53 protein-coding genes (1 of these 53 running past the window's edge) are annotated in these 56,356 nt (G+C 58.3%); 28 read left to right on the top strand and 25 right to left on the bottom strand.

Annotated elements, in window-relative coordinates; translation table 11 throughout:
• Positions 1 to 188 precede the first annotated feature (188 nt).
• On the bottom strand, positions 189 to 983 hold the full coding sequence (locus tag ACLB1Z_RS20310; protein WP_409561462.1) for a cytochrome-c peroxidase: 795 nt from the start codon (positions 981 to 983) through the stop codon (positions 189 to 191).
• Between ACLB1Z_RS20310 and ACLB1Z_RS20305 the strand changes: the two genes are divergently transcribed.
• The 12 genes from ACLB1Z_RS20305 to ACLB1Z_RS20250 all read left to right on the top strand — a co-directional run bounded on the left by ACLB1Z_RS20305 (position 930) and on the right by ACLB1Z_RS20250 (position 13,671).
• Positions 930 to 1,712, top strand: a complete 783-nt coding sequence (locus tag ACLB1Z_RS20305) for a VIT1/CCC1 transporter family protein (RefSeq protein WP_409561461.1) — start codon at positions 930 to 932, stop codon at positions 1,710 to 1,712. The two genes, ACLB1Z_RS20310 and ACLB1Z_RS20305, sit on opposite strands and share 54 nt — an antisense overlap.
• 449 nt (positions 1,713 to 2,161) lie before the next feature.
• Complete coding sequence (locus ACLB1Z_RS20300; protein ID WP_409561460.1) at positions 2,162 to 3,334, top strand: MlaE family lipid ABC transporter permease subunit; 1,173 nt, start codon at positions 2,162 to 2,164, stop codon at positions 3,332 to 3,334.
• Positions 3,335 to 3,339: 5 nt separating this feature from the next.
• Positions 3,340 to 4,131 carry an ABC transporter ATP-binding protein gene (locus ACLB1Z_RS20295; RefSeq protein ID WP_409563318.1) on the top strand — a complete coding sequence of 264 codons (792 nt, stop codon included), beginning with the start codon at positions 3,340 to 3,342 and terminating at the stop codon, positions 4,129 to 4,131.
• Between the two features lie 9 nt (positions 4,132 to 4,140).
• Positions 4,141 to 5,262 (top strand): ABC-type transport auxiliary lipoprotein family protein, encoded by a 1,122-nt coding sequence (locus tag ACLB1Z_RS20290; RefSeq protein ID WP_409561459.1) that lies wholly within the window; start codon positions 4,141 to 4,143, stop codon positions 5,260 to 5,262.
• A 767-nt stretch (positions 5,263 to 6,029) separates the two neighbouring features.
• Positions 6,030 to 6,347, top strand: a complete 318-nt coding sequence (locus tag ACLB1Z_RS20285) for a hypothetical protein (RefSeq protein ID WP_409561458.1) — start codon at positions 6,030 to 6,032, stop codon at positions 6,345 to 6,347.
• A 1-nt stretch (position 6,348) separates the two neighbouring features.
• Positions 6,349 to 6,717, top strand: a complete 369-nt coding sequence (locus ACLB1Z_RS20280) for a response regulator (protein WP_409561457.1) — start codon at positions 6,349 to 6,351, stop codon at positions 6,715 to 6,717.
• Complete coding sequence (locus tag ACLB1Z_RS20275; RefSeq protein ID WP_409561456.1) at positions 6,714 to 8,690, top strand: chemotaxis protein CheA; 1,977 nt, start codon at positions 6,714 to 6,716, stop codon at positions 8,688 to 8,690. The genes ACLB1Z_RS20280 and ACLB1Z_RS20275 overlap by 4 nt, the downstream gene beginning before the upstream one ends.
• Before the next feature lie 34 nt (positions 8,691 to 8,724).
• Positions 8,725 to 9,201 (top strand): chemotaxis protein CheW, encoded by a 477-nt coding sequence (locus ACLB1Z_RS20270; protein ID WP_409561455.1) that lies wholly within the window; start codon positions 8,725 to 8,727, stop codon positions 9,199 to 9,201.
• A gap of 143 nt (positions 9,202 to 9,344) precedes the next feature.
• On the top strand, positions 9,345 to 11,198 hold the full coding sequence (locus ACLB1Z_RS20265; RefSeq protein ID WP_409561454.1) for a methyl-accepting chemotaxis protein: 1,854 nt from the start codon (positions 9,345 to 9,347) through the stop codon (positions 11,196 to 11,198).
• Entirely contained in the window at positions 11,198 to 11,683 is a 486-nt protein-coding gene (locus ACLB1Z_RS20260; protein WP_409561453.1) for a chemotaxis protein CheW, read from the top strand. The genes ACLB1Z_RS20265 and ACLB1Z_RS20260 overlap by 1 nt, the downstream gene beginning before the upstream one ends.
• Positions 11,684 to 11,706: 23 nt before the next feature.
• The gene (locus tag ACLB1Z_RS20255) at positions 11,707 to 12,576 is read left to right on the top strand and encodes a CheR family methyltransferase (RefSeq protein WP_409561452.1); all 870 of its coding nucleotides are present in this window, start codon (positions 11,707 to 11,709) and stop codon (positions 12,574 to 12,576) included.
• Positions 12,577 to 13,671 carry a chemotaxis response regulator protein-glutamate methylesterase gene (locus ACLB1Z_RS20250; protein ID WP_409561451.1) on the top strand — a complete coding sequence of 365 codons (1,095 nt, stop codon included), beginning with the start codon at positions 12,577 to 12,579 and terminating at the stop codon, positions 13,669 to 13,671.
• On the opposite strand, the gene ACLB1Z_RS20245 is transcribed toward ACLB1Z_RS20250, so the two are convergent.
• On the bottom strand, positions 13,668 to 14,915 hold the full coding sequence (locus ACLB1Z_RS20245; RefSeq protein ID WP_409561450.1) for a hypothetical protein: 1,248 nt from the start codon (positions 14,913 to 14,915) through the stop codon (positions 13,668 to 13,670). The genes ACLB1Z_RS20250 and ACLB1Z_RS20245 overlap by 4 nt on opposite strands.
• Positions 14,916 to 14,930: 15 nt before the next feature.
• Here ACLB1Z_RS20245 and ACLB1Z_RS20240 point away from each other — a divergent pair, with 15 nt between their 5' ends.
• A complete protein-coding gene (locus tag ACLB1Z_RS20240) occupies positions 14,931 to 15,296 on the top strand; it encodes a hypothetical protein (RefSeq protein ID WP_409561449.1) in 366 nt (121 codons plus the stop codon).
• Positions 15,297 to 15,383: 87 nt separating this feature from the next.
• On the opposite strand, the gene ACLB1Z_RS20235 is transcribed toward ACLB1Z_RS20240, so the two are convergent.
• Positions 15,384 to 16,739, bottom strand: a complete 1,356-nt coding sequence (locus tag ACLB1Z_RS20235; RefSeq protein ID WP_409561448.1) for a putative bifunctional diguanylate cyclase/phosphodiesterase — start codon at positions 16,737 to 16,739, stop codon at positions 15,384 to 15,386.
• Entirely contained in the window at positions 16,736 to 17,098 is a 363-nt protein-coding gene (locus ACLB1Z_RS20230; RefSeq protein ID WP_409561447.1) for a response regulator, read from the bottom strand. The genes ACLB1Z_RS20235 and ACLB1Z_RS20230 overlap by 4 nt, the downstream gene beginning before the upstream one ends.
• A gap of 911 nt (positions 17,099 to 18,009) precedes the next feature.
• On the opposite strand from ACLB1Z_RS20230, the gene ACLB1Z_RS20225 reads away from it, so the two are divergent.
• Positions 18,010 to 18,300 (top strand): PilZ domain-containing protein, encoded by a 291-nt coding sequence (locus ACLB1Z_RS20225; RefSeq protein WP_409561446.1) that lies wholly within the window; start codon positions 18,010 to 18,012, stop codon positions 18,298 to 18,300.
• Between the two features lie 13 nt (positions 18,301 to 18,313).
• Here the strand turns inward: ACLB1Z_RS20225 and ACLB1Z_RS20220 are convergent, their stop codons facing one another.
• Together ACLB1Z_RS20220 and mprF are read right to left on the bottom strand one after the other, a co-directional pair.
• Positions 18,314 to 19,705, bottom strand: coding sequence for a virulence factor family protein (locus tag ACLB1Z_RS20220; protein ID WP_409561445.1), 1,392 nt, complete (start codon positions 19,703 to 19,705; stop codon positions 18,314 to 18,316).
• Entirely contained in the window at positions 19,681 to 22,320 is a 2,640-nt protein-coding gene (gene mprF, locus ACLB1Z_RS20215) for a bifunctional lysylphosphatidylglycerol flippase/synthetase MprF (RefSeq protein WP_409561444.1), read from the bottom strand. Before mprF ends, ACLB1Z_RS20220 begins: the two co-directional genes overlap by 25 nt.
• A gap of 640 nt (positions 22,321 to 22,960) precedes the next feature.
• Here mprF and ACLB1Z_RS20210 point away from each other — a divergent pair.
• From ACLB1Z_RS20210 to ACLB1Z_RS20200, 3 genes are all read left to right on the top strand, one after another.
• Complete coding sequence (locus ACLB1Z_RS20210) at positions 22,961 to 23,320, top strand: hypothetical protein (protein WP_409561443.1); 360 nt, start codon at positions 22,961 to 22,963, stop codon at positions 23,318 to 23,320.
• A gap of 209 nt (positions 23,321 to 23,529) precedes the next feature.
• Complete coding sequence (locus ACLB1Z_RS20205; protein WP_409561442.1) at positions 23,530 to 24,618, top strand: helix-turn-helix transcriptional regulator; 1,089 nt, start codon at positions 23,530 to 23,532, stop codon at positions 24,616 to 24,618.
• Between the two features lie 171 nt (positions 24,619 to 24,789).
• Complete coding sequence (locus tag ACLB1Z_RS20200; protein ID WP_409561441.1) at positions 24,790 to 25,059, top strand: hypothetical protein; 270 nt, start codon at positions 24,790 to 24,792, stop codon at positions 25,057 to 25,059.
• A 555-nt stretch (positions 25,060 to 25,614) separates the two neighbouring features.
• Here ACLB1Z_RS20200 and ACLB1Z_RS20195 read toward each other — a convergent pair.
• From ACLB1Z_RS20195 to ACLB1Z_RS20175, 5 genes are all read right to left on the bottom strand, one after another.
• Complete coding sequence (locus tag ACLB1Z_RS20195; RefSeq protein ID WP_409561440.1) at positions 25,615 to 26,517, bottom strand: CsgG/HfaB family protein; 903 nt, start codon at positions 26,515 to 26,517, stop codon at positions 25,615 to 25,617.
• A gap of 22 nt (positions 26,518 to 26,539) precedes the next feature.
• Positions 26,540 to 26,902, bottom strand: coding sequence for a curli assembly protein CsgF (locus tag ACLB1Z_RS20190; RefSeq protein WP_409561439.1), 363 nt, complete (start codon positions 26,900 to 26,902; stop codon positions 26,540 to 26,542).
• Between the two features lie 27 nt (positions 26,903 to 26,929).
• On the bottom strand, positions 26,930 to 27,442 hold the full coding sequence (locus ACLB1Z_RS20185; protein WP_409561438.1) for a hypothetical protein: 513 nt from the start codon (positions 27,440 to 27,442) through the stop codon (positions 26,930 to 26,932).
• On the bottom strand, positions 27,427 to 27,804 hold the full coding sequence (gene csgH, locus ACLB1Z_RS20180; RefSeq protein WP_409561437.1) for a curli-like amyloid fiber formation chaperone CsgH: 378 nt from the start codon (positions 27,802 to 27,804) through the stop codon (positions 27,427 to 27,429). Before csgH ends, ACLB1Z_RS20185 begins: the two co-directional genes overlap by 16 nt.
• Positions 27,805 to 27,967: 163 nt before the next feature.
• Positions 27,968 to 29,176: a hypothetical protein gene (locus tag ACLB1Z_RS20175; protein ID WP_409561436.1), complete on the bottom strand. Its 1,209-nt coding sequence runs from the start codon at positions 29,174 to 29,176 to the stop codon at positions 27,968 to 27,970.
• A 385-nt stretch (positions 29,177 to 29,561) separates the two neighbouring features.
• Here ACLB1Z_RS20175 and ACLB1Z_RS20170 point away from each other — a divergent pair, with 385 nt between their 5' ends.
• The 3 genes from ACLB1Z_RS20170 to ACLB1Z_RS20160 all read left to right on the top strand — a co-directional run bounded on the left by ACLB1Z_RS20170 (position 29,562) and on the right by ACLB1Z_RS20160 (position 30,883).
• Positions 29,562 to 30,005 carry a YeeE/YedE family protein gene (locus ACLB1Z_RS20170; RefSeq protein WP_409561435.1) on the top strand — a complete coding sequence of 148 codons (444 nt, stop codon included), beginning with the start codon at positions 29,562 to 29,564 and terminating at the stop codon, positions 30,003 to 30,005.
• Positions 30,002 to 30,412 carry a YeeE/YedE family protein gene (locus ACLB1Z_RS20165; protein WP_013950064.1) on the top strand — a complete coding sequence of 137 codons (411 nt, stop codon included), beginning with the start codon at positions 30,002 to 30,004 and terminating at the stop codon, positions 30,410 to 30,412. The genes ACLB1Z_RS20170 and ACLB1Z_RS20165 overlap by 4 nt, the downstream gene beginning before the upstream one ends.
• Positions 30,413 to 30,598: 186 nt before the next feature.
• Positions 30,599 to 30,883, top strand: a complete 285-nt coding sequence (locus tag ACLB1Z_RS20160) for a hypothetical protein (protein ID WP_409561434.1) — start codon at positions 30,599 to 30,601, stop codon at positions 30,881 to 30,883.
• A 53-nt stretch (positions 30,884 to 30,936) separates the two neighbouring features.
• Here the strand turns inward: ACLB1Z_RS20160 and ACLB1Z_RS20155 are convergent, their stop codons facing one another.
• The 3 genes from ACLB1Z_RS20155 to ACLB1Z_RS20145 form a co-directional block, all read right to left on the bottom strand.
• The gene (locus ACLB1Z_RS20155) at positions 30,937 to 32,124 is read right to left on the bottom strand and encodes an efflux RND transporter periplasmic adaptor subunit (protein WP_409561433.1); all 1,188 of its coding nucleotides are present in this window, start codon (positions 32,122 to 32,124) and stop codon (positions 30,937 to 30,939) included.
• A gap of 14 nt (positions 32,125 to 32,138) precedes the next feature.
• Complete coding sequence (locus ACLB1Z_RS20150) at positions 32,139 to 35,300, bottom strand: efflux RND transporter permease subunit (protein WP_409561432.1); 3,162 nt, start codon at positions 35,298 to 35,300, stop codon at positions 32,139 to 32,141.
• A gap of 434 nt (positions 35,301 to 35,734) precedes the next feature.
• Positions 35,735 to 36,286 (bottom strand): NYN domain-containing protein, encoded by a 552-nt coding sequence (locus tag ACLB1Z_RS20145; RefSeq protein WP_409561431.1) that lies wholly within the window; start codon positions 36,284 to 36,286, stop codon positions 35,735 to 35,737.
• Between the two features lie 521 nt (positions 36,287 to 36,807).
• On the opposite strand from ACLB1Z_RS20145, the gene ACLB1Z_RS20140 reads away from it, so the two are divergent.
• From ACLB1Z_RS20140 to ACLB1Z_RS20130, 3 genes are all read left to right on the top strand, one after another.
• Positions 36,808 to 38,073, top strand: a complete 1,266-nt coding sequence (locus ACLB1Z_RS20140; RefSeq protein WP_409561430.1) for a multidrug effflux MFS transporter — start codon at positions 36,808 to 36,810, stop codon at positions 38,071 to 38,073.
• 137 nt (positions 38,074 to 38,210) lie between these two features.
• Complete coding sequence (locus ACLB1Z_RS20135) at positions 38,211 to 38,888, top strand: winged helix-turn-helix domain-containing protein (RefSeq protein WP_409561429.1); 678 nt, start codon at positions 38,211 to 38,213, stop codon at positions 38,886 to 38,888.
• Complete coding sequence (locus tag ACLB1Z_RS20130) at positions 38,875 to 40,251, top strand: ATP-binding protein (protein ID WP_409561428.1); 1,377 nt, start codon at positions 38,875 to 38,877, stop codon at positions 40,249 to 40,251. The genes ACLB1Z_RS20135 and ACLB1Z_RS20130 overlap by 14 nt, the downstream gene beginning before the upstream one ends.
• Positions 40,252 to 40,346: 95 nt before the next feature.
• Here ACLB1Z_RS20130 and hutX read toward each other — a convergent pair whose 3' ends face one another.
• From hutX to ACLB1Z_RS20080, 10 genes are all read right to left on the bottom strand, one after another.
• Positions 40,347 to 40,868 (bottom strand): heme utilization cystosolic carrier protein HutX, encoded by a 522-nt coding sequence (gene hutX, locus ACLB1Z_RS20125; RefSeq protein ID WP_409561427.1) that lies wholly within the window; start codon positions 40,866 to 40,868, stop codon positions 40,347 to 40,349.
• A 5-nt stretch (positions 40,869 to 40,873) separates the two neighbouring features.
• Complete coding sequence (locus ACLB1Z_RS20120; protein ID WP_409561426.1) at positions 40,874 to 41,221, bottom strand: antibiotic biosynthesis monooxygenase family protein; 348 nt, start codon at positions 41,219 to 41,221, stop codon at positions 40,874 to 40,876.
• A gap of 214 nt (positions 41,222 to 41,435) precedes the next feature.
• A complete protein-coding gene (locus ACLB1Z_RS20115; protein ID WP_409561425.1) occupies positions 41,436 to 41,837 on the bottom strand; it encodes a bleomycin resistance protein in 402 nt (133 codons plus the stop codon).
• Entirely contained in the window at positions 41,834 to 42,655 is an 822-nt protein-coding gene (locus tag ACLB1Z_RS20110; RefSeq protein ID WP_409561424.1) for a heme ABC transporter ATP-binding protein, read from the bottom strand. Before ACLB1Z_RS20110 ends, ACLB1Z_RS20115 begins: the two co-directional genes overlap by 4 nt.
• Positions 42,656 to 42,659: 4 nt before the next feature.
• Positions 42,660 to 43,745 carry a FecCD family ABC transporter permease gene (locus ACLB1Z_RS20105; RefSeq protein ID WP_409561423.1) on the bottom strand — a complete coding sequence of 362 codons (1,086 nt, stop codon included), beginning with the start codon at positions 43,743 to 43,745 and terminating at the stop codon, positions 42,660 to 42,662.
• Complete coding sequence (locus ACLB1Z_RS20100) at positions 43,742 to 44,647, bottom strand: hemin ABC transporter substrate-binding protein (RefSeq protein ID WP_409561422.1); 906 nt, start codon at positions 44,645 to 44,647, stop codon at positions 43,742 to 43,744. The genes ACLB1Z_RS20105 and ACLB1Z_RS20100 overlap by 4 nt, the downstream gene beginning before the upstream one ends.
• A 35-nt stretch (positions 44,648 to 44,682) precedes the next feature.
• Complete coding sequence (gene hemP, locus ACLB1Z_RS20095; RefSeq protein WP_409561421.1) at positions 44,683 to 44,910, bottom strand: hemin uptake protein HemP; 228 nt, start codon at positions 44,908 to 44,910, stop codon at positions 44,683 to 44,685.
• Between the two features lie 49 nt (positions 44,911 to 44,959).
• Positions 44,960 to 45,520 carry a hypothetical protein gene (locus tag ACLB1Z_RS20090; RefSeq protein ID WP_409561420.1) on the bottom strand — a complete coding sequence of 187 codons (561 nt, stop codon included), beginning with the start codon at positions 45,518 to 45,520 and terminating at the stop codon, positions 44,960 to 44,962.
• 95 nt (positions 45,521 to 45,615) lie between these two features.
• A complete protein-coding gene (locus ACLB1Z_RS20085) occupies positions 45,616 to 45,801 on the bottom strand; it encodes a hypothetical protein (protein WP_409561419.1) in 186 nt (61 codons plus the stop codon).
• A 71-nt stretch (positions 45,802 to 45,872) separates the two neighbouring features.
• On the bottom strand, positions 45,873 to 46,973 hold the full coding sequence (locus tag ACLB1Z_RS20080; protein WP_409561418.1) for a putative zinc-binding metallopeptidase: 1,101 nt from the start codon (positions 46,971 to 46,973) through the stop codon (positions 45,873 to 45,875).
• Positions 46,974 to 47,290: 317 nt separating this feature from the next.
• Here ACLB1Z_RS20080 and ACLB1Z_RS20075 point away from each other — a divergent pair, with 317 nt between their 5' ends.
• From ACLB1Z_RS20075 to ACLB1Z_RS20055, 5 genes are all read left to right on the top strand, one after another.
• Positions 47,291 to 50,593, top strand: coding sequence for a DUF2126 domain-containing protein (locus ACLB1Z_RS20075; RefSeq protein WP_409561417.1), 3,303 nt, complete (start codon positions 47,291 to 47,293; stop codon positions 50,591 to 50,593).
• Positions 50,594 to 50,735: 142 nt separating this feature from the next.
• Positions 50,736 to 53,306, top strand: coding sequence for a circularly permuted type 2 ATP-grasp protein (locus tag ACLB1Z_RS20070; RefSeq protein WP_409561416.1), 2,571 nt, complete (start codon positions 50,736 to 50,738; stop codon positions 53,304 to 53,306).
• Complete coding sequence (locus ACLB1Z_RS20065) at positions 53,303 to 54,193, top strand: transglutaminase N-terminal domain-containing protein (RefSeq protein WP_409561415.1); 891 nt, start codon at positions 53,303 to 53,305, stop codon at positions 54,191 to 54,193. Before ACLB1Z_RS20070 ends, ACLB1Z_RS20065 begins: the two co-directional genes overlap by 4 nt.
• A gap of 112 nt (positions 54,194 to 54,305) precedes the next feature.
• Positions 54,306 to 54,887 carry a cytochrome b gene (locus tag ACLB1Z_RS20060; RefSeq protein WP_409561414.1) on the top strand — a complete coding sequence of 194 codons (582 nt, stop codon included), beginning with the start codon at positions 54,306 to 54,308 and terminating at the stop codon, positions 54,885 to 54,887.
• Entirely contained in the window at positions 54,884 to 55,462 is a 579-nt protein-coding gene (locus ACLB1Z_RS20055; protein WP_409561413.1) for a YceI family protein, read from the top strand. The genes ACLB1Z_RS20060 and ACLB1Z_RS20055 overlap by 4 nt, the downstream gene beginning before the upstream one ends.
• A 10-nt stretch (positions 55,463 to 55,472) precedes the next feature.
• On the opposite strand, the gene ACLB1Z_RS20050 is transcribed toward ACLB1Z_RS20055, so the two are convergent.
• Positions 55,473 to 56,356, bottom strand: partial view of a beta-ketoacyl-ACP synthase III gene (locus ACLB1Z_RS20050; protein ID WP_409561412.1) — the 3' portion only. 97 nt of this gene lie beyond the right edge of the window; only the last 884 of its 981 coding nucleotides appear in the window; its start codon lies beyond the right edge, outside the window — the gene reads right to left on this strand; its stop codon occupies positions 55,473 to 55,475.

Raw genomic sequence — 56,356 nt, 5'->3', positions numbered from 1 at the left:
TGTTTCCACACCACTGGGCGGGAGTATTGGGTAAGTGACGTTGGGTTACTGGCCGGTCAGCGATTCCAGGAATGATGTGATATTGCTAATTTCCGCGTCCGTTAGGTGTTGCCCGAGTTGGCTTGTTCCCATGACGGCAACACCTTGACGAAGATCCCACGATTTTCCTGTATGGAAGTATAGGGGTGTCAAGGTGATGTTGCGGAGCGGAGGGACGCGGAAACATATTCATCACTGACCGTGTGCGTGACTTGGAAGCGCCCCTTATCATCTGGCGGCAGGAAATCCGCGCCAGGTTTTTCAACCACTCCGAACGGCGCGTACATTTGTCCTCCAACGTTTATGCCGGCATGACAGGACGAGCAGCCTTTATCCATGAACAGCTGCAAACCATTTCTTTGCTCCGGAGTCAGAGCTGCTTGATCGCCCCGCAAGTACTTGTCGAACGGGGCATTGGGCGTGATTAGCGTCGCTTCGAAGGCTGCTATCGCGGTCGCGGCATTTGCCATCGTGATAGGATCGCTGTCTTTCGCGAAGGCTACTTCAAAAAGCTTGCTGTATCCCGGGATGCCTTTCAACATTTGAATGGCGTGCTCGTGAGTGATGCCCATCTCGATGGGATTTTGAATCGGCCCACCAGCCTGGGCTTTCAAATCAGCCGCGCGGCCATCCCAAAATTGGGCGACGTTGAATACCGCATTCAACGCCGTGGGCGCGTTTCGGCCGCCGTGTTGCCATTTGTGCCCAATCGAGTTTGGAAGCATGTCGACGCCTCCAAGCCCTATTTGATGGCAGGTATTGCAACTAATGTTATGACTTTGTGAAAGACGCGGATCGAAATAGAGAGCTTTGCCGAGGTTCACCATCGCGGGCGTCGAGGCAATCCCTTTAATCGTTGGAGGGGTAAGCGGGATAGGTTCGAAGGTTGCTTGGACCTGCTTCATGAGAGGGTCATCGGCCGCATCCGCCGCGATCACGACCACAGCGCTTGCCAGCTGTTGGTCGGAGTCGCGGCGGCAAATCCATCGGCTCAGGCTGTTGCAATTGCCGGAATTGCTGGTGTCACACCAGGCGCAATGTCCATGGCAGCCGGAGAGTACGTTTCTGTTTCCTCGCAGTCCGATATCGAGCGAGCAGATATCGCGCGCGAAAAGCAGGCGATTGAAAGCGATCGATGTCGAATACGCGGAGCTCGTCGCAATTTATCAGCATCGAGGCCTGTCTCACGACACGGCCAAACTGGTTGCCAAAGAGCTCACTCATTCAGGCGGCTTTTGCGTCCGGCGCCACTTTCACGGTGGTGGGCGGGATGCCGTTACTGGCCGCATCGCTCGCGCCGGAGGCTTATCATTCCAGTCGTTCTTTCGGTGACGGTTCTCACGCTGGCTCTTCTGGGCTATCTCGGAGCAAGAGTCGGTGGCGCACCAATTAGTGCCTCGCTCCTTCGCGTCGTCGGCTGGGGGATCTTTGCTATGGCCGTTACGGCCGGGATTGGGAAGTTCTTCGGCGTCAGACATTGCGCTAAGCATCAAGTGCATCGCATTTGCAAACCCAGATCGTGTCGTCTTAAGTCTGGCAGCCGACAAGCCGGTGCAATTCACGTATCGAGATTATCGTTGTGCAATCAATTGCGCTTGTCCAGCCGCGACCGTCTTGGAGCCTGCTCTGACGGGAATACGTCCGAGAGGGGCGGAGACGCTGTCAGGATATGAACGGCCCGGAATAACCAGATGTCGATCGTCCCAAAGAAGAAGACGTTGTAATTTGGTCACAGGAGAGGTCTACCTTGATGCGATGAAGACATCTTAAGTTGCTGGTTTTAATGGTAGAAATGAGCCGATAAGTAGCTTCCCCTCGGCTCCACCAAGTGCTTTGGAACCGCTGAACTATTTAGCACTTTGTCGTCCCCGACATCAGAGTTGCAACCCCCCTCGCCCGGCCATCGCAGCAGCCATATTAAGAACTTATGCTTTGTTTTCGCCATTCGCGCAAAAGGCGCGCCAGCCTCTGCACAACTCAAGTGCCATACGAATCCTGCGAATTGACTCGTATCAACGGGCTCGGCGATGAGATTTTTATGTTGCCTTCGATACGTCAAGGCTGCCACCAAAAACGGCAATCGCCGAACGCATTCGAAAAACCAAACTGCAGATAGCTTCGCATGGTTGATGAAAAAGCGGACGAGGGAGTGGTCGACGGCGCATCTTCCGTGCGTCTGTTGGCGGTAAGCACTGCGGACCAGATCACCATGCTCGCGGCATCCGACCAATGGACGGCGCCGAATGCGGCCAGCCTGGATGGCTTGATCAGCGCGGTTCTCGCCCGCCCCTCTCTGGGGAACGTGACGCTGGATATGAGCGGTATCGAGCGGATCGATACCTACGGCGCATGGGAAATTTCGCGCCTTCAGCGCGAACTCAGCGCGCGCGGCGGCAAACTCAAGATCTCGGCTCTGCCGGAACAATATGCTGGACTGTTCCGGGCCGTGGAGCAGGCGGCCGAACTTGCCGATAAGGTTCCCTCACAGCCGCGCAAGGAATTTACGGGCCTCGCTGCCATCGGCCAAGGGATGGCCAACTATGGCCGGGGCTTCGTGCTTCTGCTTAACATGATCGGTGCGGTCTGCGCTGCGGCCTTTCGGGCGATCCTGAAGCCTTCAACGTTTCGCTTCACATCGACGGTCCATCAGCTCGACCGCGTCGGCTGGCAGGCGATCCCGATCATTTTTCTGATTACCTTTTTGATCGGCAGCATCATTGCCCAGCAGGGCTTCTTTCATTTCAGAAAGTTTGGCGCCGACGACTATGTCGTCGATATGGTCGGCATTCTTGTTCTTCGTGAAATCGGCGTTCTCATCGTCGCAATCATGGTGGCGGGGCGATCTGGCAGCTCTTACACTGCCGAACTCGGCTCGATGAAGATGCGCGAGGAAATCGACGCGCTCAGAACCATGGGCTTCGATCCGGTCGACGTGCTCATTCTTCCTCGCATTGTCGCGCTCGTCATTGCGCTTCCGCTGCTGACCTTCATCGGCTCGATGTCGGCCCTTTACGGTGGCGAGCTTGTAGCGTGGCTATATGGCGGAATGAGCCCCGAAATTTATGTCGCCCGCTTGAAGGAAGCGATCTCGATGACGCACTTCAAGGTCGGCATGATCAAAGCGCCGTTCATGGCGTTCGTGATCGGCATCGTGGCGTGTACGGAAGGCCTGAAGGTTGGAGGGAGCGCCGAATCCCTCGGGCTTCGTACGACGGCATCGGTTGTGACCTCGATCTTTCTCGTCATCGTCCTTGACGGTCTGTTCGCTGTCTTTTTTGCATCGATCGGTATGTGATGAGAATGGCCTCTCCGGGCAAAGTGCCCGTCATTAGCGTTCGTGACCTGGCCGTCGGGTTCCGAGACCGAATGGTCCTGGATCATCTGTCTCTCGACGTCCGTCCCGGGGAAATTCTTGGCCTCGTCGGCGGCTCAGGCAGCGGCAAATCCGTCCTGTTGCGCACCATTATCGGCCTGTTGCCGAAACAGTCGGGATCAATCGAAGTTTTCGGACATGATGTTGACCACGTCGACGATGAGACCCACCGTGCGCTGCAGCGGCGATGCGGCATCCTCTTTCAAAACGGCGCGCTGTATTCGTCGCTCACCGTAATGCAAAACGTGCAGTTTCCGATGCGCGAGTTCCTGCACTTGCCGGAGGATTTACTCGATGAGATCGCGGCGACCAAGCTCGCGATGGTTGGACTGTCCCGGCTCGACGCCAACAAGCTGCCGTCGGAGCTTTCGGGCGGCATGACGAAACGCGTCGCCATGGCTCGCGCGCTTGCACTCGATCCCGAGGTCGTTTTTCTCGACGAGCCGACGTCAGGCCTCGACCCCATATCGGCGGGTGATTTCGACTCGCTGATCCGAACGCTGCAGCAGACCCTTGGCCTGACCGTGTTCATGATCACGCATGACCTCAACAGCTTACACACAGTGTGCGATCGCATCGCCGTATTGGCGGATGGCAAGATCGTCGCCGACGGTCCACTCTCGGCAATGCTCGCGAGTGAGCACCCTTGGGTTAAATCGTACTTCCGTGGCCAACGCGGACGCATGCTGGAATCTTCACGCCAACAGTCATCTGGTTGAGACGCCGTTATGGAAATTCGCGCGCGATACACGCTGATCGGACTCTTCACCCTCGCGACTGTCGCGGCGGCGTTCGTATTTGTCTACTGGCTCAACCACGCAGGCGGCTTGGCCCAGCAGGCGCTTTACCGCGCACGTTTCGAGACACCGGTGTCTGGACTTCTCAGAGGTTCGGCGGTTCTCTTCAATGGTATCCGCGTCGGCGAAGTTGTCGCGCTCGAGTTGGCAGCCGACCATCCCAAGCAGGTCACGGCTCTGATCTCCGTTGACAGTACGACGCCCGTTCGTTCCGACACGAAGGTCGGTATAGAATTTCAAGGCCTTACCAGCTCGCCCGTCCTGGCATTGCGCGGCGGCGCACCCGATGCACCCCCCGTCACATCAATCGACCGGCAGCCGCCACTCCTTACCGTCGATCCAAACGACACGCAAAGTCTCACGGAATCGGCGCGAGATATCCTTCATCGGATCGGTGCCGTCATTGATGAAAATCGCGAGCCCTTCAAATCGCTGGTCGCGAACATCAACACGTTTTCGGCATCGCTCGCGAAGAACTCCGATAAGGTCGATGGCATTCTGTCCGGTCTGGAGAAGATGACAGGTGGTGGCAAGAAAGCCGACGCACCCATTGTCGATCTCGAAGCTCCCAAAAAATTTCCGGGCCTCGGCAAGATTCCCGAGGGCCAACTCGTCGTGCCGGAACCAGATATCGTGGGCAGTGTCTTCAATGATCAGGTCGCAATCATGACGCCAGCGGGCGAGCGCTCGAACGCAATCGCCGCCCGGTGGCCGGATACTTTAAGCCGGGTCGTGCAATCGCGCGTCGTGCAGAGCTTTGAAAATGCCGGATACCTGAAGGTCCTTGGACGCCAGCCGGACACGCTCGAAGTCGATTATCAGCTCATCTTGGATTTGCGTAACTTCGAGATCGTGGCCTCGGACACGCCATCGGCCGAGATAGCATTCTCAGCAAAGGTCGTCGGCAAAAACGGACAGATCCTAGGCGCACGCATATTTAAAGCGAGCGTACCGGCGACGATCACCGATCAGGCTGGAATATCGGCGGCACTCAATCAAGCGTTCGACAAGGTCGCGTCCGAACTTGTCGTCTGGGTCTGCAGCGTCGCCTGAGCGCAGCAGCGCGACTTCATTCTCGCGCCCGAGCTAAACGAGATTTAGTCGACGCCGCTCGACTGCCCATCTGATCCGAGTGTGATCGGAATCGGCGATAAGAATTATGCGAACTTGCGACGTTATAGCGCTCACTATCGAGCGCTATAGCGATTTAGAAAATTCAGTATCGCGGCAATGCCAAGCACCATATTCAGCCAACCGCAGATCGCCGATCCCGCACAGGGCCGCGGCGATTGATGAGAAATACCGTCTGCCCGATTGTGCGTCGCTGAATGCGTCCCCCTGAATCCAACAGACACCACACGAATCCCATTTCTATATAATCGGCAATCTCCGAGCCCTTTCCTGGAAACCTGCTTGTCCAGTTTGGGCAACTCGTCAGCTCAGCGATTTAAGAAGCGGGAGAGGCCGATTTGTGCTGATTTTATAGACGATGCAACTCGCGCGTATGCGGAATGGCCTTTTTCTTCGAATGGCAGGTGGATGTCACGCAGCGAACGAAGGCGCCCCTTCCCATAAGGAAAAAAATTTTCCATTATTATATTGAAAACAGGCCAGCCGAATTTGAAATATTGATGGCAAATTGGGAGCTGCGCGGTCCGAATATTTTTCAAATACGATATTGGCCTTTAGTTTCAATCCGATATTTTTGGCGTTAGGCCATCATTAACACCTCGCCTACATATAATGGCCTAGGCTTATTGTCGTTCAGTAAGTCATGAAAGCGGGGCGGAGTTTTTGCTGCGGCAGCACTCCGGGGGGAAATGAGCGAAAATTGCAATTCGACGCTGGATATTTCCGGTCTGTTGACAATTCGAACGGTCAGCGATGCGAAAAACGCAATTCTGAACTCCATAAACGATAGCGAATCACTCGACCTCCTGATCTCCGAGGAGTCCGACATCGACATTGCCGGAATCCAACTCATCGTCGCCGCGCGGCTCTATGCGCAGGGCGCCTCCAAGCAATTATCGCTCGCCGCTCCGATTTCCGGGCGTGCTTTGAGCCTGATGGATCGAGCGGGACTGCTCGCTGAAATGTCGGCTGAAAATCGCCGGTTCTGGTTGCACGAGGGAGCCTGAAATGTCCGCGTCAATTCTCACGGTAGACGATTCATCAAGTATACGAGTCGCGATCAAGGTGGCGCTGACAGGGGCCGGTTATCAGGTCAGCGAGGCGGTTGACGGGGCAGATGGTATTAAGAAAGCCAATGCTGGAAAGTTCGACCTCATCATCACTGACTTGAACATGCCCATCATGGACGGTCTGACGATGATCGAGGAGCTACGCAAAATCCCGGCGCACAGCGGTGTGCCGATCATTTTTCTCACCACGGAATCCGACGCAGCACTCAAACAACGAGCCAAGTCTGCAGGTGCCACTGGCTGGCTGACGAAGCCCTTTCAAGCCGACAACCTTCTGAAAATCGTCAAGAAGGTGCTCGGACAATGACGTCGAATACGGATGCAATTGCAACATTTCGCGCGGAGGCGGACGAGCTTTTGGATCGCATTGAGCTTGGCTTGCTCGATTTGTCGAGGAAGCCCGGTGATCGCGCGCTCGTCGATGATGTTTTTCGCAGCCTTCACACCCTGAAGGGCTCTGGCGCCATGTTCGGATTCGATGCACTTGCATCGTTCACGCACCATTGTGAATCGGCATTCGATCAGGTCCGCAAGGGTGAGGTCACGGCTACGGCGAACCTCGTCTCGGTTGTTCTGGCTGCGCAAGATCACATGCGGGCTTTGCTCGAAGGAGCCGAAACAGCTAGCGAGGCGACAGGCCAGGAACTGCTCCTCCGCCTGGAGCAGGAAGTGAAGATGGCAGGACATGCTCCGCCTCCGGAAGAACCCGAGAAAACGTCTTGGGAGATTAATTTCTCGCTGCCGCCGAATGCGTTGGTCAACGGTTGCAACCCGCTGGCGCTTCTGGCCGAAATGCGCGATCTCGGCGAGTGTAGCGTTGCGGCGGATATTTCGGAAATCCCGGCTCTCGACGCGCTGGTTGCGAACGAGTGCTACATCACGTGGAACGTCAAACTTCTCACCGATAAGCCGCGGACGGATATCGAAGACGTCTTCATGTTCATTATCGATGATATGAAGCTCGATATTCGTCAGGTCGAAGCAGACAAAGGCAGCGAACCGGTTCAGCCGGAAATGTCCAGCGATGCCGCACCATCCTCCGATGCGTCGCAGACGGATAAGCAGCGGCCGTCGACCGTTGCCGATACGCGCCAGGCAGCCAAAAGCTCTGAAAGCGTTCGCGTTCCTGCTGAACGGCTGGATGAGCTCATGGATCGTGTCGGTGAACTCGTCATCGCGCAATCGCGTCTCAGCCAGATTGCCGCCGCTAGCCCGGACCTCAATCTGCGTGCCGTCTCAGAAGACATAGAGCGGCTCTCCAACGAGCTGCGCGATACGATGATGGTGCTTCGCATGGTTCCCGTCGGAACCCTGTTCGGCCGCTTCCGTCGCCTCGTGCATGATCTCGCACGCGAGACGGGCAAGACGATCGACCTGACGACCGAAGGCGAAGGAACTGAAGTAGACAAGACCGTTATCGAGCGGCTGGCGGACCCGCTCGTGCATCTCGTCAGAAACTCCGTCGATCACGGTCTCGAAACGCCGGAAAAACGCAAGGCGGCCGGAAAACCGGAAGCAGGTAAAATCAGTCTCGCGGCGCGCCATGCAGGCGGCGAAGTCATTATTTCCATCACGGACGATGGTGCCGGCATCGACCGGGTGCGCGTTCGAGCCAAGGCCGAAGCGCAAGGCTTGATTATGCCGGGTGCCCACATCGGTGATCACGATCTGCTGCAAATGATCTTCCAACCCGGCTTCTCGACCGCGCAAGCTGTCACCAACCTATCCGGCCGCGGAGTTGGCATGGACGTCGTCAAGCGGACGGTGGAAGCGCTGCGCGGATCTATCGATCTCAGCAGCGAGCCGGGCGCAGGCTCGCGTATCTCGCTGCGCATCCCGTTGACGCTTGCTATCATCGACGGCCTTTTGGTTCGAGTCGGCACGGGACGCTATGTCATTCCGCTATCCGCGGTCGAGGAATGTCTCGAATTGCCGGTCGAGCAGGATCTGCGCTCGCGAGGTCGAAGCTTTATCTCGCTGCGTGACACTCTCGTTCCGTTCCTCAGGCTTCGCGAAATTTTCCAGACAGGAACACAGCCGGACCAATTCCAGAAAATCGTGGTCGTTTCGACTGGGGCCGAGCGCGTCGGATTGGTCGTCGACCAGATCATCGGTGACCATCAGACTGTGATCAAGGCCATGTCGAAGCTGCACGAAGACGTCGCGATGTTTTCTGGCGCGACGATCCTCGGCGACGGCTCGGTCGCGCTCATTCTCGATATCGCGCATCTGGTGGCGACTGGGCAAATGGCCGAGGCGCAGCTGCGCAAGGCCGGTTGAGCACGTCCGACCATAACGACGAAGGCATTCGGCTATGACGCAAGAAATTGAAGTACTGACGTTCGATCTCCAAGACGAGACGTTTGCCTTGGAGGCAAGCATTGTCCGCGAGATCATGGACATGCCGATCGTGACGATTGTGCCGACGGCTTCAAAGCTGGTCGGCGGCGTCATAAACTTCCGCGGCAAAGTCATCCCCCTCGCGAATCTGCATATCGCATTCGCAATGGAAGCCGGACCGCAGACGATCGACAGTCGTACTGTCGTGATCGAACTCGATATCGATGGTGTCGCGAGCTTCATCGGACTTCGGACCGACCGCGTGAACGAAGTTACGACACTTGATCTTTGCCGCAGCGAGCCGCCGCCGAGCGTGGGCATGCGCTGGCGATCTGAATACGTGAAATGCGTCGTCAAGCAGGGAGGCGAGTTCATCGTACTTCCTGATCTTCAGAATATTTTCTCGATCCATTCGGAAACGACGGGAGGATCGCTCAAAGCAGTCGCTTGAGCCGTATTGGAAGGCCCTGCGCATGGAAGCGCCGGCAAGACTCATGACGAGTTCCGTTCGATAGCAGCGGTGAAGCTATCGCAATCCGTTCATGAAGTATGAGGGGAAAGCCGCAAGGTTTTCCCAAGCCAAGGGGCAGTTCGATGCGATTTACGATCAAGACCAAGCTCGCCGTTGCTTTTACAATCGTGACCCTGCTGTCATGCGTTATGGCAGGTCTGGGCATATACCAGCTATCGCTTCTCAATTCGCAGGTTACACAGATCGTCGAAGGCCCGGCGGCGCAAGTCCAGCATGCCGACGACATAGAGATTAGTGCCCTCTATATGATCCGCGCCGAAAAGAATATCATTGCCGAAACGGACCTTCAGAAGCTCGCGGCAATGCGCGAAGAGCTCAATAAATATCGCCAGAAGGTCTTGGATGCCGCGGAGCAGGTCAAGCGCGTAGCTGGGCCGGAGGTCAAAGAAAAACTCGCTCAATTCGACGCAGCATGGCGGGAATGGGTTCCGGTGCAGGAACAGGCGCTGCAATTCGCAGCGGAAAATACGTCAGAATCTCGCGCCAAAGCCCTTGCGATCTCTGCGGGTGAAGCCCGCAACAAAGCGAAGGCAGCCTTTGCGATCATTAACGCCATCCAGGACATTGGCGACCGCGATATGACGCAAATCGCTGGCGAAGCTCAATCAGAATATCAGACAGCACGCATGGTGCTTCTTGCGACCGCTGCATTCATCTTCCTGCTGTCGGCCAGCGCAGGTATTTGGATTTCTCTCGGTGTCTCTCGTGGACTGAGCAAGGGCGTCCAGCTCGCGGAAGCCGTCTCGATCGGCGACCTTGATCAAAATGTCACCGTCGCGACCAACGATGAGATCAAAGACCTCATCGATGCGATGACGCGCATGACCGCAAACCTTCGTGAAACTGCGGGTATCGCAAATCAGATCGCCGGCGGTGATCTGACGGTGCAGCCAAAGCCGCTGTCGGACAAGGACACGCTGGGCCATGCTCTCGAAAGCATGGTCGAACGTCTGCGCGGCGTCGTGTCGGATGCGATCGTCGCGTCGAGGAACGTTTCGGCTGGCAGCCAGCAGCTCTCTTCGGCGTCGGAACAAGTCTCCCAGGGCGCAACCGAACAGGCCTCTGCGGCGGAGGAAGCATCGGCGTCGATGGAAGAAATGGCGGCGAACATCAAGCAGAACGCCGACAACGCCGCCCAGACCGAGAAGATTGCGCGCCAATCGTCGAAGGACGCTGAGGCCAGCGGCGACGCGGTAACCCGTGCGGTCAATGCGATGCGCACCATCGCTGAAAAGATCGGTATCGTTCAGGAAATCGCTCGTCAGACCGATCTTCTGGCTCTCAACGCAGCGGTCGAAGCCGCGCGCGCTGGGGAGCACGGTAAGGGCTTCGCAGTTGTTGCGTCCGAAGTGCGCAAGCTTGCGGAACGGAGCCAGACGGCGGCCGCGGAGATCGGATCGGTGTCCGGCGACACCGTGAAAGCGGCGCAGGAAGCTGGCGAAATGCTGACACGCTTGGTTCCGGATATCCGTAAAACGGCGGAACTCGTTGCTGAGATCAGCGCCGCGTGCCGTGAACAGGACATCGGTGCTTCGCAGATCAATGAAGCGATCCAGCAGCTCGATAAGGTCACGCAGCAGAACGCCGGTGCATCGGAAGAAATGTCGGCGACCTCTGAAGAATTGGCGGCGCAGGCTGAAGAGCTTCAGCAGAGCATCGCGTTCTTCCGGACCGACGACTCGAACCGCTCGTCCGAGTCTGCGAACGTCCGCTCGGTGCCCGCCAAGCGGATCACATCGGCGAAGCCGTCGGCCGCTCAGAAAGCGCTCGCCAAAGCTTCCGCTGAGAAGAAAGCGACGTCGTCTGCGCCGCGCAATACAGTTGCCGAACTTCAGTCGCGTGTGAAGGGCTTTGCCCTGGACTTGAGCACGGGTGGCCCTGACGCGGACGATGCAAACTTCCGGGAGTCGGCGTGATGACGAGCGCTGGGTCCGAAGCTCAATACGTGACGTTTAGCTTGGCCGACGAAGTCTTCGCGGTCCCCGTTACGGAAGTGCGGGAGATCCTGGATTACCGAAAGGCATTCAGGATTCCGCACGGTCCCGACTATCTCCTTGGCCTCACCGACGTTCGGGGCCAAGGCGTACCGACTATAGATCTGCGCCAGCGTCTCGGGCTGGCACCGACGGAGCCGACGCCGCACACGCGCATCCTCGTTTTGGATGTGGCGCTTGCGGGGCGAGTTCTATGCCTGGGTCTTGTGGCGGATCGGGTCTTTGAAGTAACGCCCTTCCACAGCAATCAGATCGAAGCGGCGCCGGACATCGGCGTTCGCTGGCGCTCGGACTACATCGCCGGTGTGGTCCAGCGCCCCGAAGGATTCGTCGTGCTGATCGATCTGCCAAAACTGTTCTCGTCATCGGAGTCGGCGATGCTTTCGCAAACTGCGGCCGCAGCGTAACCAAGGTCTACGGAGCTTTTGGTATGACTTCTCTAAGCCACAGCGTCGACCGCGGGCAAGATACGCGGCTGCGCAACGATAACCTGAGCAAGCGCAACTTCGATCGCTTAGCACGTTTCATAAATGGGTATAGCGGCATCCGCATGCCGCCGACCAAAGTGACGATGCTTGAGGGACGGCTCCGGCGGCGCTTGCGCGTCACCGGCCACGACTCGTTCGACAGTTATTGTCACTTCCTTTTTGATGAAGATGGCATCGAGTCCGAAGCCATTCATCTGATCGACGTCGCGACGACGAACAAGACTGATTTCTTTAGGGAACCAAACCACTTCGCTTACCTAGTCGAAAATGTTCTGCCGGCGATGATGCAGCGAGACAAAGGTGAGGTTCGCGTTTGGAGCGCGGCTTGCTCTACCGGCGCCGAACCCTACACGTTGGCGATGATCCTTGAAGACTTCAGGCAGAGCTATCGGCTAGGATATTCGATCCTCGCGACGGATCTAAGCACCGAGGTTCTGTCGACCGCAGTTCGCGGCATCTATCCCGAAGAGATGATGGATCCGGTACCCCCCGTCTTGGCGCGGAAATACGTGCTGCGTTCGGTCCGCGGCGATCGGCAGGTTCGCATGCACCATTCGCTCAGATCGAAGATCGGTTTCGCGCGGCTGAACCTTATGGACGATAGCTACGCAATTGGTGCACCGGTCGATGTTATCTTCTGCCGAAATGTGCTCATCTATTTCGAGAAAAAGGTGCAGGAAGCCGTTCTATCGCGGCTTTGCGATTGTCTCGCGCCGAACGGCTATCTGTTCATTGGTCATTCCGAATCCATTGGCGGATTTTCACTTCCGGTCAAACAGGTCGCAAATACCATTTTCCAGAAGACGCGATAGATGCCTCAAAAAAAAATACGCGTTCTGATTATCGACGACTCAGCAAGCGTGCGTCAGACCCTGACGGCGGTGTTGAGCTCGGACCCGGACATCGAAGTCATGGGTGCAGCCTCCGACCCGATCGCCGCTGCGCGTCGTATCCAGGATGAGGTACCCGACGTCATCACGCTCGATGTCGAGATGCCGCGTATGGACGGCATTACGTTTCTCAGAAAGCTGATGGCGCAGCGGCCAGTTCCGGTCGTCATGTGCTCTTCGCTGACCGAGGCAGGATCGGAAACGCTGATGCAGGCGTTGGAGGCAGGCGCTGTCGACATCATCTTGAAGCCACGCATCGGTGTTGCCGATCATCTAGCCGAAAGCTCGCTTCGAATTTGCGAAGTGGTCAAAAGCGCGGCTTTGGCGCGGGTCGGCGGACGACGGCCGCGCGATGCGATGGAAGTCAGAATGGGAGGGCCGGAAAAGAAGCTGACGGCGGACGCGATGCTTCCGCCGCCGTCCGGCCGCGCGATGGCGAAAACGACCGAAATGGTCGTCTGCATGGGTGCTTCGACCGGCGGAACGGAATCGCTGCGCATCGTCTTGGAAGCCATGCCCGCGAACGCGCCGGGCATCGTCATCGTGCAGCACATGCCGGAGAAATTTACTGCGGCCTTTGCCAAACGCCTGAATTCACTCTGCGCCGTCGAAGTGAAGGAAGCGGCCGACGGCGATGCCGTGCTGCGCGGCCACGTCCTTATCGCGCCGGGCGACAGACATATGATGCTGGAACGGCAGGGCGCGAGATATTTCGTGTCCGTCAAGAGCGGCCCGCTGGTTTCTCGCCATCGCCCGTCGGTCGACGTGCTGTTTCGGTCGGCCGCGCAATCGGCCGGTTCCAATGCCATCGGCGTCATCATGACAGGCATGGGCGACGATGGTGCGCGCGGGCTCCAGGAAATGAAAGCCGCAAACGCCTTCACGATTGCCCAAGACGAAGCGACGTCGGTGGTCTTCGGCATGCCGAAGGAGGCCATCGCACGAGGTGCAGCCGCTAAGGTGGTGCCCCTGAATGCGATAGCAAGCGAAGTGTTGCGAGCGGCAAGCCGTAGCTAAGCGGCACGCGCCGAGACAGCCGCGTCGGGCAAACAATGTGCGTGTACGTCTCGCTCTCTCGCCATCGTGTAGGTCGCAGCGATGGTATCGAGAAGGCTTTTCAGCGGATCAAGAATATCCGCGACGTCAATATCCTCTTCACCGGCAAGCAACTGAAGTGACGCCGCGGAAGTCGACAAGACGTTTCCGAGTTCGGTATCGAAATTCAATTCGGTCTCGGCTTTCGCAAGGGAATCAACGACGTCCTTTCCTTGTCCCATGATTGTCGCGAGCCGAGACTCTGCAAGATCGGCAGCGTCACGCAAACGTGCGGCTGCGCCTTCGAGCTTGGATTTCGGGCTAGTCTCCGCGCGGTCCGTGTTCAAATGCGCCATGTCCTCGCCGAGAGAACGAAGTGCCGCGAGTGTCACATCGGCAATGGAATCGAGCTTTTTGGCGTAGAGGCGCAGCTCGATGGCGATGACCTGGAGCGGCTTTCCGGCGTCGCCCATCCGCGAGCAGCTGACCGTCGTGTTGAGTGCCATGAATTGCACGTCTTCGCGAACGCTTTTGATCGTATCGATACGCCGCAGCAACTCATCGACCGTCAGAGCTGTCGCGGATCGGACATCATTGGCTGCCGCGACGGCTTGCTCCATGTCTGTGACGAGGATCTCGGCATCAGCGACGCTCCGCTCGAGAGATCGAAGATTGTTATGGCTATCTGATGAACCTTGCGTTTGCTGGAGGCGCAAAAGAGATTGCGCATCGGCTGCCATTTCCGCCATGTTCGCGAGCATCACGTGGGAATCGCGCTCGAAGTCCTGGGCCGTATCCGCGAGCTGCGCGGCGAGCAGACGGCAGATGAATTGGGTAAATCGCCCTCTCGCGTCGTCCGAAAGGCCGTCTTGCGCTAAGCGAGAATCAGCTTCGGTCAGGAGATTGAGCCCATTCTGAATGTGCTCGATGCGCTGCCGCGATATATCTCCAATTTGAAGCGAAGATAGCGCATCGACAACCTTGAGCTGGATATTTTGCGCAAGTGCAGAGGCTTCACCGGTCATGTCGGCGATCTGCTTTTGATGCACCCGGATCGCAGTCGCATCGTCCGCCAAATGATTGGGAACAGCCGGAACCATCGCGGAGACTTCTTCGGCGAGGCCAGATTCAAGTTTCAGCGCCGCGCGGACCTGGTCCAGCAGACCGTTGAGCCGCATATCGATGTCATTGAGTTCGGTGCCGCCAACCTCGATTCTGGTCCGCATTTCCTGAGAAAAGGCGTGAAACTGTTGAGCGTCTTGCAGATCGTCGGCAGCAGTGATCTTCAAGTTGAGGGCGAAGACCAGAAGGTAGCGCAGGAGGCTTCGCATATCTTCGATATCGCGCAGCAATTCTGCGCTTCGGCATTCCAGATCGCGCAGCTCTTGCCCGCGCTCGCTGAGCATATTCGGCAGAGACCGCAGCTCTTCGGCGGCGGCGGAGAGTTCCCGCGTCGCTTCTCCAACGGCTTCGCCGTCAAGAAGGGTACTCAACTGCTGGAGGTATTCGAGCTGTTGACTGATCAAAGAGACGGCGGATTCGAGTATCGTTCCCGCGCGCGAGAATTTCCCCTCGATCTGGCTTCTCGAAGTTTCCAGACGGCCTAAGATTGCCTCAATCATCGAAATGCGGGTGTCCAATTTGGTATGACGGACGAAAGTTTGCGTGTTCGGCACAAGCATGTTGCGCACGAGTCAGACCATAACTGGCGATGTATGATTGGAGACTTTACCGGTGACGGCGGCGTAATGTCCCGCCGGCATCGGCTTGCCGATGAGGTAGCCCTGGATCTGCTGGCATCCGAGCGTTCGCAGAAGCTTCAGTTGTTCTTCTGTTTCGACGCCTTCAGCAACGACGGTCAAACCCATCGCGCGCCCAAGCCCAAGCACGGAATCGACGATTGCAGCCGCATTCGAATTGCGAACCATATCGAAGACGAAACTCCGATCAATCTTGATGCGGTCGAATGGGAAAGCACGGAGTGTACCAAGAGATGAATAGCCGGTGCCGAAGTCATCGAGCGCAACGCTGACGCCGAGACCCTTAACCCCGGTGAGAACCTTCGACGCGTAAGCGAGATTCTGGATGAACAGGCTCTCGGTCACTTCGATTTCAAGGCGTTCCGGCGCCAAACCGGTTTCGATGAGCGCGTTTCTGACGACTTGTACGAAATCGCCGCGTTCGATTTGCACGGGCGATACATTAACAGCAATGCGAAGACCATTTTTCCACGAGGATGCCTCGCGGCAAGCCTCACGCAGGACATAAGCGCCGATGGCGCCGATGGCTCCGGATGCCTCGGCCGCGGGGATAAAATCGGCGGGAGACACCGGACCAAAATCGGGATGCTGCCAACGCGCAAGCGCTTCAAATCCACTGATGGCGGACGTTGAGGCTTCCGCCTGCGGTTGAAAGGCGAGGGAAAGCTCGCCCCGTTCCAGCGAGAGGCTGACGTCGTGTTCGAAGATGAGACGCCTGTGCTCTGTATTCAGCATCTCAGGGGAAAACGCCGTGACCTCGTCGCCGATTTTCTTGGCGTGATGCAGCGCCAATTCGGCCGCGGCGATTAGCTCCTCATGATCGGCCCCGTGGATGGGAAAGTGTGCGGTGCCGACACAAGCCGTGACGCGGATCGTCTTGCCGTTTTCGAGGACGTGGGGCTCGCGCAGCGTGTCAACGATGTGATGCGCCTTCGCGCTGAACTCGCAGTCCGGTTTATCGCTGGGGGAGATCAGCAAAAATTCGTCGCCGCCCGTGCGCACGATCGTGTCAGTGTCGCTAGAGATCGAACGCAGCCGGTTGGCGATGCGGCTGATGATGACATCTCCGACCGCCTGGCCATGCAACTTATTGACGGCGCGAAAATCGTCGAGGTCAATGTAGAGAATGCCGACGGTCTGCCCGTCCGTTGTCGCCTGCTCAAGAATTCTAGCGAACAATTCCTTGAGCGTTCCGCGATTGTGTAGACCGGTTAGTGGGTCACAAACCGCCAGCTGACTGAGACGAACGATGAGTTCATGCTCACATTCTGAGCCGGAGAGTTCGGTCATTTCAAAAACCCACGCGCGATATCGAGAAGCCCCTGTGCACTGAACGGCTTAGTAATCCACGCCGACGCTCCGGCGGCACTGGCTTCTTTGCGTGCCGCCTGATCGGACTCGGTTGTCAATACGATGATGGGCAGACCGTGGTAGGATGGTCGCGCGCGTAAATGCCGAATGAACGCAAGTCCATTCATTCGTGGCATATTGAGATCGGTAACGACGATGTCGATGAGATTGGAAGTCGCCTTTTGAAGGCCCTCTAGTCCGTCGGATGCTTCTATGATGTCGAATCCGGCGCTTGCGAATGTTACCCGGATCATCTGCCGGACGCTTGGCGAATCATCGATCGCGAGCAGTGTCGGCATAAGCTTCCCCACCATGACGCAAATTCTCACGCACGATCGCAATGCTGCGGCACGACGCGTCACTGCTTGCACGTAGTTCAATAGTACGCCACAGGAGTGAAAGATCGCTTAATTTGCCACATTTCGAAATGGCGCTTGAGAACCGGAATTTTAAAATATCGCTACGACTTTTGAATAATAAAAATCGGCATAAAGCGGTTTCGAGGAGCACTAAGCGAACAATCGCCATGCGCTTTTGAAAATGGCGTCTTTTTGAAAGACAATTATCGCGATGGAATGCCAGTGATCAGCATTCGACGCAAGCGCGATCGAGACATTGCAATTACACCATTGGCACGATTCAGTGTGCGCATCTCAGAGAGGAGATTCTCGCGATCCGTCTTGCTCGCACGTGGCGAATTACTTCCGCAGGCTCTATTCGCCTGAAATGCATCGAATGATCTCGCGATTGTCTTCCCGACAAAAAGGTTGCCGCTTGCAAATGTGAGTTTCGCCTTCTTATCAATCGGAATGCAGCGAATGGCTGAGTCCGTCGCGACGCTCAATTTCCATGCAGGCGCTGCGAGCCGACCTTGGGGGGCAATGCGTGATCGGATGGAGCGGACAAATCTCAAGCGAGAAAACTAGGCGTTAATTTCCTAATAGTTGTCGCACGCGTTGCTTTGTCGAATATTGCAACGAGACCCGTTTGGCTCATCTGACGCATTGCGGGCCTGGGCTATAGCACGCAAAATAAACATCATTCGTTTTTGCGCCAGCAGCTTCGTAGGGCAATGACAGCACTGGTTTTTCAGGCCTGCAATCGAACTGCTCCGTCTCGAGCAGTTACCATCAACAGAGATTGTGCTCGTCGGCTTGGCCCTGAGATCGGTAAATGTTCCATTAAATTTCTGATTTTTTGAACATTCGCCATGCGCAAGGAAGAACGAAAACCCGTAAGTCGTCCGGCGAAAATTGAACTCGGCGAGGGTCAGGTCTTGACGTGCCGCATCGCCGATACCTCGCGCGGCGGAGCGTTGCTGCTGGTTGAAAACAGCGAGTGGTTGCCGAAATCATTCGTCATCCACGATACGTTCTCTGGCAGTCGCCGTCGTGTGCGCGTCAAGTGGACGTCCCCCAATCGCGCCGGGGTTCAATACGTCGATGCCGCCATCGCCGTGCCGGCTGCGCGCCGGTCAGCCGGCTTCGGCAAGCGGATATAAGCAAACGTCTGGGTCAATGCTGTCTTTCGGCAGCTGCCCAGCGGTCCAAAATGAGCTTAGCGATCTCTAAGTACGCGCCGCCGAAATGATGGCCGCCGGTTCTTTCAATGAGCGTCGCGCCTTTGAGTTCCGACAACGTACATCCGGTATCGCCATCCGCTTTCTCTTCGACGCTGAAGATGCACGTTACCTTATCCTTGGGTAACTCGGCCATGAACGGACGCAGGCTGATGTCGGCGGATGATGGAATGCCGAGCCAACCTGCCATTGACATTTCGAGACGCCCAACCGGCTCCGGCGCCATCAGCACGATCAGCTTGACCTGCTTTTGCAGATCGGGATCGAGCTTCGTCCAGACCATTGGAATGGTTGCGGCTCCAAATGAGTAGCCGATCAATGAAACATCCTGGATATGCCACGCCCTTCTATAATAACGCGCGATGCGATCGAGATCGTCGGCGATCGTTTGCGGGTTCTTCTCGCTCCAGAAGTACCGCAGGGTATCGAGGCCGATAACGGAGATGCCGTTCTTCGACAGTGTCTCGCCGATTTGCTTGTCGATGTCCCGCCACCCGCCATCCCCCGAAAGAAAGATCGCAAGACCCGTAGGGTTCTTTGCGGGAAGTTCGGTCAGCGGCAGATCGCTAATGGAGGCTTTCGGCACGAGGGTCATGTCGAACACGGCTTTGACCGCTAACGATAGGGTTGAACCATCGGTCGCCTCTCCCTGTTCGATCGAAGTGCCGGGGTTGACCGCGACGAAGGGTTTAAGAGCGGTACTCGCCGGATCCTGGGTAAAGAGTGCCCATTTGCCGTTGAGCTTGATCGGCCCATATTCGAACGCGCCATCCTTGTTCCCAAGAACCGGCGCGCCGCTGCAAAAAGCAGCCTTTGATGTGAGCGAAGGCGAAAATCCGGAACTCAGCGCCCCTGACACGCTGTTCGGCGGTGCTTGCGCCAGAGTGAGATACGCGATCGTGCCGGATCGCCCGAGGCCGAAGAAAACCGGCGATTCCCACGCTTGCATGCCGAGCGCACGTTCGGACAGTCGCACGAGATCTTCGATGTCGCCGAAGAGTTGATTGCATTGGCCCGCCGGGAGGGTCGTATTGAGAATGCCACGCATCACGCCGGCGTCGAGAATTGCGACCGCCGCGCCTTGGCTCTCGAGCGCAGCGGCTATGGGCTTGTAGGAAGGCGACGCTGCATCGGGATCAGCCATCAGAACGACAAAGGCGGAAGGTGCATTGCCGGACCACAGGACCGGGACATTGCCAAATCGCTTTTGCGCGATGGTTTTCGTGTCGGCAGACGCAGGCGTTCCGATAGAGATAATCACACAGAAAATGCCGAAGGCTGCGGCCAACACGCGAGCGATGCCTAGATGGCGCGATCTTTGGACCATTCTTTATTCCCGTCGGATGTTGAGCGCCGTGCGCTGGCGCTGATGAGGGAGGCGATGTCGAAAAGAGTTTGCGGCAGGCGCAACCCGTGCTCGTAGGCGAGGTATTTCGTGCGCCACTCCGGCTTGAACTTGCTTTTGAAAATACGGACCCCCTCGAAGTGATAGAGCCGGTCGCCGTATCGGAAAAACAAACCGGCGAGACGAGCCCACCGCGATGCCAGTCTGTGATCGGGAAGGCCCGAGAGCGGCGCCATCCCGAGATTGAACCACTTATAGCCTTCGGCCTTCGCCTGCTCCAAAAGCTTGAGCACGAGATATTCCATCGCCCCCTCCGGGGCGCCGGGAACCTGGCGCATCAAATCCAGCGTGCACGCAGAAGCCGGCGTGTTCCGCCAGAGGTTCGCGAATGCCACGATGCGGTTTTCATGACGAAGCACCGCAATGTCGTGGCGTTCGACATACTCGGGATTCCAAAAGCCGAGAGAAAAGCCCTTCTCGCGATGTCCACGCTGGGCGAGCCATGCGTCCGATACGCGCTTTAACGCCGGAAGGAATTTCGACACGATCGCGGCGGGCAAGATTTCGAATTCGATATTGGCCTTCTCTGCACGCGTCTTAGTTTGGCGAAGCCGTTTTCCAGCTTTGCCATCCAGCGTGAACGTCTCGAGATTGACCCACGCTTCCTCTCCGAGCTTGATCAAGGAAAAACCGGCATCGAGATAGATAGGCAGATGATCCGCAGTGATCTGATAGAAAACCGGAGCCCCTTTCTGCTCGTCGGCGCTTTCCTTGAACCGCCAAACGAGATCGATGAGGTCGGCGCTGTTGTTCGCAATCGGGTCACCCATCGCGACCCACGTCGATCCGCGGACGCCATACATCACGAAACCGTTGCCGCTCTGCGAAAACAGAAAGCGCTTGTCGCCGATGAATGCCAGCTCGGCTGTGACTTGCGAGGAGTGATGTGCGATTTCTTTCGCACGCCGAAGTTCTGCGGCTGAGGCCTTGCGGCTGATGTTCGGCGCTTTGTGGAGCAGCTGGTAAGAGGCGATGAACATCACGATGATCGCTGCGCCGAGCGTAGCGCGCAGAAAGCGCGACGCATCCTGATGGTAGGCGAATTCCCACCACAGCGAATTGTCGTAGGGCACGCCGCGATAGATGGCCAGTCCGATCAGGATCGACGCGCCGATAGCGATCAACACCGCAAGAATTGCTGATGCCGATAGTCGGCCTGCAAGTACGCCTCCCTTGCGGTAGAACTCCCGCCGTCCCGCAATCAGGATCAAGGCCGCCGCGAGACACGCGAGTGCCTCGATGAAATCGAAACCTTTTGTGATGGAGAAAACAGCGCCGCTGAGCAGCAGGACGATTGCCAGTTGCCACGCTGAACGTAGCCGGTGCGCCAAGCCGTTTGCGATCAGCAGAAGAACGGTTCCGACGAGGCTCGCGATGAAATGCGAGGCCTCGACGAACGGCAACGGCAGAAAATCGCGAATGAGCCACAGGCGGTGGGCGGGAAGCGTTCCAGAAATCACCAGGATCAGCCCGCCGGAAAAGGTCACGATGGCTGCGAGCGGCGGAATGATCGGTTCGATGATCGTGGCGGAGGTGCTGTCGTCCTCATGCGCTATGCCACTTCGGCCGCGCATCTCGTGCACCATCAGCATCGTCAGCGCGACAATGACCGGCGCGATGTAATAAATCAGCCGGAAAAGCAGGAGCGAACCGACGAGTTCGCCGCTCGGATGCTGCGTCACGCCGAGTAGGATGACGGCGTCGAATACGCCGAGGCCGCCCGGTACGTGACTGACGACGCCGAGCACGGTCGCGAGGGCAAAAACAACGAAAAAGCCCGGCATCGTGATGTGCAGATCTTGGGGCAACAGCACCCAAAGCGCCGATGCCGCCGCCGCAACGTCGAGCATGCCGACGAAGATTGCCCCGATCGTTGCGCGCGTGCCGGGGAGCGGCAGCCGCCAATTCCCGATTTCGATCCGGATTGGACGGATCGACACGTAGACGAGCCAGAGAGCAATGACGGCCAGGATCATCGTTCCCGCCAGCCGGCATGTGGGCACGCTCAGGTGCACCAGTGCGGAGACGAGCTGCGGATCGACCGCGAGGCAGATCCCGGCAATTGTCGCAAGACCTGCCCAGAAACTTAGCGCACAAAGCATTACGATGCCGAGGACGCGGTCGGTATCGACGCCCCAGACGCGATAGAGCCGCAGCCGGACTGCGCCGCCCGTGAGAACGCCGAAGCCGAACGTAAAGGTCACGGCATGGCTGATGAAAGACGTGATCGCCGCAATGCGTAGCGGGACTTGCCTGGCGCCGACAACCCTGAGCGCGATGAGGTCATAGCCTACCAGCGCCCCATAGGAGAGGACAGTAAACAGTCCAGAGAGCGCCAGATGCGAAAGCGGGAACGTTGCTATCGTGTGCCGGACCTGCGGCCACGAGATCTCTTCGAGGTTCCGATAAAGGACCGTCGCCGCATAAGAGAATGCCGCGAGTGCGACGATGGCGCCGACAACGGACCAATCGATGCGTTCGAGAAGTCTTGGGCCGGGCGCCGTCGGCTGTGGAGCCTCATTCTGCGTCTCAGCCATTGTAAAGTGTACCATCCGAAAGGGAAGATTGATCCGCACCGGTGCTAGCGCGGGGCTCGGAGCCGGAAAAGTTAGGCATTGGTAATCTTGAAAGAAACGCTCTTCTTACGTTATCGGCAATCTCCACAGGCCGGCCAATGATGGACGTGCAAAGCTAAAAGGCCGCACATTCAGCGCATTGGCGATCAGGCGGCCGGGCGGGCTCAGCTGGAACGAAGGTACAAGCTCCTCCGCTATCCCCTCTTCCGAAAACGATGCCGTGGCGCTCGCCGCCGCTACGACGCTCGAGGAACATAATCCGCAGACATACCAGTTTCCCGACGCCATCGTCTCACTCTGCGTTCCCGTCCCATCCGCCGACTGTCGATTAATCGACTCTCAAATCGCGGAGGTCCCTGCCAGCGGCCGACGTGATTCGATACGATAATCAACAGAAGACGACAGTCTTGCAGTAAACCGCGGGTTTGTCGTTGCGCTTCGGCCCAAGGGGGCGAATATTTTGGCCGCTCCGCTTGAGCGTTCAGCGCTTGGACATATATCCCCCTCTTGCGTTCGATCTATTGAGATCGTGCAGCGCATGGACGTATCTTTATCGTTGTCGGTCACGTGCTTCGACGGCGATGCCGGGGGAACAGGGCGAATGCGCAGCCGGGATTTGATTTCCGTATTTTTGCTGGCAGCTGCTGTGGTGTGCATCGCGCATCCGAGCATGGCCAGACATCGGCCCAAAGCTGTCTCCGACACAAATGACGATCCCTGCGCGGCGCCGCAGGACTATGTGCGCCAACGCATCAATAAGATCAAAGCGCTTCAGGCTGCAGCGCCGGCTACGAACAGCAACCTGTTCGATTTGCTTGGCGGCAAAAAAGACGTCGACCCTCAAAAGTCCGTAGAGATATCGAACCTTCGCTATGAGGCAGATGGCGTCAACGCCCTGCTTGCGGCTGGGGGATGCCAGGCCTTCAACCTGGATCAAGAACTCTTGCAGAGTTCAAAATAGCGTGCGCCGGAGCAGCGCTAGGAAAGTCCCCGGCAAATGTGCGTTCACGGCGCAATTTCGGTGAGCTGTCTCAGTTACATAGTTTTTCATATTTCGAGAATGACGCGAAGACTATTGCCAACTGAGAATTGGACGGTCAATCTCTCTAATATTCATATTTGGGCTCGGACCGAGCGGCATTTTTTATTCTATCTAAAGTCACGCTAGCCATGACGATGAGCGCCTTCGTTGCAGAGGAGCTGCCGGCGTTGCTGGATCTCCTCTACGGCGCAGCCCTAGACGGAGATCAGTGGCCGATATTTCTCCAGGGGCTGATGAAGCCCTTTGATGGAGCGAATGGCATTCTGCATTTCTTCGATATCGAAACGCAGACAACGCCGCTGGCGCATCCCTTCGGGCTCGAGGCCGAATATCTTATCGGCTACCAGGAGCACTTCGCGAGCTGCAATCCCTATCCTATTCAATCGTTCGCCAAACTACCTTTTCTCCAAGTCGTTCCGGCAACGACGGTGCTGAGTAGAGAAGAAGCACTGCGCACCGAATTCTATAATGATTGGATGAAACCTCAGGGTATTAGTCCGGATCATCTCGGGTGTATGGTCCATAAGGATATCCAGCAAATGGTGATCCTCGCGATAGCCCCCAAAGAAAAACAGCTGGAGCGGAACAACGATCGCTACATCAAACAGTTTGAAATTCTGGCGCCGCATATAAAACGCGCCGTCACCCTTTCGAAAGTCAGCCGTGTGGACCCGATCCCGGGTGGTCTGCCCGCACAATTCTCGTGCGCCGCCATGCTGATCTCGCAAACTCGCGCCGTTAAGGCCGCAAATCCGCCCGCGGAAAGCCTATTGCGGGAGGGATTATTTTTAACGGTCGATCCGCTGGGTAAATTGCGAGGAAGAGACAGCGATATCCAGTCCGCGCTTGTCGCTGCAATCGACGCCGTGTTTGTTCGTCGCGATCCATTCGGCGGTCCCGTCCACTGCCGGTCGTTCACGACGGGAGATCGGGTGTCGCTTATTGTTTTAAAATTACCAATGATTGCCATGCCAATGGCCCTTGTTCTCGTTATTGCGCAGCCAAGTAACAGTGCATCTCGTTTTCCAGAACAATTCACGACTGCCGAAGCGCGGTTGGCTGACGCTCTATTGAACGGTCAATCCCTCGCAGAGTTTAGCGAACATGTCGGTGTATCGATCAACACAGCACGTAAGCAGCTCGCAGCGTTGTTTGCGAAGACCGGAACGAATAGACAGGCGGCGCTCGTCGCCTGGCTTCTGCAACGAAATTCATAAAGGCGACAAATTAATTACGCTAAAAGTATAGGGTTCCGAATTTCGATTGAAGTGAGATAATTTTATCGAAGGGCACGAGAAAGAGAGAGATCGGATGGCTTCCGTCCGGAGCGTCTGAGCTGTGCGAAGCTACGATTGAACATATCTTGAAGCGTGATTGTTAATCCATAAATGGCGATTCCACCTAATTTTTTGAGTTCTTCTCATTGCCTGATACGCGACAGCGTCGTGCCTTCGGTACCATTTGAAGGAGATATTATGTCAGATGATCGACTCGACTTTCTCGCCCTCTGCCGCGCCGTGGAAGAAGGCGCGCACACTGATCTTTCTGAGGCCGACCGTGAGCTTTTGATCGTCCTTCATAAGGCGTTGAGCGGATTGAAAGTTGCGGTTGAGCGAGCGCTTTTAAATTCTTCGATGGAAGAACATATCTCGAATTAATTCCGCGCTGCCGAAGGGCGCGGATAGGGGAATGGGGCGTTGACGAAAGACGCCGCGCTCCGATCACGCAACGATCACATTGAAAGCCGAGACATTGGGCAGGCTCTAGCTGTGTGACGTGATCGCTTTGATGCGTGCCCAGGCCACTGCTATCAAACCGTCACGTCGTTGGCCTACTCAGTTCGGATGAGGCTTGAGAGCGAATCCGATGAGATATTGGAAACAGTTTGTGGCAGGAGCGCTCGTTGCAACTGCGATGGTTGCCCGGCCCACGTCCGGTATACAAGCAGAACCACCCGGCGCGCGTCTCCAACGAGCCGGATCGGAAGTTTACATCGAGCAGCCTCCGAAGAACGCATTTGAAAAGAGTGATCCGACCCTTCGCAAAGGCGCCCAGGACGGTACGGGAGACGGCAACCTGAAGCCCGCAGAAGGTCCAGAACAGCCATCTGCCAGACAGCCCGAGGCATGCGATCGCGAAAACACGCCCTCGCAGGCGTGCTACGCCGCGACACAGCAAGCCCGCCCGATCCCGAGATAGCGTAAAAACCAGCCTCAACTTTTTGGAGAGGAGCTCACGTCCGGCGCAATGGCAACGGCCTGTTGCTGGCGGTCGAGTTCGCGCATAAAAGCAGTTCCCGCGGCGCGATCCCTGAATTCCCAAAGGTGCTTCTTCACGCCTTCAAATATAAGGGCATAGACAGCAAGCTGAATGCCATCGCGTACCGCCAGCGTAGCGGGCGCGTTCTTGGTGAATCCCAGTTCGGCCTGCAGAAGCTGATCGACGGCTGCATATTGGAACGCCGAGCCGTGGACGAGCACGGAATAAAGCGTTTTGGTCGTCGTGACTGAGGCGAGAACGCGACCTGACTGGACGCTGACGGCGCGCAGCGCGACGGTGATGACATCGCGGCGATACTGCATGTCCCCGCCAATGCCGAGATAAGTCGCGCCTATGCCGCCGTTCGTCTCATCGGTATCGTAGCCGATGATGCCGCCTTCCAGGATGATCCCGGCAAAGCGCAATGGTGACAGTGCTTTGGCCTTATTGCCGTCAAGCGCGGCGCGAGTATTCTGTATGATCTGCCGTTCCTGTAGCAGCGGCTGTAAATCGTTGCGCTCGACGACGTTGAACCATCTGCCGTCACCGGCTTTCGTCAGGACGTCGATCAAAACCGCACCGCCGCCCTGCGTGAGCGCTCGCGAAAATTCGGCAAAATTATCGTTTGACTTGTTTTGCCCCGTCAGGTCGGGAAAGTCGTAGACGGAAACGTCGAGCCTTCGCACCGGCGGCGGAAGCGCATCGAGCGCGATGCCGGATTTGGTATCGGGAACGAGCCTTGGCGCTTGGTCCAAGCGATCGTCAACGCTGCCCGTAATTGGCGAAATAGTGGTGCAGCCGCAGAGACCCAAGGCAAGCACGCCTGCTGCTACGAAACACGCTTTACGATAAGTCACAAATGCCCCCGGCCGATACGCGTTACGGAATGTTGTGGCTGTTCGTCGGGAGTGTCTGCTGCTGCGTGCCGCCTGTCGCCCCGTTGCCTCCGCTCCCGCTTTGGCTGCTGCCGCTTCCACCGATCACAATGACGGAGCCGTCGCCGCCGCCAGCGCCGATGTTGTTCAGCGAGTTTTCGAGGCCGGAGAGGTCAGGGCCGGCGGCGCCCGATTTTGTGCCCAGTCCCTGCGCCTGGGCCTGTGAGAGCAGATAGCTGCCATTGAGCGGATTACCGCCAAAGGTGGGATTGGCGGGATGATAAACCAATTGAGTGGCTCCGCTGTCGTCAGCGAGACAAACCAAGCTCAACACCATGCCGACGGTACGCATAACAATCTTCAGCATCATTGAATCCGTTTCTGAGAAGGTCCGCTATTTTTTGATGAGGAGTGCACCATTCGGCAGACGGGCGATGAGCACGTTGGACGGCGCTGCGCCCTTCGGCTGCAAAACGCCGACCGAAAGGCTTTGTGTGTTGACCAGATAAAGGTTCGAGACGTCGTTACCCGCCTGCAGTACGCCGACAGCGTTGCGAGAACCGCCGAGAACGCCGACATTTGAAAAGTTGTTTTGCCCGGCCTGGAACTGCGCGACGGCGTTGTTTCGTCCGGCCTCGAGCGTCAGCGCGAGGTTGAGGCTTTTGCTGGGTGTGGCCATTTCCGGCGTCGGAACATACGCTACCGAACCTTGCGTATAAGGAGAAGCAGGCGCGACCTGAATTGGCTGCGATGCCATACGCTCTGTTGTCTCTGTTGCTGCTTGACGGATATAGGCGCCGTCAGCGTGGGCCGACGACTGTGGGCCACAAAGCGCCAGAGATACGGCGACAAGAACGGACGCGGCGCGAAGCATGCGCAAAGGTTTGGTCGTCACGGTGAATGGCACGATACTCTCCCTGCATTCGTTTCGATTGAAAGCCGGGCGCTGTAGTGCCTGATCGCCCCGCCATCCAGGACCGTCGTCGTCAGAACGCTGTCGTGACCCTGATTGAGGGCGAATTCGCCGCTCTGCGCATTGTCGCTGCTGCCGCTCTCGCCGCGCTTGCTGACGATCAGGTGATACTGCCCACGGACCGGATGGTGTGAATGCGCGATGGCAGTGAGCCAAAGCGTTCCGTTTTTGCTTTCGCTCCGGATATCGCATGTCACCGCGTTATCTGCCGAAGATGTCGTCGCGCTCGCATGAACAACGCCACCGATCACGAGTAAGGCCGCAAGACAATTCAGGCCGCCATATTGTGACAGCATTCCGCATACGGCGGATTCGGAAGTCTGGTCTTTTCGAAAACGGAACATGAAGCCAACAACTAAACTGATAGCATAGGGTTCGTTTTTCGATCCGGCTTGGCTGCCATTTGCGCAGCAAAGAGAAGACAGCGGACGAATGTCCGCTGTCTTACCGATCCTGAGACTACTTCTGGGAAACGATCGCAGCGTTGTGGGCGCCGTACTGAGCAACGAGCGAAGCGTTCACGACGCTGGCCGAGCCGCTATAGGCCTGCGACGTCAGTGCGTAGTTGCCGTTGCCGACCTGGAACGTTGCCTGCGTGTTCGCGGCGCCCGCAACGGTCGGAGCATCAGCCGTCGTTTGGGCCACAACGGCTTGGTTGCCGGCGCCTGTCTGCGCGGTGAACGACGCGTTGGTATTGCCTGCCAGCGGATTCGCCATCATCTGGTTGGTCAAAGCGACGTTCTTCACGCCCGACTGAAAGGTGAAGGCATTGTTGACTCCGATGGTGGAAGTCGGCGCGTTCTGCTGCGAGGTGATTGCCGAGTTCTGGCTGCCGTACTGAAGCGTACCCTGCGTGTTCGCTGCATTGGCCTGAGCGACGATCGCTGAGTTCTCTGAGCCGAACTGGCCCGTGAACGACGCATTCGTCTGGCTGTTGCTTGCGCCGTTGAACACGGTGCCGCTCTGCGCCGTAACCGCTTCATTCTTGGAACCGGCCTGAACCGTGAGCGCCTGGTTGCCAACGCCGCGAAGCGAACCGCCACTCGCATCCTGGCTGGTGATCGCCGAGTTGGCATCGCCGGTCTGGAAGGTCGCGGCCGAGTTCTGCCCGCCTGTGCTGAATACGCCGGTCAGGCTGTCGGTGTGGTCCTGTGTCGTCTGTGAGGTCAGCGACTGGTTTTTCGAGCCGAACTGGCTGGTGAACGAACCGTTGGTGCTGGCGGCGACGACTGAGTTGTCGGTCTGCGCCGTAATGGCGGTGTTGCCTTTGCCGACTTCCAAAGTGGCCTGGTTGTTCTTGCCACCGGTCTGACCGGCAAGTGCGCTATTGGCTTCGCCGACCTGGGTCGTGAACGAGGCATTGCCGACGGCAATCGCCGTCGCCTGGCTGTTCGGAGCATTCGTGCTCTGGATCGTCGTCGCGACGTTGTTCTTGCCGAACTGAGCGACGCCAGAGGCATTGCTGCCGTTGGCATAACCGTTGGTCTGCGCCGTGATGGCCGAGTTACCCGTGCCGACCTGCTGGGCGGCTTGAGTGTTGTTGCCGTTTTCCTGCGCAACTGTCGATGTGTTCGAAGAGCCGATCTGGTCGATGAAGGATTCGTTGTCGGCGGCATAGGCCGACGAAGCGCTCGCCAGAACGAGCGCCAGTGCTGCCACTTTGTTCATAGATGACGTTCCCCGTAACTACTCAAAATACGGAGCAGGTCCGTCTGCAGCCGATCCCCTCCACGCCAGCGTTAAAACATTCTTAACCCTACGCTTTAATGACGTTCAGTCCCAGGGACCGCGATTGGGATCAATACAAAAATGTAAGAAAAATAAGGCCTTACCCGGCCATTTCATCAAGGAACTGTCATGGAGATGAACGCTTGCGATGCAACCGCGAAGGTTTGGATCCGATGCCGCTTTGGGCGCGGAGCAGAGTCTCCCATCGTCACAAGCGCAATGCAAAGTCTGACGGCTATCACACGTGGGCCGGAAGACACATCGCATTGCGCCAAATCATGCCTATCTTCCGCACGGGAATCACGATCGAAAAAAGGATTGAGCATTGCCAATCGAGACGGAGTTCACGCCGATCGCATCGGCGGTAGGCGGAGCATTGATCGGCTGTGCTGCCGTTCTTCTCATGTTGATGGGTGGCCGCATCGCCGGCATCAGCGGAATGTTGAGCCGCGTGCTCGCACCGGGGCGTGAAAGCAAGCCGCTTCAGGCACTGGCGTTCGTGGTCGGATTGATTTCAGCGCCGATCGTTTGGATGGCAGTATCCGGTAGCGCGATTTCTCAAACCATCACCGATAACCTGCCGCTTGCGGCGATTGCTGGTTTGCTCGTTGGCTTCGGCGCGGTGTACGGCGGCGGATGTACGAGCGGCCACGGCGTCTGCGGCCTGTCAAGGCTTTCGCCTCGCTCCATCGTGGCAACCACCGTTTTCATGACGATGGCGTTCGCTGTCGTTTTCATTGTGCGCCATATGATCGGAGCCGGCCAATGATTGTGCTGGTCAATCTGCTCGCCGGTCTCGTGTTCGGTTTCGGTCTCATCCTGTCTGGCATGGCCAACCCGGCAAAGGTCCTGAACTTCCTCGACATCGCCGGTCATTGGGATCCGAGCTTGGCGTTTGTCATGGGTGGCGCCGTGATCGTCACCGCTATTGGCTATCGCCTGATCTTCCGCCGCGCAAAGCCTGTGCTCGATGAGAGCTTTCATCTTCCGACCGCCCGGCAGATCGATGGTAAGCTTGTCCTCGGTGCGGCTGTCTTTGGGATCGGCTGGGGACTGGTTGGCCTTTGTCCTGGCCCGGCGCTCGTATCGATCGCGCTCGCGTCTCCGGCCATCTTTGTTTTCGCGCCGGCGATGTTGATCGGAGTGGCACTCGCCGCATGGCTGAAACGCGCATGATCTTGCATCGCCTCGCCACTTGCTTCAGAGTGACATCTGCCATGACGTTGCTATTTGAGCGTGGTCCAATGTCACGAAGACGATCTTGTCTGCACGCCGTGTCGTACGCGAGGATATGAAACATCAGCGCGTCCAAGCGAAATCCAATGACCAATCGTTGGAGATGCGAACGGTTGGAGCTCGACGATGAATGCTTCTGATCCCTCCGAGCACCATGAGGGCGCTCCGCATCCGCCGCCCGGCACCGACAACACCGGTGTGCTGGTTTTAGGACTCCTGGCGATCGCCGCATTCTGCGGCTGGTACCTGATCGTTCGCGACCGCGCGAGCGATACAAAGCCACTGCCCGTCGTTCAAAAACCGATTATGCCGCCGTCGACAACCGACACGTCCGCGGAATTTCCGGGCCATAAGCACTATAGTGTTCTAAGCCCGCTTCCCGACCAAGCAGACGCAACAAAGCAGCGCTAAGCTTCGCAGCAGAGCCAGGTGTCTAGCAACGCTTGTGCCGAGCTTGGCTGAGCTTAATTGACCGTCGTGCTGCCGGTCTGGAGCGCAGCTTTGTTGGCTTGCGGCGGCGGCGCCGTGAGTGGCTGCACCGGCGATCCTGGACCGATTTTCTGCAGATTGCCTGTAATCACGAGATCCTTCTCGTCCAGTCCAACCACGCTGACGAGATCGCCTTCAGTCGGCCCGAGCGTCACCAGCTTTTGCTCGGCAATATTCTTTGGCCCGACAACATAAACGTATTTGCCGAGCTGGCTTGAACCGATCGCCGTTTGCGGAACCATCAGAGCATTCGGGTTTTCACCGGCGTGTACATGGATGCGAACATATTGACCCGGCAGCAGTCCATAGTCGGCGTTCGCAATCGTCGCTCTGGCAGTCAAAGTGCCCGTCAAATGATCAACCGCATTGTCGACGAACGTGATCTTGCCTTTATGCGGCGGCTTGCTGTCGCCCGGCACGAAGACCTCTGCCGCTATAGCTCCGCTCTTGCGCACCTTCTCAATCGTATCGAGGTCCGTTTCCGACGGGTTGAACGTGACGTAAATCGGATCGAGTTGAACGAGCGTGTTGAGCGGCGCACCCGCAACGCTGATCAGCGTCCCGATCGGCGCTTGATTCTTGCCAAGCCGGCCTGAGAACGGCGCACGGATTTGCGTGTACTCGAGATTGAGTTCGGCGGTGCGAATGGCTGCATCGTCGATGTTGATTGCAGCCTCGCTCTGGCGCAACGAACTCGACCGCTGGTCGAATGTATCTTTGGCGAGCCAGCCGCTTTTCGTCAGCTCGGTTCCGCGTTGCAGATTTGATTGGGCGTAATCGCGCGCCGCAATATCCCTCTGCTTTTCGGCCTTAGCCCGGTCGAGCGCAGCCTGATAGTCGCGTGGGTCGATCGTATAAAGCAGCGTGCCTTCCTTGACGTCAGAACCGTCAGGCACGTGCTGTGCTTGAAGGTAACCGGAGACGCGCGCTTGCAGCGTGATGTTATTGATCGACTCGGTCCGCGCCGGATAATCGAGATAGATACTGACCGGACGCTTCACGACCGACGCGACCGGAACCGGCATGACGAACGCACCCTGATGCGGCGGGGCGCCGGTGCTTTCAACCTCGGCAAGGAGCTTTGGGATCTCCGCCCGATAGGCATAGGCCGCTACGCCACCGATGGCGATCAATCCGAGAAGAGCTGCTTTCCAAACGCGCATCGCGAATCCCTTATCTATTCGGCAGCAACGGGGGCTGAAGGACCATGTGGCGTATGGGTCTCGCCGGACGCATCCGCATCGCGGCCCTCGCGCCATTTTTCGATGGTGGCATAGAAGACCGGCACGAACAGCAGTGTCAGCAGTGTTGCCGCCAGCATGCCGCCGAATACGGTCGTACCAATGGACTGCCGGCTCGCGGCCCCCGCGCCAGAGGCAATCATCAGCGGTACGACGCCGAGGATGAAGGCGAAGGCGGTCATCAGGATCGGACGGAGGCGAAGGCGACCCGCTTCCATCGCCGCCTCGACGATCGACAGACCTTCGAGCCGTCGCCGCTTGGCGAATTCGACGATCAAAATGGCGTTCTTTGCCGATAGCCCGATCAGCATCACGAAGCCGATCTGCGAATAGACGTCGATCTGCATATGGCGCACCCAGATCGCGAGCAAAGCGCCGAACAGAGCGAGTGGCACGGCTAGCAGCACCATGAATGGCATCGACCAGCTCTCATACTGCGCGGCGAGGATTAGGAAAACGAATACGCTCGCGAGCGCAAACACCATAATCGCGATGGAACCGGCTTTGAGCTCCTGGAACGTAATCCCGGTCCATTCGTAGCTGAAGTCTCGCGGCAGCGCCGTTGCCGCCGCGCGTTCCATGGCAGCGATTGCTTGGCCCGTACTGTAGCCTGGCGCCGGGCCACCATTGATGAGCGCCGACGCATAGTTGTTGTAATGCGGAACCGTTTCCGGTCCGACGATGGGCTTCAAGGTTCCGAGCGTGCTGAGGGGCACCATGCCGCCGGTATCGTTGCGCACGTAGAGCTTGGACAAATCGGATGCATTAGCGCGTGAGGACTTGTCCGCTTGCAACGTGACCCGGAATGTTCGCCCGAACAGATTGAAGTCGTTCACGTAGAGTGAGCCGAGATAGATCTGTAGCGTGTTGAACACGTCCGGCAGGCTGAGCCCCAGAAGCTTCGCCTTCGAACGGTCGAGGTCGTACTTGAATTGCGGCGTTGACGTCGAGAAAGACGAGAACAACTGCTGCGCATCAAGCTCCGGCTGCTTGCGGGCTTCTGCAATCAAAGCCTGTGTCGCATCGTTGAGCGCCTGGCTGCCTCGGCCAGTCAAATCTTCCACCTGGAACTCAAAACCGCCCGTCGTGCCAAGACCCGGGATCGACGGCGGATCAAAGCTCAGCGCAATCGCCTCCGGGATCATCAGCAACTTGGGGCGAACCGCAGCCACGAGATTGGATGCGCTCTGCGACGGTGGCCGCTCGTCCCAGGGCTTCAAGATAGCGAACTCGACCGCCGAGTTCGACTGTGCGGCGTTGGTCAAAAAGTTGAGACCACTAATCGAACCGACGATATCGACGCCCGGCGTTGCCTCCAGAATGTCTCGGACTTTTTTCGCAACCTCGTCGGTGCGTTCGAGCGAAGCTCCATCCGGCAACTGGACGACGACGAAGAAATAGCCCTGGTCTTCGACCGGTAGGAACGTCGAGGGAACGCGCTGGGCGATAAAATACGTTGCGGCCAGGATGCCGGCGAACAGCATCAGCATCACCCAGCGAATACGAATAAGGAAGTGGACCAGATGGGCGTAGCCGTGCGACATGCGGTCGAAACCAGCATTGAACCAACGGAACAGAAAGAACGTCGACGCAGGCTTATGCCGCAGAAACGCTGCTGCCAGCGCCGGACTGAGCGTCAGCGAGTTGAACGCCGACAGACCGACCGAGATCGCAACCGTCAATGCAAACTGGTTATAGAGCCTGCCCGAGACGCCCGGAATGAACGCCACCGGAATGAAGACGGCCATCAGCACGCCGGTTGTCGCGATGATGGGGCCTGTCACCTCAGACATCGCCTTTAGAGCAGCGTCCATCGGCTTCAAACCGTTCTCAAGCTGGCGCTCGACGTTCTCGACCACGACGATGGCGTCGTCGACGACGAGGCCGATTGCGAGCACCATGCCGAGCAGACTCAGCATGTTCAGCGAAAAGCCGAGCGCCTCCATGATGACGAGAGTCGCGATCAACGATACCGGGATCGCGATTGTCGGAATGATCGTCGTGCGCCAGCTTTGCAGGAAGACGTAGACGACGAGCACGACGAGGAACAGTGCCTCGAGCAGCGTGAACACCACGTCATGCATGGCGGCCGAGACGAAGCGCGTCGTGTCGTAGTGCATCGCGTAGGAGATGCCCTTCGGAAACCGTTTCGACAGCTCCTTCATTTTGGCGAGCACGCGCTCTTGCAATTCGAGCGCATTAGAGCCCGGCATCTGAAACACTGCCAGCACCACGGAGGGGTCTTTGCCGAAAAATGCCGTCGAGGAATATTGCAGCGCACCTAGCTCAATCCGCGCCACATCTCGAAGCCGAACGATTGCGCCGGTCGTTGGATTGGCGCGCAATACGATATTGCCGAACTCTTCCGGATTGCTGAGGCGTCCGGTGGCGTTGATCTGCATCTCGAACGGCGTGCCGGGCGGCGCAGGCGATTGTCCGATCTTACCGGCCGCGACCTGGATGTTCTGCTCAGCGACCGCATTCTGAACATCGACCGCCGTAATGTTGAGCTGCGAGAGCTTGTCGGGGTCGAGCCACACGCGCATTGAATAGCGGCGCTCGCCGAAGATCTGCACGTCGCCGACACCCGGCAACCGCTTCAGCGGGTCGACGATCTGGAGATAGGCATAGTTGCTGAGTGTGACGGGATCGACCGAGTGGTCGGGCGACGTCAGGTTGACGATCAGCACGAAATTCGGATTTTGCTTGCGGATCGTAATGCCGGCCTGATTGACGATCGGCGGCAGCTGCGATGCGGCTTCCGAGACGCGGTTCTGCACGTCGACCGCGGCAATGCTGAGCGGATAGCCGACGTCAAAGGTGATCGTGATCGTCGATGAGCCGTCGTTCGAACTCGACGACGACATGTAGGTCATGCCTTCAACGCCATTGATCTGCTGTTCGAGCGGCGTCGTAACGGTATCGGCGACGACTTGCGCGCTGGCACCCGGATAGATCGCGCTCACGACCACCTGTGGCGGCGTAACATCCGGAAGCTGCGAGACCGGCAGCAGGAAATAGCAAATCGCGCCCGCCAGAACCATGATGACGGCGATCGCCGAAGCAAAGATCGGTCGGTGTATAAAGAAGTTGACCATGCGTCGTCCGTGCTGAAGCGCGGGAGCAATCAATCGCTATTGGTCCGGCTCTTCTCCCCCAAAGCCCGAGACGCTTTTAAAAACCTAAGTGACCATTATCTCAAGCGCGTATTCGCGCGATTTTGGAGCAAGTTTCCCAAGCGAACTATGAGTTTATCGAAATTACGGAGGATGGCTCCGGATTTCCCAACAATCTCCGTGGCTTCGAATCAGCGTCCGGAAAAGAGCCCGTTCGCCGCCACCAGCGAGCGTGGCGATATGTCATAGCAATAAGCCGGGTCTCGAACCCGCGGCCGCTTTTACTCGCTTTGTGAATTATCCGCGTGGTGACGATCCAAGACGGCAGGTTTGGGCAGCTGCTCGCCGATACCGATGGAAAGCTCCGGGCACCGAATTTGGCACGCCAACTGGATCGTCGCCGCGGGGCAATCGCGTCAATGAAGGTCGGGCGCTTCGTTGTGCGTTCGCGCAACCTCTTTTTCGAGATCGGCGAGATCCAGGAACTGATCCGCCTGACGGCGCAGCTCGTCGGCAATCATGGGAGGCTGTGTCTGCAATGTGGAGACAACGCTCACCCGTTTGCCCATCTGTTGGAGAGCTGCGACGAGACTCCGGAAATCTCCGTCGCCGGAAAAAATGACGATATGATCGAGATTCTGCGCAAGCCGCATGGCATCGACGGCCAACTCGATATCCATATTGCCTTTGATTTTGCGCCGACCCGAGCCGTCCACAAACTCTTTCGACGGCTTCGTGACCATCGAAAACCCGTTGTAATCAAGCCAATCGACCAGCGGGCGGATAGAGGAATATTCCTGGTCGTCGGCCAGCGCCGTGTAATACAGCGCCCTCACCAAGAGAACCTTGCCGCGGAAAAGCCGGAGCAATCTTTTGTAATCAATATCGAAGCCCAACGATTTTGCTGTCGCGTAGAGATTGGCGCCATCAATAAATAAAGCTACCCGCTCAGTCGGATAGAAATTCATTCGCGCCTTCCAGATAAAAATGCGGTCGGGATCGAGTGCCAGATATTTTGAGTAGCAGACCAGAATGTCAATCCATCTGAGCTTTCTACCGACGCTATTATAGCCTAATTCACGCGATCTGTGTCTGATACTCTCGAACAGAGCGCCTTTGCATATAATCAGTATGCGTCATTGTTAATCGCAGATGAACGAACGAAATTTCCGACGCTAAACAAAGGAGGCCCTCTGCGATTGGGACGTAGACTCCGCATCGACCGGAGCGCCTGATCGCTCATTTCGGCTCAGAAGTCCGCGCGTGCACTGCATCAAGGTGTCGACCGCGCCGCGCCTGCATTCAAGGCGCCTGCGCCTCAAGAGACTGCACCGCGTCCCTCTCATGTTCAAACATCAGGATGACTGAGCGGAATCGGCGTGCTACCCACCGCCCGCAACCCGGCATCAAGTCGACGTCCCGTCGCATTTTGGCGCCACGTCAGGCGTCCGCGGGGCTTGGTCGGGAAAATCAATTCAGGGAATAAGCGATGTCCACATCAGAGCGCGGAACGCAGACGCTGGCGTCGCGCCAGGACGAACCGTCCGAGCCGCTATCGATCTCTTTCTTCGAATTCGTCTGTCTCTGCGCGTGCCTCATGGCCATGACGGCGCTCGCCATCGACATCATGCTACCGGCCCTTCCCGAGATCGCCTCATCATTTGGCGTCGCCAGCGAAAATGACCGGCAACTTATCGTAGTTCTTTATATGGCTGGTTTCGCCGTCGGGCAGATTTTCTTCGGTCCGCTTTCGGATCATTATGGCCGCAAGCCGATGTTGCTTCTTGGACTTGCCGTTTTCATCCTCGGCACGATCGCGGCTCTGTGGGCCAAGTCATTCGAGATGCTGTTGGCGGCACGCCTCATTCAAGGCGTCGGCGCGGCTTCGCCCCGCATCATCGCTATCGCGGTGATTCGCGATCTCTACGCCGGCCGGCAGATGGCTCGCGTGATGTCGTTCGCGATGATGGTGTTCATCACCATTCCAGTTCTCGCACCGTCGGTCGGGCAGGCGCTCGTCCATGTCGGCAATTGGCATTGGATCTTCATCGTGCTTTTCGTGATGGCCGTCGGCGCTGCAATCTGGTCCGGCCTGCGGCTGCCCGAAACGGCACGTCCCGCGCTGGGCGTCGAACGGCCATTGACGTTGGTCCAAGCGCTGCTGGCCGCGCTTTTGAACCCTCTGACGGCTGGCTACGGCGCGGCTGGCGGCTTCATGTTCGGGTGTCTGCTTGCCTATGTGGCGAGCGCCCAGCAGGTGTTCGTTGACGTATTCGGCATCGGCGATGAGTTCCCCATCGTCTTCGGCGCTATCGCGTCAGCGATTGCCGTTGCGTCGTTCGTCAACGCACGGTTGGTCGGCCGCCTCGGCATGCGCCGCGTCTCGCATACAGCGCTGGTCGGATTTATCGCCGTGTCCTTGTTGCTCGCTGCCGCATCGGCGTTCGGCACGGCAGGTTTCGCGACGTTCGCTCTTGCCGTCGGATTGAGCTTTTTTCTCTTTGGTCTGATCGCGCCGAACTTCAACGCGATCGCCATGGAGCCTCAAGGACATAACGCCGGCATGGCCTCGTCCGTTATTGGGGCGCTCGGTACGGCAATCGGTGCGCTTGCTGGCGGTCTGGTCGCAAGATCCTTCGACGGCTCGATCTTCCCGATCTCTGCTGGATTCGCCATCTGCAGTCTCATCGCGGGTGTGCTCGTTCTGAGCGTCGAAGGGTTCTCCGGCATGTTTGGTCGCAACCGGGCGGCGTGAGGGTGCGCCTAAAATTTCTGTAACGCACGCCAGAATGCGTCTGCGGGCTTGGCCTCGTATGCTGTCCTGTACTACATGCTGGCGCGAACGAGGTTTATGCTGTTGGCCAAATTCGCGAGCTGCGAGGCGAGACGAGCATGAGAATTCTGCTGCTTGAAGACGATCAGAACACCGCAGCGTACATTTTGAAAGGCCTCGAAGAAGAAGGCCATACCGTCGATCATCTGGCGGATGGTCGCGACGCGGTCGCTCAGGCCGTCTCGGAAAATTACGACGTCATCATCCTGGATCGCATGCTTCCGAGCCTTGATGGCTTGGCGATCATCAAGACCATCCGCAGCGCCGGCCGTGGCGTACCGGTTCTGTTTTTGACGGCCCTCGGCGGCGTCGATGATCGCGTCGAAGGCCTGGACGCCGGCGCCGACGATTATCTGGTGAAGCCCTTCGCCTTCTCCGAGCTTCTCGCGCGCGTCAACGCGCTGGCCCGTCGTCCGCATACGAAGGGCGAGGAAACGCGGCTCAAGGTCGGCGATCTTGAAATCGATCTCGTCAGTCGAAAGGTGACGCGCGGTGGCGATCTCATCGATTTGCAGCCACGCGAATTTCGCCTCCTTGAGGTTTTGATGCGAAATCGTGGTCGTGTCGTGACGCGCACCATGCTGCTTGAACGTGTCTGGAGCTTCCACTTCGATCCGAAAACGAGCGTCGTCGAAACGCATATTTCGCGCCTCAGGGCGAAGATCGATAAGCCCTACCGCAAAGAATTGATCCATACCATCCGCGGGAGCGGCTACACGGTCCATGACGGTTCGTGATCTTCTGAAGCGTACGCCGTTTCGCTTGGCGGCAACATTTTCGCTGTTTTTCATCACGACGATCCTGGCGCTTTTCACCGTCGTCTATCTCGTTGCAAGCGCGCGCCTCGTCGCCGACATTCGCGATCGCGTCGAGACCACACTCGATTCTCTCGCAGCTCTTGATGGCGAGCGCACATTTGATGATCTTGTCGGCCTCGTCGCGAGCGAAAGTGAATCGGTGCGCGATCCCGATTTCATCATGGAGCTTGTCGACAAGAAGGGGAATTTTCTCGCCGGCAACGTTCGCGGCGTCAAAGATTCGAACCAATGGATGACGCTGAAGCGCTCAGACCTTTTCCTCACTCTGGATCGCGGCGAACCGGATGACGAGTTCCTGGCGATCTGGCGGCCGCTGGTCAAAGGCAAACTGCTGGTCGGAAGCGACAACAGCGAAGTCAAGCAGATGAAATCGTTTCTGCAAAAGCTGCTCGGCTACGGTCTGCTTGCAGCTTTCCTGGCTATTGCGCTGTGTGCGACTTATTTCGCGCGTGAAACACAGCATCGCATCGACGCTTTCGCGCGTCCGCTTGCGCGCGTATCGATGGGCGAGGTCACGGCCCGCGTTCCGACATCCGGCCAGCAGGATGATATCGATCAGGTCGCGATGCAGGTAAACGGGATGCTCGGAAATCTGCAGCGGCTGATTGAAAATGTGAATCAATCGTCGTCCGACATTGCCCACGATTTGAAAAAGCCGCTCGGGCGATTGCGTCAGCGCCTTGAGGACGCCAGCCGCGGCGCGGGCGATAAAGCGGAATTTCAGGGTGCAATAGACAGCGCGCTCGACGATATCGACTCGATCTCCGAAACGTTCGACGCGCTTTTACGCATCACACAGATTGAGGCTGGCGCTCGCAAATCTCGCTTCGTCACGCTCGATCTGGCGCAAGTGCTGGCTGACGTCCGCGATGTCTACGACATCGTGGCCGAAGATGCCGGCGATCGGCTCGCATATACGTCGGCGTGCTCTGGTCCGGCGCATGTCCGTGGTGATCGCGAGCTTCTCGTGCAGCTCTTTGCCAATCTCATCGAGAATTCCATCCGCCATTGCCCGCCCGGCACAGAGATAGCAATTCATCTGACGTCGGAACCTGGCGCGTTTGTCGTGAACGTCTCCGACACCGGCCCTGGCATTCCGGAGCACGAGCGCGAAAATGTCTTCCGCCGCCTCTATCGCCTTGAACGGGCGCGATCGACGGATGGCAGTGGTTTAGGGCTCAGCCTTGTCGCCGCGATCGTGGAACTGCACGGCGCAAAAATCGATCTGTTGGACAATGCGCCAGGGCTTCGGGCCGAAGTGCGATTTCCTATAGCGTCCTGAGTGCGGAGAGCGAACGCTAAAATTAAAATCGGACGGCGCATCTCCCCCATGCGCCGTCCGACATCTCCCCGGCTCATCCAGTTGTCCGACTGTCGTCAGCTGGTGAGTTCGGTCTTCAGCGCATCAAAAAGCTTCGCCTGCTCTGCGACCAGTTCGCGCTTCTCGTCGCGACGAACGAAGATCTTGAACATCGCCTCTCCCGCCGCGTTGAAGAATTGGATCGAGCGCGATTCGCGCCCCATGAATGGCCGCATCACGAAGGCGATCGACGTGCAGTTCTCGATCTTGATATGGCCGCCGATCGGGCTGTCGCCGTGTAGATTGAAGTACCCCCGCCCGACGGAGCCGGGTGGAACCGGTCCTTCGCATTCGAGCACGATATCTGGCGTGTGCACGATGAAGACCATCGGACCCCACGATGTGAGGGCACCAAGGATTTTCTCGAACGCACTCCCGGGAACGATGGCGCGATGCCCAGCAGGCAGCGCTTCCACCACATCGAACGTGCTCACGCCATACTCGCGCGCTATCTGTTCGAGGATGCCATCCGCATTCTTGGCGAGCCGCTCCCGTAGCGGCTGGCGCGCCGGGGCATCCGATGTCAGAGCTTCGCTCATAATACTTATTCAGCCGCAGCGAGAACGGATTTCGTGCCGTCGGATGCAACTTCCTGGATGACCTCGAAGCCTTCGAATTCAGGGTGTCCGAGATAAAGCTTCTTGGCCGTTCCAGCGCCCGAGTGCGATTTCCGGAATGACTCCGATTTCGTCCAGGCATCGAAGTCGGCGAACGAACGCCACATCGTGTGCGAGGAATAAAGGACATGATCATCTTTGGTCGGACCACGAAGCAGATGGAACGTGATGAAGCCCGGTTCCTTGTGCAGGTTTACCTCGCGTGACAACCAAACTTCTTCAAAATCCTTCTCTGCTCCGTGTTCGACTTTGAAGCGGTTCATTGCGATGTACATGTGATCACCTTCATTGACATGTGAACAGCGGGCCGGGAGCTGGGGTTTGTTGGCGAACCGGCCCGCTGCTTATGATCTCAGAGCGGCGAGACGGGAAGTCAAAAGCTCTAAGACGCATATTAGATCGAAATTCGTGTGACGCGAGAGGCAAGCGCCCACCGCGGGTGAACGCTAAAATTATATACATAAATAGTCAACATTATCCGCATGCGATTTAAGCGTTGAACGCGATGTGACTCGGCAGCATTTGGCCGATGTTGAGAAGATTGCCGTCGTCGTCGATGAAGTGAAATTCGCGCATGCCCCACGGCTTGTCTTCGACGGTCGAAAGGCGTTTCGCACGCCCGTTTTTGAACGCGGCATGCCAATCGTCGACGTCACTCACGCGAATGTAGGCCGAAACGCAGTGCGGCTCGGGAATATGTGTCACGCTGGACATATGAAGCTCAACTGTGCGCCGGCGCAGAATGAGATAATTATGTGCAGCGTTCACAACGCTGAAGCCCTTGCTGGCGTACGTCTCCGAAGCGCGCGCGATGTCTGTCGAAATAAGAACAGGAATTGCCAACGGTACGGCTACGCCAACGTGGTGAAGTTCGTCCGGCAATGTCATCATTGTGTTGCGGCTCCGGTTCCCAGTCTACGGGCGATCGCTGCTGGCAAAACCAACCGCCTACCGTCTCGCGATGCCTCGATCTGCAGTCGACACCCGAACGTGTGACTGAGAAGCTCTTCATTCAAGATGTCGTCCGGTGTACCGCGCCCAACAATTCGGCCGTCGGCCATCAGCACGACGTCATCTGCGAACGCTGCGGCAAGATTGAGATCGTGAATGACAAGCAAAACGGCACGTCCGCTTTGCGCTTGTTTTTTGATAAGGCTCAGAACGTCGCCTTGATGCTTGAGATCGAGACTCGCGGTCGGTTCATCGAGAAGAAGTGCGGCAGTTTCGCCCGGTTCGCGCGGTGCCGTGCCTAACTGGCACAAGGCGCGCGCGATATGCACGCGCTGCTTCTCTCCACCGGAAAGTTCATGCAGCATACGGGCTTCGAAAGCAGCAAGCCCAACGGCGCGAAGAGCTTGGCGCGCGGCCGTCGCAGCTTCCGTGTCGCGAACGCCAAAGCCGGGCACCGTTGCACCCAGCATCACGACTTCAAGAACGGTGAAGGGAAACGACAGGCTGGTCGATTGCACTACGACCGAACGCCGCGATGCAAGACGTGCGACGGAAATATGACGGATATCATCGCCATCAAGTAGAACCGCACCGGCCGTCGGGCACAGTTCGCCCGCCATGACGCGCAACAGCGTCGATTTTCCTGCGCCATTCGGACCGATAATCGCCGTCAAGCGGCCTGGCGCGATGGCTAGAGAAGCATCGGAAAGAAGCGCCTTAGGGCCACGTTTGACCGTGATGTTGCGGGCTTCAAGCATGACGTCACTCCAATCCTCGCACGCCGCGCCGCAGAACGAGATGAAGGAAGACCGGCGCGCCGATGAATGCCAAAACGATTCCGATCGGCAGTTCCGCGGGTCTTACGATCATCCGCGCAACGATGTCGGCAGCGATTACAAGCGCAGCGCCGAGCACGGCGCTGCCGGGAAGCACGACACGATGATCCGGTCCCGAAATCAAACGCATGACATGCGGCACCACGAGGCCGACAAAGCCGATCACGCCCGCAACGGCAACCGACGCGCCGACCGCCGCCGCCGTCGCGGCAATGACAAGCCGCTTGGTGCGCTCGGTGTCGATGCCGAGATGCATGGCTTCCGCTTCGCCGAGCAGAAACCCGTTGAGACCGCGCGTCAGCCGCGGCACCAAGAGCGCCAGCACGACGGCGAACGGCGTGACGGCAAGAACCTTTTGCCAGCTCGCGCCCGAAAGCGATCCCATCTGCCAAAGTGTCAGATCGCGCAGCTCGCGATCATCGCTGACATAGACGATGACGCCGCTGATCGACGCCGCGAATGCACCGACTGCAATGCCAGCAAGAAGCAGTGTCCCGACCGCAAGCTCCCCGTTGCGCGACGCAATGACGACGAGAATGATGGTCGTGAGCAAGCCTCCGAAAAACGCTGCAATCGGCAACGCATAAATTCCAAGGGGCGCTACGATGGATGCTGCGATGCCGTGCCCGAGTACGATCGCCGAGATCGCAAATAGCGCGGCTCCCGACGACACGCCGATCAGGCCCGGATCGGCGAGGGGATTGCGGAACAGGCCCTGCATCATGGCGCCTGATGTCGCTAGCGCCGCGCCGACGAATGCAGCGAGTAACGTCCGCGGCAACCGCAGATCAATGAGCACGAGGCGATCGCGTGTCGCGGCAGCATCCGTCGTCAAGCCAAGCGATGCTTCGAGTGCACGCGGCAATGCCTGAAGCGAAATTCCGGTTGGCCCGATGGCGAGTGAAAGTACTGCGACCACCACGAGTACAGTCGCGAGCGCCAAAAAAACTTTACCACGTGATGGTCTGACGGTCGCTCCTACCCAGGCAAGCTTGGTATCGAATGTCGTCACGGCGTTGCGGCCGCGTGACCGCCCTCTGTGTAAATCGCCTTCATCAGGTCGCGCGCGGCCGAAGGGGCTCGGGGTCCGAAGCCAAGCAGATATAGCCCATCCATTGCGACGAGGCTCTTTGTTTTGGCAGCAGGTGATTGGCTCAGGCCTGGGAGTGACAACGCTTGGCTCGCATTGTGATCGTCCGTCGTGCCTCGACGCATCATCACGACGACGTCTGGCGCAAATTCCGTCAATTGCTCGTCGCTGACCGGTTTGAAACCGTTTACTCCCGCCGCCGCGTTGTCGACGCCGGCGAGCTGCAAAATGGAATCGGCAGATGTGCCGGCGCCGGCCACTGTTGCGCGGCCGTTTTGAATGGCGAGAATGAACAGCGCTTTCTTGAGGGTTTTGATCTGCTTTCGATCATTCTCGAGCGCTGCGAACTCAGACTCAACCTTCGACGCCAGCGCCTTCGCTGCATCATCGGCGCCAACCACGCTTCCGATATGGCGGATCTTGGCGGGGACGCCCTCCGCCGACGGCTTGTCGGCGATGTCGACGTAACGGACGCCGCTGCTCTTCAATGCGTTGACGACTTCTGGCGGCCCGGCGCCATCTGAGGCGATGATCAGCGTCGGACTGACGGACAGAGTGCCTTCCGCCGAAAGCGCGCGCATATATCCGACAGATTTCTTCTCCTTCAGAGCCTCGGGCGGAAATTGGCTCGTCACGTCAACGGCGACAATCTTATCCTGCTGGCCAAGGTCATAGAGAATTTCGGTTATGTCGCCGCCAATCGATAAAATGCGCTGCGTTCCGACCGGTGCATCAGCTGCCATCGTGCGATGAGAGAACGACGGCGTGGCCGCAGCAGCGAGTGCCACGCCAGCCATGATGAAAAGTCGTGTTGCCACGCGCATGTGAACAAGTCCTGTTGATGGGCCGTTGAACAGATTTACTTCGTCAGAATGAGCTTGCCAGTTGATGTGATCCGCAGGCGGTACGCTTGTTCGCGATGAATGAGCACAGCTTCGCGGCCGCCCTTGAGAAGTTCATCCACACGATAGCGGATAGGGGGCTCGCTTACATCCCGATGATGGTCCTCGGGCGCTGGCATGCAAGTCTCAGTGCCGGGTTCGCCTTGTTGCAGAACAGATCCGGCAAACGGCTTTTTGGACGGCATTCTCGCATTCAACGGGACAAGGTTTAAAACAACCATGACGATCTAGGTTTTAGTGCAGATAGACAGCCTGAACGGTCTGCGCTTGCAATTCCGGAGCGTCCGATTCGCTATCGACCCGCGTGCTCGCAAGCTGCATTTGAAGGGCGGCGAGAGAGCGAGCAGCGGATTGTGTCCGCGTCGATGTCTGAGGCTTGTCGAGCGCCAGCATCAATCCGCGTTGAACGCCATGCTCATCGCGCGTGCGCACGGCCTTGAGAAGACCTGCGACGGCAAGCTCATCGGGCGACACATGCTGACAGCCGACGCTGAGGTAGGAAAAACCGATCTTACGTTCAGCGCGAAGCGCCCGAAGCAATGACGTCACGCGTGCGACCAGAAGCGGCCCATCGCCCATTCCAAGATTTTCTTCCGAGATCTTGATGGCGATCTCCCAGGGCTGCGCCGAGCCGCTGGTGTAGACTTCGCAAACTGCGCGAAAGACATCGAGCGTAACGTTCTCGACCGGAGAAAATCCGAGTTCGCTGCGAAGGGGAAATCCGAGCGCATGTCCGGCGCACACATCTTCGCCGTCTTGGGCAAGGGTATTGGGTTTGGAGGTCTTATTCCGCATTGCTGTTCATCCGCGGGTTAGGAAGGAGAGGAGGGCTTGAATGGTCGCGTCGAACTACTCAGCGAGGCGCTGCGACCGGCGAACGTCGCTGGCGGCTATGATGCCGTCTCGTCGGACGTATCTTCCGATAGATCTGACAGCATGCGGTCGAAAGCAGAGACGTGCCCCGTCGCGAAATCCCATATCATTCCGACGGAGGCTGAAAACATCGAAGCGGCGAGCGCAGCGTTGGACGTATCGCATACGTCAAACTGCTCACCGGCGAACTGTGAGCGCTTCATGTGGCTTCTCTCCAAAGTATCGGGGTTCAAGGCCCCGCAAATGGCAGATGCGCCATTAAGCTAATGTATACTTATGGAGTCAAGTTTAATGTTTGAGCATTCTCTGATGCTGCCGGCTCTTGCGGCTGTTGCTCGATGCGCTCGTGGATCATGCGATGAACGAACGCCAGCTTGTCGTAGGCAGGCTCGGGAATGACGAATGGATAGAAATCGTCATGCCCCATGCTTCGGCTGAGGCTGTTCATGGCGATGGTGAGCGGAATCCACCGCGCCATCAGCGCCCCGAACGTCACGCTGGAATAAATATCGTCTCGAATGTCGAGGCGAAGGCCATGTCCTTCCATGCCTTCCGCAGCAGCGGTATCGAGCGCATCGACCATATGAAGATAATGCGCCCACGTCTCGGCCCAATCTTCCCAAGGGTGGGCGCTGGCATAGGCTGACACATATTGCTCTTGCCAATCGGCCGCTGGACCGTTGGCGTGGTGGCGGGCGAGTGCTGCATCATAATCGTCACGTTCGTCGCCAAAGATTTCGCGAAACTCTTCAAGTCGTCCCGCTTCTTCGACGAGCACCATCCAATAGTAATGGCCGCTTTCGTGGCGAAGATGGCCAAGCAGCGAGCGATAAGGCTCATCGAACTGCTGGCGCTGCCGTTCCCGTTCGACCGCATCAGCTTCGCTGACGTCAATGGTTACGACGCCATCGAGATGACCCGTCAGCGCATTGCGGACGAAGTCGAATGTCAGCGGGCCTTTTGTCGAAGCTGAGCCGTCAAACGGCAGACCGAACCGCAACAGCGAATACACCAGACGCTTCTTGGCGTGCTCGATCGCGCGCCAAGCGAGCAGGCTGCCGGGTTCGGAGAGATTGGGAATGATGCGATTGAGGTCGCAGGCCTTGCAGAAGATATGGCTTTCACTGTCGGGCGTCAGCCAATTGCAAACGCCGAATTCGGCATTGGCACAGTAGCGCAGCGCAACGTCGTCTGGACCGGCATTGAGCTTGCGGAAGATTGGAACGTCAGGTGTGGTTTCGCTTAAGCCCGCATCCGCGATCGCCACGATCGCCTGCTCGGCGCTATCGAAGCCAAGCGTGCTGCCGCACTTCACGCACGTCACGTTCTCGAAATAAACGGTGTTTCCGCAGTTCGCGCAGGCAAAATTCTTCATTCTGGCGACCGCCAACTCCTGAAGGGGAATGTTTGCCTTTCCGGCATGGCACCAAAGCACTCGGCGGCGACGTCACGGCTTCCGTTCAAGCGATTTTGCGGATAAGTCACGCCGTTGCCTTCATAAAACGCAAGGGGCCGCCAATTCTTCAGCATTCTGCCCAAACGTCCAGCAGAATTTTAGGCTGCGCAGTTTTTAGGCTGCACCAAGCTTGTACCACATCTATCGGACCGCTAACGCAGGTAGACGTATTTCGTTGCCAAGCGCTCGTCTGACGGGCGTCCATCGCGAGATCAAACAGGGATAATGCCTCATCCATGGTCCTCCACGTCGCGCTGACCCATAAAACGAGCTACCGCTACGATCGAGGTGTCAACATGGGGCCGCAAGTCGTGAGGCTCCGTCCGGCGCCGCACTGCCGAACCCCCATTCTCAGCTATTCGCTGACCATCACGCCCAAGACGCATTTTCTCAATTGGCAACAGGATCCATTCGGCAATTTCCTGGCGCGCGTCGTGATGCCGGAGGAGACGACGGAATTTTCCGTCACGGTCGACCTCGTCGCCGACATGGCGGTAATCAATCCGTTCGATTTCTTCATCGAGGAAGCCGCCAAGGACTGGCCGTTCACCTATGACGACCACCTGAAGCAGGAGCTCGCGCCCTATCTCGTTCCGGACGCCGTTGGCCCGAAACTCAAGCGCTATCTCGAAAAGGTCAGTACCAAACCGCAGACGACGATTGATTTCATCTGCGATCTCAATCGCATGGTGCAAGGCGACGTCGGCTATCTGATCCGCATGGAGCCCGGCGTCCAGACGCCCGAGCAGACGCTGTCAAATGCTTCAGGCTCCTGCCGTGACAGCGCCTGGCTGCTGACGCAGATCATGCGCAACGTCGGCCTCGCCGCGCGTTTCGTCTCCGGCTACCTGATCCAGCTGAAGCCCGACGTGAAGCCGCTCGACGGCCCTGCCGGCACCGATACCGATTTCACCGATCTGCATGCTTGGTGTGAGGTCTACATCCCCGGCGCTGGCTGGATCGGCCTCGATGCGACCTCAGGCCTTCTCGCAGGCGAAGGCCATATCCCGTTGGCTGCCACGCCGCATCCCATCAGCGCTGCGCCGATCACCGGCAGTCACACCAAGGCCGAGGTCGAATTCGACTTCGTGATGGCGGTGACGCGCATTCGCGAAACCCCGCGCGTCACGAAGCCCTACGACGACGAAACCTGGAAGACGATCGTCGAAACCGGAAAAGCCGTCGACGAGCGCCTGACGAAAGGCGACGTTCGCCTCAGCATGGGCGGCGAGCCAACGTTCGTTTCGGCGGACGACATGGAAGGCGCAGAGTGGAACACGGCTGCTGTTGGGCCGACCAAACGCCGCTATGCCGACGAACTCGTTCGCCGTTTGCAGCAACGGTTCGCACCAGGCGCGATGCTGCATTATGGCCAGGGCAAATGGTATCCTGGCGAGCAACTGCCGCGCTGGGCTTTTGCGCTCTACTGGCGGGGCGACGGCCAGCCACTCTGGGAAAATCAGGATTTGATCGTCAGCGAAAGCGTCGCCCGCCCGGCGATGCCGGAAGACGCTGACAAGCTGATGCGCGGTGTGTGTAGGCAACTCGGCCTGCCCGAAGACAGCGCCATGCCGGCTTATGAAGACCCGGCGCACTTTCTTCTGGTGGAACGAAAACTGCCGATCAATGTCACGGCTGAGGACAATAAACTCGAAGACCCGGCTGAGCGTGCCCGCATCGCCCGCGTATTCGATCGCGGTCTTGGCGCGGTCGCGAGTTATGTGCTGCCGATCCAGGCGTGGCAAACAGCCGATAGAGGCCGCCGCTGGGTCACCGAGCGCTGGGCGCTCCGGCGCGATCACCTTTTCCTCATTCCTGGCGATTCACCGGCAGGGTTCCGCCTTCCCCTGCAGTCGTTTCCGATCGTCTCTCCGCTCGACTATCCGCATGTGATCGAGCGCGATCCGATGGGCCCGAACCGGCCGCTTCCTGAACGCACAATCCTTTTGCAGCAGCGCCGCGTTGTGACGCTCGAAGCACCGCCCGTAAGCCAGCAAGCTAGCGTCGCGCCGGAAATATCGGGATCGGTCCGCACGGCCTTGGCGATCGAGCCGCGCGGCAACGCCGTCTGCGTGTTCATGCCGCCGCTTTACGATGCCGAAGACTACGCCGCGCTGGTCGCGGCTGTCGAAGAGGCCGCCAAGCAGACCGGCGTGCCAGTGCAGATCGAAGGCTACAATCCGCCGCCAGACGCGCGCCTCAATGTGATCAAGGTGACACCGGACCCAGGCGTCATCGAAGTCAACATTCATCCTTCGACGAGTTGGGAAAGCTCGGTCGCGATCACGACAGCCCTTTACGAGGAAGCGCACAACGCTCGTCTCAGCGCCGAAAAGTTCATGCTCGATGGCCGCCACACCGGAACCGGCGGCGGCAATCATATCGTGCTTGGCGGCATCACGCCCGCCGACAGTCCGTTCCTGCGCCGCCCCGATCTGTTGGCATCGGTCGTCACCTACTGGCAGAACCATCCGGCGCTGTCGTACTTCTTCTCCGGCATGTTCATCGGTCCGACGAGCCAGGCGCCGCGCACCGACGAAGCACGCCACGAGTCGCTCTACGAGCTTGAGATTGCGCTTTCGCAGGTGCCGAATCCGGGAATGGGCCACATCCCACCGTGGCTGGTGGACCGCCTGTTCCGCAACCTGCTGATCGACGTTACCGGCAACACTCACCGCGCTGAGATCTGCATCGACAAGCTCTACTCGCCGGATGGGCCGACGGGCCGCCTGGGCCTCGTCGAGTTCCGCTCGTTTGAAATGCCCCCGCACGCCCGCATGAGCCTGGCGCAGCAACTTTTGCTCCGCGCCTTGATCGTTATGTTCTGGGAGAAACCCTACCGCCAGAAGCTCGTTCGTTGGGGTACAGCGCTGCACGATCGTTTCATGCTGCCGCACTACATCTGGGCCGATCTTTCATCCGTCGTCACCGACCTCAAAGAGGCGGGGCTACCGATCGAACTCGAATGGTTCCGCCCGCATTTCGAATTCCGCTTCCCGCTTTTCGGCACCATCACCGCTGACAACTTGACCTTGGAGCTGCGTCAGGCTTTGGAGCCATGGCACGTCCTCGGCGAGGAAAGCACTGCGGGCGGCACAGCCCGATACGTCGATTCTTCACTCGAGCGTGTCGAGGTGAAGGTTAAGGGACAGACTGGCGACCGCCACGTCGTGACCTGTAACGGCCGGCCTCTGCCGCTTACCGGCACGGGAAACTGGGGCGAAGCCGTCGCAGGCGTTCGCTACCGCGCCTGGTGGCCGCCGTCCGCGCTTCATCCGACCATTCCGCCGCACGTGCCGCTGACGTTCGACGTCGTCGATACTTGGTCCGGCCGCTCGATTGCGGGCTGCCGCTACCATGTCGCCCACCCCGGCGGCCGCAACTTCGAGGTGTTTCCGATCAACGCCTACGAAGCCGAGGGCCGCCGCCTCGCCCGTTTCGACGCCGAAGGTCATACGGCAGGTCCGATGCACGTCAGGTCAGAGAGCGTTAACCCGGATTACCCGGCGACCCTCGATCTTCGGCGCAATCCGGGCTGAAAATCGCCATCGGAAACGTTTCCACAGCGGTTCCCCTCCGCATTTGCCGCAGAGCCTCGCTTGCGGACGGCGATTCGGCACATGATAGTGTGTGTCGTTCAATCGGTGATTTGGGGGACCGTCGCGGCGTGGACCAGTCGGAATGACGACAGCAGCGGCAATGAAAGCAGAGCCATTGTTCAACCTTTTGAGCGCCTACCGGCGCCAGGAGGTTTCAGGATTTGACGAGCTGCTGGAAGACGGCGGGGCGATCCGCGAGCACTGGCGTCCGCTGCTCGATGGCTTGGCGCAGCTGACCGACGCCGAACGCGAGTTGCGCTCAGCGCGCCTCGCCCGCCGGGTTCGCGAAACGGGCATCGCCTACGATATTTTCGCCGACCCCAACACGTCAGCACAGCGCTGGTCTCTTGATCTTCTCCCTGTCGTCATTTCGGCGGGCGAATGGCGGGGCCTCGAACGCGCCCTCATTCAGCGTGCACGGTTGTTTGACGCCATTCTGAATGATGTCTACGGCGACCAGAATTTGGTCCGCCAGGGTCTCATTCCCGCCGAACTGCTATTCTCCGATCCGGCCTATCTCGTCCCCTGCAAAGGCGTGCTGCCGAATGCGGGCGGGCTGATGTTCTATGCCGCCGATCTCGCGCGGGGCGAGGATGGCCAGTGGCGCGTCATCGACAACCACACCGAGACGCTGGCCGGCATTGGCTTCACGCTCGCCAATCGCGTCGTTCATACCCACGTCGCGGGCGATATCTTCAAGGACTGCAACGCCCGTCGCTTGGCGCCCTATTTCCAAGAGCTGCAATCAACGCTGACGCTCCACAGCGGTCGCGAAAACGCGCGCATCGCGCTGCTGACGCCGGGACCGCATCACGAAGACTATTTCTCGCACGCCTATCTCGCTCGTTACCTCGGTTATCTGATCGTCGAAGGCCATGATCTCAAAACCAGAAATTCCCAGGTCTATCTCAAGACGCTCGAAGGACTGAAGGAACTCGATCTGATCGTGCGCTGCATCAGCGGCAAATCGAGCGATCCGCTGGAGCTTGATCCGACGGGTTTCATCGGTCCATCCGGTTTGCTCAGGGTTTGCCGGAAGTCGCCGCATCTCGTCGTCAACGCCATCGGGACCGCGCTGGCGCAAAACCGTGGTCTTGGCCCCTATCTGCCGCAACTCGCGCAGCATATTCTCGGTGAAGACCTTCAGCTCCATGACGCGCATCGCCGCTGGCTCGGCAATGCCGACGCCCGTCAAGAGCTGTTTGCGTACCCCGAACGCTTCACCATCCGCAAGGCGCAGGAAGGAACCGGTAGACCGGGGCAGGCCGCACTGGGTTGGGAAGCGCGGGCGCTCTCGACATCGGAACGCGAAAAGATGCGGCACGAAATTGCGTTGCATGGCGCGACGCTCGTCGCCGAAGAAAAGATCGGGTTCAGTTCGTCCCCAGTCTACGCCGACGGCGGCCTTGTCCCCAAGCCGTTCGCAATACGCGTTTACATCTCCCGCACTTCGTCAGGCGAATATCAGGTGATGCCCGGTGGCCTTGCGATGTGCGTCGCTCCGGGCCGTGCCGTTGCACTAAGCGCCCCTGACGGGCAGACACGAGACGTTTGGGTGATCGGCGAAGGCGAACAGGCGCCGCACATCAGTCTCTGGCGCCCAACCCTCGCGACCGCGCGGGTCGAGAGATCGCAACGCGTTATCCAAAGCCGCGTCGCCGACGACCTCTTTTGGCTTGGCCGATACAGCGAACGAGCCGACTGGACGATGCGCGTGCTGCGCGGCGCGCTACGTCGCGTGGAAGAAGACAGCGGGCCAGATACTGGCCAGCGTGCCGCACGCAAATGTCTTGAGGTGCTCCTCGGCAAAGACCTGAGCTCCGTTATCGGCAGTCGCGAAACGCCGCCTGACGATGAAATCGAGCGTCTGTGCCGCCGCCTCATCACGACGGGCCTCGGTTCGCGCACGCTCGAACGCACGCTCGACGGGCTCTATCGGGTTGCGCACCTTGTCCGTGACCGCCTCTCGCTTGAAGCCTGGCAGACTTTGAGCAAATTCCGCGGCGGTGAGCCTTGGCGCAAAGCTCTCAACTCGGCCCACCCCGTCGAAATTCTCGATCTACTGGATGAGGGCATCACCGCCGTCGCGGCATTCAACGGTTTTATGCATGAGAACATGACCCGCAACTTCGGCTGGTCGTTCCTCGACATGGGACGGCGCATCGAACGCGCGCAAAATCTCAGCGAAGCTATTCTGACGCTCTTCATCCCGGTGTCCGATCCGGAAGAGACGTCGAGCAGCCTGCTGCTGCTGCTCGAACTCGCGGACAGCTTTATCACCTATCGCTCGCGCTATCGACTCGATCCGATGCTGCCGTTGGTCTTGGATTTGCTGTTGCTCGACGAGACAAATCCGCGAAGCCTTGCCTATCAGCTCTCAGCCATCGCGCGCCATCTCGAAAGCCTGCCGGATTCGTCACAAGGAGCGGGTTTACCCGACGACCGCCGTCTTATCATTGCGCTTCTGACATCGATCCGTCTGGCCGACGTCGAAGCCATGGCAAAAGAAGAAACAGCCAAGACGCTCGAAAGCCTGCTGATGGATCAGCTCGACATGCTGCCTGAGCTATCCAATGCGATCTCGCGCCGCTACTTCAACGTTCTCGATGAAGCGCCCCACCGGACGCACACGAGGGTTGGTCCCTCGATATGATCTTCGATATCGTCCATAAGACGCACTACCGCTACCGGTCGACCGTGGTGCAATCGTTGCACCTTGTGCACATGTCGCCGCGCGCGATGCCTGGGCAGATCGTTCGCAATCACAGTCTGCTCGTCGAGCCTGCGCCGGCATCGCGACAGGAGCGCATCGACACATTCGGCAACGTTGAAGTCGTTCTCGATATCGAGGAACCGCATCAGGAGCTGGTGCTGCTCGCACGCAGCACCGTCGAGAAATCGCTGCCGCCGCCCGTCGATCTGACCGCAACGACGCCGTGGGATGCGCTCGATCCGTGTCTGCACGAAGCGGCACAGCAGCGCGATGTCGATATTTTGATGTACCGCTGCGCCTCGCGCTTGACGACGCCGACATTGGAAATCGCCGACTATGCAGCTTTCTCGTTCACGCCGATGCGGCCGGTCCTCGAAGGCGCGATGGATTTCGTCATGCGGATTTACAACGATTTCAAATTCGATCCGCATGCCACCGATGTGTCAACGCCGGTCACGCAGGTCTTCGCCATGCGTCGCGGCGTCTGTCAGGATTTCGCGCATCTGGCACTCGCGGGTTTGCGCGCGCTTCGCATTCCGTCGCGCTACGTCAGCGGCTATCTCCACACCCATCCGCCTGTGGGACGTCCAAAGCTGCAAGGCGCCGATGCTTCGCACGCGTGGATCTCGGTCTGGTCGCCGGAATACGGCTGGGTTGGTCTCGATCCGACCAATGGCATCATTGTCCGCGACGAGCACATCACGGTCGCATTCGGCCGCGATTACGATGACGTTAGTCCGATCAGCGGCGTCTTGCGCGGCGGCGGCGAACATGCCGTCAGTGTCAGCGTCGATGTGAACGTGGTCGCCGGCGCAACAGCAGACTGAACCGCCGTCCCGCCGCCCGGTTCCTTTTTTGTGCCCTCTTGAAAGCGCTCGCCTGTGCTTGCATGTGTCGCCCAAGGGGTGATGCGCGCACATCGCGCAAGGCGGGAGCAATATGCACATTCGCGACACATTGGACGGTTACGGGCTTATTTCGCGCCTGTTTCATTGGTTTATGGCTGTTGCGATCGTCGCCATGTTCGCCCTCGGCCTCTGGATGGTCGGACTCGACTATTACAGCCCCTACTACAATTCTGCGCCCGACATTCATCGCAGCGTTGGAATGGTTCTATTATTTGCGCTGATCGTTCGTCTGATCTGGCGCATGGTCAATCCAAAGCCGTCCGGCGCCGAGCTTTCGCCGCTTGAGCGAAAAGCATCGTTCGCAGTGCATTGGGGCTTCTACGTACTGTTATTTGTACTGCTGATCAGCGGCTACCTGATCTCGACGGCGGATGGCGCCCCCGTCAGCGTCTTCGGCTGGTTCGACGTGCCCGCAATTACGAAGCTGCCCGGCCTCGAAACGCCCGCCGGCAATGTACATCGCATTCTCGCGTATGCCGTCATTGCGCTCGCCGTCATTCACGCGCTCGCGGCATTGAAGCATCACATTATCGACAGAAGCGCGATCCTGACCCGCATGTGGTCTGGCCCAAAGAGTTCATCACGCACCTTAGAAAAGGGAAATCAGCAATGAAGGTTAAATACGCAGCGTTCGCCGTATCGTTGGCGGCGGTTGTGATGTCTGCCCCGGCGATGGCTGCCGACTACAAGATCGACACCGACAATGCTCACGCATCGATCACGTTCAAGGTCAACCATCTCGGCTTCAGCTGGATCATCGGCCGCTTCGACAAATTCTCCGGCACGTTCGCGTTCGACGATAAGAACCCCGACGCCTCGAAAGTGAAAGTCGATATCGACACCACCAGTGTCGATACGAACCTTGCTCTGCGCGACAAGCATCTGCGTGGCGCCGACCTTCTCGACACCGACAAATATCCGACCGCCACGTTTGAAAGCACAAGCATCAAATCGACAGGCCCGAACAAGGCAACCGTCACCGGCAATCTCACGCTGCACGGCGTCACCAAGGAAGTCATAATCGATGCCGAGCACGTCGGCGGCGGCAAGGATCCCTGGGGTGGCTATCGCGATGGTTTCACTGGCACGACGAAAATCACGCTCGCTGACTTCGGTATCCTGCGCAATCTCGGGCCCGCGACGAAGGACGTCGAGTTGATCCTCAACATTGAGGGTATCCGTCAGTAACGGCGGAAATCTACCAACGGAAGACGGCGGCGCCGCCGGTCAATCCCGCGCCCGCCGCCGTCATCAACACGACGTCGCCCTGCTTATAGGGCCGCGCTTCGGCCGTCGCCGACAGCGTAAACGGTATCGTCGCGGCCGAGCTGTTGCCGAAGTTCTCGATTGTCGAACGCAGACGGTTAGCAGGAATGTCGAGTCGGTGCGCAATGGTGGTCATCATCCGCGCGTTGGCTTGATGCGGAATAAGGTCGGTCACCGCCGACGGCGCGAGCCCCGCTTTTGCAAGCGAACGTTCAGCGCAGTCCGTCATGATAGCGACGGCGCCCTGATAGACGGCCTTACCGTCCTCCATCATCATCAGCACGTCCTTCGGATCGGTGATCTGGGAAAACGGCATCCTGCTGCCGCCGCCCGGAATCTTGATCAGATCGTAGTACTGACCTTTCGACGCGAGATGCGCGCCGATAACTCCAGCATCGCGACGCTCAGTCGGCGCCAGCAATACCGCGCCGGCCGCATCCGCGAACAGCACGCTACTACCCCGATCGCTTTCATTGATGCGGCGGGAAAGAATATTCGCCGCGATGACGAGCACCGGAATACCCTGCGTGCGCACGAAACTATCGGCAAGCGTCAGCGCGTAAAGAAAACCCGCACATGCGCCCGCCATGTCGATTGCACCCGCATTCGAAAGCCTGAGGCGATGCGCAACAAGCGGCGCTGATGGTGGTAACAAATGATCGGGCGTAGACGTCGCAAGCAGCAGCAACCCGACGTCGTCCCGCGACATGCCGGACCGTGCCAGGGCCATATCACCGGCTTTGATCGCAATATCGGAGAGCGCTTCGCCCTCGGCCGCGTAGCGCCGCGCGTCGATACCGGTGCGCCGTTTGATCC

The organism is Hyphomicrobium sp. MC8b, from assembly GCF_905067615.1.
In the GTDB taxonomy this organism is placed as follows: domain Bacteria; phylum Pseudomonadota; class Alphaproteobacteria; order Rhizobiales; family Hyphomicrobiaceae; genus Hyphomicrobium_B.
Note: the sequence above shows the minus strand (reverse complement) of the source record. Positions and strands in the feature narration are given on the sequence as shown.

Bases quoted from the DNA above. Each gene is read 5' to 3' on its own strand.
- ACLB1Z_RS20300 (WP_409561460.1), top strand. From the start codon at position 2,162: ATGGTTGATGAAAAAGCGGACGAGGGAGTGGTCGACGGCGCATCTTCC.
- ACLB1Z_RS20295 (WP_409563318.1), top strand. From the start codon at position 3,340: ATGGCCTCTCCGGGCAAAGTGCCCGTCATTAGCGTTCGTGACCTGGCC.
- ACLB1Z_RS20290 (WP_409561459.1), top strand. From the start codon at position 4,141: ATGGAAATTCGCGCGCGATACACGCTGATCGGACTCTTCACCCTCGCG.
- ACLB1Z_RS20285 (WP_409561458.1), top strand. From the start codon at position 6,030: ATGAGCGAAAATTGCAATTCGACGCTGGATATTTCCGGTCTGTTGACA.
- ACLB1Z_RS20280 (WP_409561457.1), top strand. From the start codon at position 6,349: ATGTCCGCGTCAATTCTCACGGTAGACGATTCATCAAGTATACGAGTC.
- ACLB1Z_RS20275 (WP_409561456.1), top strand. From the start codon at position 6,714: ATGACGTCGAATACGGATGCAATTGCAACATTTCGCGCGGAGGCGGAC.
- ACLB1Z_RS20270 (WP_409561455.1), top strand. From the start codon at position 8,725: ATGACGCAAGAAATTGAAGTACTGACGTTCGATCTCCAAGACGAGACG.
- ACLB1Z_RS20265 (WP_409561454.1), top strand. From the start codon at position 9,345: ATGCGATTTACGATCAAGACCAAGCTCGCCGTTGCTTTTACAATCGTG.
- ACLB1Z_RS20260 (WP_409561453.1), top strand. From the start codon at position 11,198: ATGACGAGCGCTGGGTCCGAAGCTCAATACGTGACGTTTAGCTTGGCC.
- ACLB1Z_RS20255 (WP_409561452.1), top strand. From the start codon at position 11,707: ATGACTTCTCTAAGCCACAGCGTCGACCGCGGGCAAGATACGCGGCTG.
- ACLB1Z_RS20250 (WP_409561451.1), top strand. From the start codon at position 12,577: ATGCCTCAAAAAAAAATACGCGTTCTGATTATCGACGACTCAGCAAGC.
- ACLB1Z_RS20245 (WP_409561450.1), bottom strand. From the start codon at position 14,915: ATGCGGACCAGAATCGAGGTTGGCGGCACCGAACTCAATGACATCGAT.
- ACLB1Z_RS20235 (WP_409561448.1), bottom strand. From the start codon at position 16,739: ATGACCGAACTCTCCGGCTCAGAATGTGAGCATGAACTCATCGTTCGT.
- ACLB1Z_RS20230 (WP_409561447.1), bottom strand. From the start codon at position 17,098: ATGCCGACACTGCTCGCGATCGATGATTCGCCAAGCGTCCGGCAGATG.
- ACLB1Z_RS20225 (WP_409561446.1), top strand. From the start codon at position 18,010: ATGCGCAAGGAAGAACGAAAACCCGTAAGTCGTCCGGCGAAAATTGAA.
- ACLB1Z_RS20220 (WP_409561445.1), bottom strand. From the start codon at position 19,705: ATGGTCCAAAGATCGCGCCATCTAGGCATCGCTCGCGTGTTGGCCGCA.
- mprF (WP_409561444.1), bottom strand. From the start codon at position 22,320: ATGGCTGAGACGCAGAATGAGGCTCCACAGCCGACGGCGCCCGGCCCA.
- ACLB1Z_RS20210 (WP_409561443.1), top strand. From the start codon at position 22,961: ATGCGCAGCCGGGATTTGATTTCCGTATTTTTGCTGGCAGCTGCTGTG.
- ACLB1Z_RS20205 (WP_409561442.1), top strand. From the start codon at position 23,530: ATGACGATGAGCGCCTTCGTTGCAGAGGAGCTGCCGGCGTTGCTGGAT.
- ACLB1Z_RS20200 (WP_409561441.1), top strand. From the start codon at position 24,790: ATGGCGATTCCACCTAATTTTTTGAGTTCTTCTCATTGCCTGATACGC.
- ACLB1Z_RS20190 (WP_409561439.1), bottom strand. From the start codon at position 26,902: ATGCTGAAGATTGTTATGCGTACCGTCGGCATGGTGTTGAGCTTGGTT.
- csgH (WP_409561437.1), bottom strand. From the start codon at position 27,804: ATGCTGTCACAATATGGCGGCCTGAATTGTCTTGCGGCCTTACTCGTG.
- ACLB1Z_RS20175 (WP_409561436.1), bottom strand. From the start codon at position 29,176: ATGAACAAAGTGGCAGCACTGGCGCTCGTTCTGGCGAGCGCTTCGTCG.
- ACLB1Z_RS20165 (WP_013950064.1), top strand. From the start codon at position 30,002: ATGATTGTGCTGGTCAATCTGCTCGCCGGTCTCGTGTTCGGTTTCGGT.
- ACLB1Z_RS20160 (WP_409561434.1), top strand. From the start codon at position 30,599: ATGAATGCTTCTGATCCCTCCGAGCACCATGAGGGCGCTCCGCATCCG.
- ACLB1Z_RS20155 (WP_409561433.1), bottom strand. From the start codon at position 32,124: ATGCGCGTTTGGAAAGCAGCTCTTCTCGGATTGATCGCCATCGGTGGC.
- ACLB1Z_RS20150 (WP_409561432.1), bottom strand. From the start codon at position 35,300: ATGGTCAACTTCTTTATACACCGACCGATCTTTGCTTCGGCGATCGCC.
- ACLB1Z_RS20145 (WP_409561431.1), bottom strand. From the start codon at position 36,286: ATGAATTTCTATCCGACTGAGCGGGTAGCTTTATTTATTGATGGCGCC.
- ACLB1Z_RS20140 (WP_409561430.1), top strand. From the start codon at position 36,808: ATGTCCACATCAGAGCGCGGAACGCAGACGCTGGCGTCGCGCCAGGAC.
- ACLB1Z_RS20135 (WP_409561429.1), top strand. From the start codon at position 38,211: ATGAGAATTCTGCTGCTTGAAGACGATCAGAACACCGCAGCGTACATT.
- ACLB1Z_RS20130 (WP_409561428.1), top strand. From the start codon at position 38,875: ATGACGGTTCGTGATCTTCTGAAGCGTACGCCGTTTCGCTTGGCGGCA.
- hutX (WP_409561427.1), bottom strand. From the start codon at position 40,868: ATGAGCGAAGCTCTGACATCGGATGCCCCGGCGCGCCAGCCGCTACGG.
- ACLB1Z_RS20120 (WP_409561426.1), bottom strand. From the start codon at position 41,221: ATGTACATCGCAATGAACCGCTTCAAAGTCGAACACGGAGCAGAGAAG.
- ACLB1Z_RS20115 (WP_409561425.1), bottom strand. From the start codon at position 41,837: ATGATGACATTGCCGGACGAACTTCACCACGTTGGCGTAGCCGTACCG.
- ACLB1Z_RS20110 (WP_409561424.1), bottom strand. From the start codon at position 42,655: ATGCTTGAAGCCCGCAACATCACGGTCAAACGTGGCCCTAAGGCGCTT.
- ACLB1Z_RS20100 (WP_409561422.1), bottom strand. From the start codon at position 44,647: ATGCGCGTGGCAACACGACTTTTCATCATGGCTGGCGTGGCACTCGCT.
- hemP (WP_409561421.1), bottom strand. From the start codon at position 44,910: ATGCCGTCCAAAAAGCCGTTTGCCGGATCTGTTCTGCAACAAGGCGAA.
- ACLB1Z_RS20090 (WP_409561420.1), bottom strand. From the start codon at position 45,520: ATGCGGAATAAGACCTCCAAACCCAATACCCTTGCCCAAGACGGCGAA.
- ACLB1Z_RS20085 (WP_409561419.1), bottom strand. From the start codon at position 45,801: ATGAAGCGCTCACAGTTCGCCGGTGAGCAGTTTGACGTATGCGATACG.
- ACLB1Z_RS20080 (WP_409561418.1), bottom strand. From the start codon at position 46,973: ATGAAGAATTTTGCCTGCGCGAACTGCGGAAACACCGTTTATTTCGAG.
- ACLB1Z_RS20075 (WP_409561417.1), top strand. From the start codon at position 47,291: ATGGTCCTCCACGTCGCGCTGACCCATAAAACGAGCTACCGCTACGAT.
- ACLB1Z_RS20070 (WP_409561416.1), top strand. From the start codon at position 50,736: ATGACGACAGCAGCGGCAATGAAAGCAGAGCCATTGTTCAACCTTTTG.
- ACLB1Z_RS20065 (WP_409561415.1), top strand. From the start codon at position 53,303: ATGATCTTCGATATCGTCCATAAGACGCACTACCGCTACCGGTCGACC.
- ACLB1Z_RS20060 (WP_409561414.1), top strand. From the start codon at position 54,306: ATGCACATTCGCGACACATTGGACGGTTACGGGCTTATTTCGCGCCTG.
- ACLB1Z_RS20055 (WP_409561413.1), top strand. From the start codon at position 54,884: ATGAAGGTTAAATACGCAGCGTTCGCCGTATCGTTGGCGGCGGTTGTG.